Here is a 51,648-nt window from a genome sequence, read left to right as displayed (position 1 = left end):
CCGACCAGCCGCCTTCGGATTTGAGGACGAGCGCAAGCGCCCGCGTAAAATTGCGGTCCATGATATCCCTTTCGATTTCTTGGTGGATGAGGTGAGTGGGTGATCGCCGGCAGCACAGGGGTGCGGATAGTCGCCGTTGCGCGCGCCTCGGTGCCTACTTGCAGTGCGTCAAAACCGGAGGTCGCCTTGCGCGCCGGCCGGCGCATGGTTAGAAAAAATACAATTTTGGGACGAACAGGTCTGGGATGAGAGACTTTGTTGGCGCCGCGCGGCGCCTGGCCTTCAACAGGCTGTCGGCCGCCATCGATCGCCGCTGGAACGTCGACCCGCTGGGCTCGGCGCCGCGTGCCCCAAAAGAGGAATATCTGAGGCTGTTCGAAGCCACCCGGCGCGTCTCATTCCCTGAGATCGACAGGCTCGAGGCCGAAACCGGCTTTGCCGTCGATCGCGACTGGCTCGACGAACTGGCCCTCCACACCCAGATCACCATCAAGACCAGCGCGCTCGCCTACCCGCACGGGCGGGTGCTTTACAGTCTTCTTCGCCGCCAGTTGGCCGACAGCCCAAGGCCGTTCACCACCGTCGTCGAGACCGGCACCGCGCGTGGTTTCTCCGCGATCTGCATGGCCAAGGCACTCGCCGATGCCGGCGCCTGCGGGCATGTCGTCACGCTCGACGTCCTGCCGCACCATCATCGCTTCTACTGGAATTGCATCGACGACCATGACGGCAGGAAGTCGCGCGCCGAACTGCTTCGGCCGTGGCAGCCGCTGGCCGACCGGATCATTTTCCTGCAAGGCGATTCACTCCTTCAATTGCCCAGGGTCGGCGTGAACCGGATCCACTTCGCCTTCATCGACGCGCAGCACACCAGGAAGAACGTGCTGGCCGAGCATCGCTGCGTTTCGGGCGTTCAGCGCGAGGGCGACATGGTCGTATTCGACGACGTCACGCCAGGGTCCTTCGATGGCGTGGTCGAAGCGGTCGCCGAGATCGAGCGGCAGGGCCGGTACGAGGTGCGCCGTCTGAACGCGTCCAAGCAAAGAACCTATGCCTGGGGCATCAGGCGGTGACGAGACGACAGCCCGGATAAACCATCGGAGGCGAGACCTTGCTCAGAAATATCGCCCGCAGGCTTTATCTCGGCATGCGCCGGAACATCGATATCAGCCCCATGGCGGCCGATGACTACCTGAAGGTGCAGTACTTCCCGATGGCGACGAAGCATTGCTGATCCTGCGCAAGAAACCGACCTAGCGCGCCACCCAGCGATTGAGCCTGACCGCGCGGCCATGGGTTTCAATCGCCGGCTCGGCTTGGTTTAGGTTGGAAAGCTACCGCTCTGTCCACCAGCGATAATTGTCGATGTGTGTCAAACTTAAGATCGCCTTGCGCGCCTGACCGCACATGGTTAGAAAATTGCAACTCAAGACGAACACTTTGAGAGAAGACTATGCTGGCGCGTCGGGCATGAAATGTGGGTGAACCAATCGTATGCCTCCCAGACTCGTCAGACTATGGGGAAGCTACAAAGACTGACAAAGCCCACGATCGGCGTAGCGGTTGCCCTGTGCATATGGATGGTGAACTGGGTGATGGTCAGAGGAACGCCATTTCCCGATCTGCAGAACTACATCCAGAATTTCGACAAAAGGGCATACTATGTTTCTCCTGATACCGCTTCACTGATCGATTGGTATGCCCAAGAATACCTTTGGCGGAAGGGTATCTACGCTCTCAAAGAGAGCTTCGAACTAGCCAGCATCTTTTCTATCCTGACCTTAATCTCCTTGGTAGTCATCAGCGTCTACGTGGCAGTCAAAGCCTCGTCCCCAGCCTACATCCTTTTGCTAATCCACCCTCAGTTAATCGATCTCGTATTCTCTCAAGTACGATCGGCTGTCGCCATGGCCGCAATCTATCTGGCCCTCCTATTGCCATGGCGCCTGGTCAAATATGCATTGGTGGGAATTGCACCCTTTATTCATTCTGCGGTTCTGGTCTTTGCCGGCGCGTTCGCAGTGGGCCAAATTATCACGGGCTCCGATATTTGCGGGCGCCGACATGTGCTAATTTCGACATGCTATATAGCGGCCATAGTTGTCGCCGTGACCATCCTCAAAAGCTACCTTCTGGGCTCGATCGGCGACAGGCGAGCGACGATAGAAATTACTACGAGCGGATTCCTGCTGACGATGATGGTAACGGCGTATGCTGTCCCTTTCCTCTTCTTTGATCACCTGTTCAGCAGGAAGTTTGCCGCGTTTGTTGTAGTTCTCGCTTCATCACTCTGCTTCGGGATGTACCTCTACAATCAGAATGGCATCCGGTTCGTCGCTCTTGCGATTCCAGCGCTTGCGGTTGCAATCTCCAGCATTCCCGATCTTCACTGGCGCCGCCTTACACTAATTGCGGCTCTCGCGTCACAGGTTGTTTTCTTCGGCTATTGGGCCAAAGGTATTCTCTAATGAAAACCTTGCGATGGATGGCCCACCAGTATCTTGCCGAAGGAGATCGTTGGCGGATTGCATGTGTCGAGGTGTTCGGCTTAGTCTGGAGGAACGCGTTTTTCCAAGCCTTCTTCTGGTTGATGGTCGCCGGCAACCTCCTGGCTATGTTCTTTGGTGATTCGTTGATCCGTTGATTAGCCTCCGAACTGCCATTTGCGGACCACAACAGTCATCACGCCGCTGCCAGGGTCCTTCGTTACCCCTGTATCGTTTGCAATGATTATGTCGACAATGTCAGCGGTGACGACCCCGGCGTACTTAATCGTGCAGCCCAGCAGGTCGGCGCTAAATCCAATGCCCGTTACCAAGTCACCACGAACGGCACCTGGTACGGCAACCTGCACAGTCAGACTTGTCCCCGTCGGGATGCCTGGCGTCGGATTGAGGAATACCTGTCCAATGGTGCGGAGCTCGCTTTCAGATATGCCGTTGAAGGGCGTGGTGATCGTGCCCAGGCTAAGGTTCATCGCATTGCCCGCGAGCCAGTTCTTGCCGCCATCGGTGACGTTGGCAAAGCGGATGCCGTTGGTGAACGTCACTCCGTTTGTGGCATCGAAGACGTTGTTAGCAATACGACACCCGATAAGCTTGGCATTCTCCACAAGAATGCCGTTGTCGACGGTGAGGCCGGAGCTCGGTGGGAGGAAGCCGCCAAAGACGTTCCCCTCCACAATCAAGCCGCTGAACAGGCGATTGCCTGAAGGTGCCCCGATGCGAATGAAGGACGAGATACCCATGCCTGGAGAGAACGTAAACTGGTTGCCGCGCACCGATCCGCTCACCGGGTCGTTGGCCTGATCGTTGGTGATCTGAATGCCCTGGTTTTTCTGACTAGCCACATAGGTAGACTGAGACATCGCGAACGTATTGTTGTCGCAAGAGAAGCCAGTCGTCCTATGGATGATGATGCCGTTGTGCGGCACATCGTTGAGCATGTAGACTTGGAGCCAGTTTTTATCGACCTTGATGCCAGCCCCGTGGACGACATAAATCTGGCAGTTGCCACCGGCCCCCTTCGTCTTCACCCCTTCGATGATCGTCCCATTGCCAAAGAAAGAGATAATGTTGGCGCAGGGCATCGCCTCTGGAACGGTCAGATTTGTGCCGTCGCCACAGCAGTCCTGCACGTCGCCGTTCTGAATACGAAGTGATGCCGCACGGTAATCGAGAATGCCGAAACGGTCGATCTGGGAGAAGAGCGGGCTGTCGATGAGGCAATTTTGGGTGTAGCCCATGTACATGCCGCCGCCACACCGAAGTATCTCGATGTCACGGAACGTGCAGCCGAGGCCGCCCTTGTTGTTGACACCACAAGCCGCGATGGTGCCCAAGCTGTCGAGCGGCCCCCCCTCTGGCCCAGTGCCACGGAAGCCGTCGATGCAGATGCGCTCCATGACGACGCCCTGCGGCAGTGCAGAGCCGCTTTGAAAACCATCCGTATCCCATAGCGCGAAGGCATGGCCGTTGCCGGCGGCCCCGGTCAATTGATTGCCAAGCGCTTTAAAATCGCGAAATCCGAGCCGCAATGTGTGGCCGACCAGACGGAACAGCGGCGCGCCATTGATCATTGCGCTTGTGATGGTCGAAACGTCGCGGCCGAAGCCTTCAACATCGAATAGTCCGAGAGCGATGTCGATCGTTTGGTTGATCGTGATATTCGTTGGTGGCAGGCGGATTGTGCCGCGATCCTTGCCGTCGACGATCTGGACCGCCGCAATCAGCGCCGCGGTGTCGGCCGCTGCGTTGCCGAACCCACTGCCCAGTTGACGTAAGTCAACGACGCTTTCATTCAACACCCAAAAGCCGCCATTGACCGCATCGGTCGTGCCGTCCGGCATGAAACGGTCGGCGGAGCGGAAATAGGCCAGCGCCGGGTAGCCGCCGGCGGTGATCGCCGCGCGCGACATGCGGGCATAGTTGGCGCCGCCCACCAGGGTTGCCGGGGTCGTGAAGACCGGGGCGTAGAATTGGGTCCTGATGCTCTTGACGCCGGCAGCGATCGTCGAGCCCGATGCTGTCGCCACGGATGCGTAGATCGGCACGTTGACGCCCGAAACCTGCGCGGCGTCGGCGGCATATTGCTGGGCCAGGTCGCGCGCGAGTTCCGCGATGTGGATGACTGCCGCCAGCGCTCCGCCGATATCCCCGAGCGGATCATCCGACAGATAGTAGGAGATCACGATGTCGCTCGTGCCGATCACCGGGTTGAGGGTCTGGAAAGCGTAGACCAAGCCACCCGAAACAACCCCCTCCTGCACGTGAACGGTCGTTCCCTTCTGCATCGTGCGCGCGGTGCGGGCGTCCGCCGCGCGGTACCAGTAGCCCTCGCTCGCCGTATAGATGCCGTTCAGCCGGGCGTCCGACTGGTTCTTGACCAATACCCGGTCGCCGACGGCGGTCAAAACCCCGTCGATCGTCTTCAGGCCGAGGATCCAGGCAACGCCGTCGACGATGACCGTCTCCAGGTTTGCCGTCGTCGCCAGGCGCACGGGTTCGCGCTCGCCCGTCAGCAGGCGAACGGCGGCAGTTGCGGGTCGGGCCATGAGGCTTGCTCCATAAAAAAAGCCTCGCGAAAGCAAGGCTTGGAATTCGGGTTGGTTGGCGGCGTGGCGACGGGTTCGGATGGGATAAGCGCTGGCCCGTGCGGCCACGGCGCCACGGTCATTCAGGTTCTTCCTTGAGAAGTTTGGTCACGATCGCTCGGCTAGGCGAGAGACAATTCAGCGGTCGGTTTTCTGTCCTTGGGCACGCACTTCCTGAACAAGCAGCAATGCCGGCTTGCTCCCGGACTGGCTGCCGTGTTAACACCCGCGCACTGCGGTGGCTTGCGCTATGGGAGCGTCAATGTCGCAGCGCTTCCACAAGGTGTGATTTCCGATGAAAAAATCCGCGATTGTCGTCGCTGCAAACGACAACCGCACGGCAGAAGAAAGGCCGTTCGCTTCCCGGTACAAATCCGTTGGAGCGGTGACGGCGCCGGCGGATTCACAGGCAGGAGGCGAAGAGCCGACCGAGGCCCGCGCCCTGACGGCTTTGCAGATGTTCTGTCGCGTAGCGGGCGTCTAGATCGCCTTTGAGGCTTCATCCAGACGGCAGGACAGGTTCTAAAGTCCCGACCCGCTGTATCTGGTGGCCTCCTTCCACAAGGCGAGCGCAAGGGCGGGTGTCCGCCCCTTCACCGCATATTCGCGGTCCCGGTAGCTTCCCGCCGCGATCCACACCGTTTTCGAGCGTTGATAGATCGTAATGCCCCGCTCGTTCGCCCGCGCGAACAGTTCTGTGTCATTTCGATACATCGGTTCCAACCCCTGTGGCCCCCTCAAGGGGTAAGGTGCAACGAACATGCCAAAGTTTACGCCTAGCTAATATTATACATCGCAGAGCTGCCAGCTGCGCCATCGAAGTGCACTGGCAGCCCTAATGCCAAGGTGTTCCCTGGGTGTTTCCGCTGTATTGCACCTGAACTGCCCCCAGGTAACAGAATAGAATAATCCGGAAACATTTTGCTTAAATTTTAATCGCCAGTGCCTACCATTTCGCCCAATATATGGTCCGACAGGTGACAGGCCAGCACGACAGGATCGGCGCCGATTACCGGATCGGCTGTTTCGAAGGCGTAGACGAGATGGGACGAAACGGCGCCTTCTCGGACAAAAACGGTGGTGCCCTTCTGCAAGTCGCGAGTTCCGCATGTGTCGGCTGGACGACGCCAATGGCCGTCGCTTGCCGTATAGATGCCATTCTGAGTGGCGTTCTTCTGGTCTTTGACAAGCACCCGGTCGCCCACCTGAACCTCCACGGCGTCGATGGTCTGCAAGCCGTAGAGAGCGATGTTAGCAGTTGTCGCCAAGCGCACCGGTTGGCGTTCGCCGGCCAACAAACGAACGGCGGCGGTTGCAGGTTGAGCCATGAGGCTTGCTCCATGAAAAAACCCCGCGAAAGCGGGGCTGTGGGACTTTCAAAACCGTGTGGTCGGTTCAACCCAAAAATCGGCGGTCGCAGAGGGAGAGACCCAAACCCGTCAGTTCCTCGGCACCTTGTGAATCTCCAGTCTGACCGGACCGCCTCGATCGCAGCTCGTGCAGACAAGCGCTCTCTCAACAGTGCTGAACAGCGCATCCTTGCCGTATCGCCGGATAAGCGCCGCTGGCTTCACCTCGGCGTAATGCGAGCAGCGTTTGCACCAAGCTCGCAACATGTGCCATTCGCGCAGATCGCCAAGTGAAACGTCCAACCCCGCATGAATGCTGCCGTTAATCACAGTCTGCGGCGGGATCTTCACCTCACCCGGAGTGATGATCTTCTCCATGACATGGCGGCTGTTGTAGTGAATCAGCAGCATTCCGGGCCGACGCCGAATGGCCGCCTGCCAAGCTGCCTGGCTGACCATCGCGTCCGGAGATCGGCATATGGTTTCGAGGTGGGTTTTCTCCTCTCGATCCCAGACTTCGATCCGGAAATTGTCTTCCGCCGTCTCAGTCATCGAACGCGCGCCTTGTGCCAGCCGCGAGAATAGCCGTTCGAGACTGCGGCCCGGGACAAGGCCAGTTCCCGTTCAAGGTCGTTGTTCCTGGCAAGGACGTTCAGCAATGCAACCAAGACGTCGCCGCCGGCTGCGGCTATGGCCTGCTCAACCGCCTTTTCCAGTTCTGACATAGCTTCGCCGGCCGGCGCGTTCTGGCGCTTTCCCATGGCTTCTTCCTGCTCAGATGCCATTCAGGAATAAGGAACATATTCCTTCCTCGTCAAGAGCAGTCTTGACTCGATGTTCTCTTTTCGTTCGCTCTGGGCAGAATAGTCACAGGAGATCGCCGAAAGTTCGCTCGCAGGGTAGCAGGCATCACACAAGATCGCGGCGGCCGACACCATCTGTGCCGTTGAAGCCGCGGAGCAGGCGGCTAACGAGATGTTTGTGCTACAGGGCGACGTGAGTTCCCCCGAACGTAGCCGATTGGCCGTCGGATGCGATACTCGCTGCGCCGTATGTCGTTGACCTACCGCACCAATGCACCCCAGTTGAGCTAGTGCGCGCCGTTGCCGTTTTCGGCCATCCAGTCTGGAGGCATCGTTACGGCAATGACGGACGCTAAAAGGCGCCTGTACTGCCATTCATCGTACCGATCACCTTCCGACTGGAGCGTGAACGGATAACCCCATCCAGTTTCCCAGACTTCCAAGCCGTTGCCCAAATCGGCCATGTGCTTGCACTTATAGGGCGCGAGTCTAGTGACGATCTCGCCCCGAGAAAAAAGCCGAACGGCAATCATGAAGTATGATTACGCTGCTTTTGCGTATTCAACAACGAACTGCTGAACGTGCATGTCCAGCTTCTGCGGATTTGCACAATCCATGATTTCACCCACGGTGCGCGTCGGGTGGATATTGAAGTCACTGAAGCCGAGGCGCTGCAACAGGGCTGACATGGCCGGTACGATCAGATTGATGACCTGTTCCTTATCCGGTCCCGACAGGATCAGCCCCGGCAGATCGTCGCTCTGTACGCGCAGTCCACCATCTTCCCGGTCTAGGAGCGATACAGTGATCGTCGCGAACTTATGCGTCATGAGATTCATGTCCATCGTCAGTCCCCCCAAGCAGTTTGAGCGAGTTGTGTGAACAACTCGTTATACCGGAAACCGTTCCGAATACCCTGCTTACTGTTTGTTCGGGTAGCTGTATCAGCGTTGTCAAGTGCCTTCAAGCCGTCTTTTAGGGCTACTATGCCGCGCCTCGCTGGCAGTACTCAGCCCATACACGGCTCAACGATGATTGAGCGCATCGCCAAAGATGGTGTATGCGCAGCGCAATTTGGCCAGCGACGGCGAGCCGGATGCCAGCCCCGCGCTTGGCGATAACTGCCCGCCTACGACACTGTTCGTCAGCGGCGATGTACCCGACATGGAATGACTGTCGGACTTGCCGTCCCCACTACAAGCTCTCGGCGCGCACCGTCTCCACGGCGAGCGATCCCACCGGAAGCGGGCGCAACAGATCAGCCTCGGGTTTCGTCAAGTTGATCCAGGCCACCCAATTCTCCGGCTGGACCACCACAACCTGCCGATTGTGATACGGCGCGACATCCGGTCCGGGGTCGGTCGTCAACATGGTGAAGGTCGGCGGTTTATTGCCTACAGCTTCCCGCCAAAGTCCGGCGATGGCGAGAAATGGCGCGCCGTTGAGCGTGAATCGATGTTTCGCTTTCGGATATTTCGTGCCCGTGAATTCGAAGAACGCGGACGCCGGAATGAGGCAGCGTTTGCTATTGCCGAATTGCCGGCCTTCGGAGCGGAAGTTGAACACAGGCCCGCCTTTCGGTCCGGCCGGCGGAAATCCGAACGTCATCGACGCCAATTCGATCCCATCTCCGGCAGCGCGCATTATGGGCGCTGGATCATTGATGCGAATATCATCCGCCTGCGGCAGGTCGAGCTCGGTCTGATGGGTCGGGATTTTGAGCGCCAGCAACGCCATCATCCGGCAATATTCAGCCCAGAGTACATGCTGCTCGTAGTCATTGCACATGAAAGACTCCCTGTGAGGTTCGCAGCTTCTTCTTGGCAACGGCCATTTCGCCGCTTCTCCCTGACATCCAGCAGCGAAGTGAAGCCGGCCCGATCGACTGGTGGAATGGATGCAAGCCGGCTTTAGCCGGAACGCTTATGCACTCTGGAATCATGCTACGCCATTTAGCTACATTAGCACTTCATGATTGACACGCTTTCTGCGTGAGCAGACGCTGAAGGGGGTCAGACAGCGGGGAGATCTTGGCATGGCAAAGTTCAAATTGGCAGCATCTGTCTGCGTCCTTCTGGCAGCAACAGCACCAAGCGGCGCAGCAGATTTTGACGTTTGTCAAAGCATCGCTGGAAAAGCAGGCACGCTGGTCGACAAAAACGATTCCGAGCAATGGAACCAGTCCGTGGACAGTGAGTTTGACCACGTTTGCAAAGACACCGAGAGGTATGAATCGACATTGGCAGGATCGAGCGATGCCACCCAGGCTTCGTTTGGTTATGCGGGATTCCAGCTCGGCTATGGAAACTCCGCCAGCGACGTTAATTCCAGGACCAGCAAAGCCATCGACGCGGTATGTAAAACCGGAAAAAGATATGTAAGCACCTATTTCCACTCCGTCGATACGGCTGTTTCAGCGCGATACGCGGTCCAGCTTGTCGATGATTGTTTGCGGATATTGGCGCAGTCCGATCTTGAGGCATTCACGGGCGTGACAGAAGTGAGTACAGCCTCAAACACAGCTTTTTTCGTTCAAATGGATTTCAAACCCAGCTCCTCTGCGCCAAACAGGAAATATAAATTAATCAGCATTCAGTCGGACCCCAAAGCTGACGTGAAATGTACCGAACAGCCTAACAAAGATGTTGTGGGAAGTCTTATAGTGGAGGCTCAATCAAAACTTAGTTTCACGTGCACCAGGACCGCAAACGTCGACACCAACGGAGCATTTAATTTTGCTTCAGAAGGCGACAGCACAATCACCCGGTCATTGCGCTTTTCTGTGCCATCGTTGTCCGGGCACGAGATGATTAGAGAGCAGATCAAGAAGGAGATCGAGTCAGAGATTGACGGCAAGATATCAGCCCTACGTCCATTCCTTTTGCCCCACGGGGCGATTGTGGCGATGAACGATCCAGGAGGATGTACAAAACTGGGAGAAGGGTGGGCTGACGCGCACCTGGACGGCAAGTTTATTCAGGGTGCAAATTCCGAAACATTCAGGAAAACCGGAGGCGCGCCAACATACGTTTTGGCAGGGGAAAATATTCCCGAGATAAATCTGATATGGCGGCATTTGAACTCTGGTGAAGTGAGCGGCTTTCGAGCCGTCGAGGGGCTCGTATTCGGTGCTGCCCAGGATCTGGATAAAAGCACCCCAAACGTGCCGCAGGGCGCAGGTCAGTCGCAGCCCAAGGCCATAGACACCATTCCTCCATATGTTTCTCTCTATTTCTGTGAGCGCAGTTGAGCAGACGCTGGCGAGGCTGGCGACGCGGGCCCGCGCAAACGGTGGATTCTTGCGCCAGCGGCCACGGTCGATCTGGGCAAGGTGCGACTGGCTCAGAGCCATGTCGCACCGAAAGCAAGAACGGCGCTCATTGCCGATGCGGGTAGGGCGATCGGAAATGCCGCCCGCCTCCGGCGGTTCCCGACTCCCAAGACTTAAGTTTTTGGCGGCCCGCACCGTCCTTTTAGAATGGCAATCTCCGTTTCGTGATCCCCTCCGGACAGCGAAGAGACGGGCACGCCAATAAGAAATACGCCAAGGGCGTCTCCGGTCGCAGCCTTGCTCTGCTGATTTGTTAGAACAGCCAAGCGCTCTCGGTCAGCCTGCGTACAAGGGCCAGCATTCGGAACCCCTGCAATCTTATCAGGCGGTGTAGCGCACCCCACCAAACCAACCAACATTGACGCAATCAAAGCAAATTTTTTCATAAATTCTCCCCTAGCCCGCCGGCAATATTGCCCAACGCCAACCAGCGCGCAAGTATTCCAAGCGCGAAGCCGCATGGTTATTTTGCTCAATCTGCTGACACTGCCTGCATGGCGAGGTGGGCCGATATCGTTCACAGCGCGAAATCAGTCGCGGTGCAGCGGCTCGGTCTTTTCGAGGCCGAGTGGCCGCCGCGCGGCGGTAGAGTCGGCGATCGCCGGTTCATAACCGCCGGGCTTCTCGGCGGCGCGCTTCGGATCTCGGGCGATCATCGCCTGAACCAGCGCCTTGGCCGTGTTGCTGCGCCAGGCCACTTCCGCCGCTTGCCGGGCAGTTGGATTACCCATATTGGCGACCAGGTCGAGCCCGCTCTGCTGGATCGCCTCGAAGCTTGCGGCATCGCTTGGGTCGCTCTCCGCGATGGCCTTGAGCGAGGCGTCCTGCACCTTCGCCCACTCCGCCAGCTCATACTCATCGCGCTGCTCCTGCTGCCGCTGCGCCATGCGCGGCGAGCCGGCCGCGCGCATCGGCTCCTTCTGCCTGGCGAAAGCGGCCCGCCGGCTCTCGGGTATCTCAGGCAGAGTCTCGTCGAACAGCGTGTCGAACAGGCCGGGCTTGACCACCTGCCCGCTGCGCGGGTCGACCTCGCCATACATCGCATCGTGCAGGCCGCTGCCGTCGGCCGGCGCATTCGCCGCCACCTCGTCTTCCGCCTGCGCGATGCGCTCGGCGAACCGGCGGCGCGCCAACTCCGCGTCGAACGCTTCCTGCCGCTCCTTCATCTGCCGGTAGCGCTCGGCGACGGCCGAGAGCTCGTCGCCAAGATCCTGCATCGCCCTGCCGGCCGGCGACCCCTCGGGATAGGAAACGCCATTGCCGGCCTCGAGCCGGCGCTGGGCAAGCTGGAGAGGAATCGTCGCCATCAGTAGAGGCCCCCCTTGAAGGCGCCGCCCGGCGCCGGTGGGAAGGCGCCCTTGCCGAAGGTCACGGCCTTGCTCGGGTCGTAGAGGCGGGAGAGACCGGACACGAGGCTGCTGCCCGCCCTGAAGATCGACGCCGCCGCGGCCTGCCTGCCGGAGAAGCGCGAGAGCGCCGCCTGGCTGTCGAGAGTGTTCCGGCGCAGCGCCGAGCCGTACTGGATCGCCTTCAGGTCGAGCTGGCCCTGCCTGGCATTGGCCGCCAGCACCTCGGCCGGCGAGCCCGACAGGCCGACGCCGGAGGCGCCCGCCCGGGCCCGCGCCTGCGAAAGCAGCAGATCCTGCCTGTGGCGCTCCTGGCTCTGTTCGAAGGCGGCACTTTGCGCATCGGCCTGCGCCTGCTGCCCGTAGGCCTTGGCCTGGTAACCGGCCGCCTGGTTTTGCTGCCGGCCTTCGATCAATGCGCCACCCACCGAGATGGCCGTGCCGAGAAGGGCTAATGTGCACATGGTCAGCCTCGCTGGGATGCGGCAATGGGGGTTTTCCTGGCCGGGCGCGCACCGAGCGCCGGTCGCGGGTCGAGCGCGCCGCCGGGGTTGGTGAACGACAGAAGCAGCCTGTCGGCCTGGATTGCCGGGCGGCTGAGGCGCGCCGGCGCCGCCGCGCGCGGCCCGGCCATGGCGGCGCGGCGGGCAACGGCCAGGTTCACCTTCAGGTCGGGCATGCCGGCGGCGTCGAAGAGGCCGTTGGCGGTGGCGAGCGCGCGGGCGAGCGCATCGGCCTCGAACAGTTCCTGGCGCAACAGCTCGACCAGGCGGCGCACGGCGCGCCAGCGCTCGGTCAGCACCTCCGCCTTGGCTTTCGCTTGCCCGCCCAGCGCCTCGACGGCGGCGCGCGCCTCTGCCGCGGCGGCCGCGGCACGGCATTTGTCCGCTGCCGCGATGATCTTCTCCAACAGCGCGACGACGTCGTTGCAGTCGTCCAGCGCGATGCGCGCGGCGGAGAGATCGCCGTCGCCGAAAACGGCGCGGTCCTCGGCCTGTTCGCAGCCGCGCCGGCGGGCGATCGCATCATTGAGGTCGGCATCGAGCAAGGCGATGACGGCAGCATATTCGGCAGCCGTCCGCGCCCTGCCGAGCTGTTCGGCATGGGGGGATGTGGTCACGGGATGGGTCCTTGTGGTGGGGTGTGCGGGAGGGCGTAACTGCCAATCCCCCTTGTGGGGGAGATTGGCAGGGCAGAGGGAGGCGCGGAGGATCGCGGCGTTGATTCAGCCTGGGTTCCTCGCCCCACCAAGTGGGGAGAGGTGGCTCGGCGAAGCGAGACGGAGATGGGATGGCGCCGACCTGTGCCGGACTCTCCGGCAGAAGCGCCTGCGCCTTACGAAGACCCCCTCTCCGACCGCTTCGCGGCCACCTCTCCCCCGCCTTGCGGGGGCGAGGAACGTCAGCTCGCCCTAAGGCTCGGCGTCGAACACTGGCGTGAACGCGCGTATCGTGCAGGGCGTCGGGTTGACGTGGCGGATCCGCACCCGGCCCTGCCCTTCCCAGCTGTCGTCGATGGGCACCTCGACATTGCCGGTGAACAGGCTCGCCTTGCCGTCGGGCGCGACGAGGGAGGGCATGCGCACGCTTTCCCAGCGGCCGCGGATCAGCGACTGCACCTGAAGCCCTGTCGTGTCGGTCTCGAGCAGGGACAGGATGACACCCGCCACCTTCTTGCGTCGCCCGAGGATCGAGCCGTCCCGGCCGGCGCCGTCGAGCTCCAGCGTGTCGGCCTGCGACTGGAACGCAAGCCCGGCCTGCCATCTGGCCGCGACGGCGCCGCCGGGCAGCGTCACCTGGCCGGAGGCGACCGGCAGCCCGCGATAGACCTTGCCGCCGGCCAGCACGTCGACCTTTTCGCCGTTGAGATGGGCAAGCCCGGACACGGTGTTGACGGCGGCGCCCGAATAGGTCAGGCCGCAATCGACCTGGAAGGCGTCCTCCAGCGCCCCATATTCGAACGGCGCCGTCATGATCTCGATATAGCGCCTGGTCACGCCGCCGATGGTGCGCCTGACGATCAGCCAGATGTCGTCGACGCCATCCTGGCCGGGCGTCACCACAGCGCTTTCGACAGCCGCCCAGCCGGAACCGGCGACGGTACCGCCGAAGCGGTGGCGGTGCATGCCGCGCACCTCCTGCGAGGGCTGGTGGGTGTAGCCGCCGAGCTCGCCATTATCGAGCGGAAACCAGAGCATCGGGTCGGGGTCGGTCTGGAACGCCAGCTCGACCACGCCACGCTTGGCGATATGTTCGGAGATCTGGCCGATATCGTCGGAGGTGAAGCGGCCGGTCGAAGCCTGCGTCAGCTCGGCGATCGAGCGGCGCGAGCGCGTGACATAGAGGAACGACTGGCCGGCATCGACGGGGCGGATGCGGGCACAGCCCGACGTGCGCGAGCGCCGGTTCTTGAACGAGGAGGGCGTCAATGCCTCGTCGATGCCGGAGCCGGAGAGTGCGCGGATGCCGCCGAGCGTCCCGATCAGCAGCGCGCCGTCCGATTCCGCGATCCACGTGATGTCGTTCGCCTGGCCGCCGCCGGCCTGGAGGAATTCCAGCGCGTCGTCATCCTTCTCGCCCAATGCGAAATTGTTGAAATCCCCCGTCGCCGAGGCGTAGACCGAAAACTTGCGGCTGAAGGCCAGGCGCTCCTCGTAGAGCGATCCGCTTTCGACATATTTCCCCGGCACGAGCGTGCCCAGGCGCCAGCGGGATATCGGGCTGAGGTCCGGCAGGGCAAATCCATGCAGTTGGACTTTCACCGCCGTGGCGCTGGTGCGGCTGGTGATCTTGGCCCAGCGCCAGCGGCCATCGGACGCTAGCAGGCGAATGGCCCGGCCGACGTCAGAAGCCTGGAAGCCGGCGCCGCCATTGATGCCGGCGGTCGATGACGCCGTGAGGTCGAACGGGGTCTGGCTGGCCGCCGCCCGGTTGAGGTTCAGTTCGGAAAACGCGCTGTCCGAAGCGCCGTTGATCGCCTTCCACGTAAAGCGGTGATACTCGAACGCCAGCTTGTTCAGGAATTCATAGTAGCGGGTTTCGCCGCCCGACCAGCCGGTCTCGCCGGTGCGGCTGTCGAGCGTCACCCATGTCGCGCCGTCATTCGATCCTTCAAGCACCCAGATTGTCGGCGTGCGGTCGACCGTTCCGCCGGTGCGTGCGGTCAGATAGTAGTTTTCGACGATGGCCTGCGCGCCACCGGCAAGCTGGTAGGTGACCGAGCCGTTGGTGGCACCGGCGATGCCGCTGTCCGTCTCTGTCGCCTTGTCGAAAAGCTGGAAGGCGTCCCCTGCCCCGCCCATGCCTGAGACCGTGCCGGAAGGCGCGGTGTTCGACGTCATCTTCGGCGTCAGCGCCCCATAGTCCGCGGGCGTCAGCGTGGTCGGCGTATCGTTGATGTCGTCATAGGGCCCGTCGTCGATCGCGTAGTCGTCGAGCGCCCATGCCGTATGGGCGGTGCGCGTCAGCACCTTGAGCGGATAATCCCTGTGGGAAATCCACATCTGGTCCGCGGACTGCACATAGTCGAGATCGAACAGGTCGGCTTCAAGATAGGGCGAGGCCACCTCGACCGTGCCGACACGCGCGCCATAGGCGTAGACGCGGATGTAAAGATTGCCGAACTCCAGCATGTAGGCCTGGTCGGCCGAGAAGATGAACGGGATCGCCCGCGTCGCCTTGGCGGACGTCTTGACTTCGCCGACGAAACAGGTGCCGCCGCGCTTGCGGATGCCGCCATGCGGCAGGGTGACGAAGTTTTCGCATTTCGACAGCGCCGCGCGGTAGAGATCAAGCGAGGCGCGCGCATGCAGGCGTGGCGAGATCTCGCCACGGGTGAAGACGTCCTGGACCGGATAGAGCGTCGCCATCAGCGCATGGCCCCCGCATAAAACCGGCTGTCGCCGCGCTGCCGCGCCCAACTCGATGTCGAAAGCCGTCCGCCGCGCTGGATGGCCTGCGCGGTGAAGGCGGCGTCCAGCGCGCGGTCGTAGGCCGAACGGGCAATGTCGATCATGCCGGCCTTGTGCGTCAGCGGATGCGCGATCTTGACGGCGAGTGCCGCCACCAGCACTTCGGTGAACGGCGCGTCCCAGTCGTTGGGGTCGGTGAGGTTCGCGACATAGCGGATGGTGAGCGGTCCCGCCCGGTCGCTGTAGACCAGCCCCGCCTCCTGCCGCCACGAGATCGCGATGCCGTCCGGCTCGCCATTGTGGGTCAGCGGCAGCGGGCGAAGGCAATCGACGGGGAGTTCATAGACCCAGTTCAGCGTGCAATCGCCGGAACCGGTATCGCTGCCGGCCAGGGATGCCGAAAGGATGGCGAACACCCAGGCGTATTTCGTCAACTCGGCCTCGCGGGTCAGGTCGAAATGCATGTTGAGCAAGCGCGCGGCCTTGATGTCCTCGTCAAGGCTGTCGATCGGCGCCTCGTCAAGGACGGCCAGCGCCATATTGGCGATGTCGGTCGGGGTTATGGCCATGGGTAAGGCCTCCGTGGGTTGTGATTGGGGGAAGTGCGTCTTTCTCCCCGTTCACGGGGAGAAATGCCCGGCAGGGCAATGAGGGGCAGCGCCGGCATCGACGGTTGGCGTCAATGTTCAAGCGCCGGCGCTCGCAGGAAGGAGGTGGGCCTGGCCCACCTCCCGGGAGACGAAACCCTATGCCTCGGTCGTCTTCAGAGCGATGAACGTCATGGTCTTGACGCTCGACGCGGTGCGGTCCCAGTTCGCCGCCAGCGCCAGCTCCGCGTCGGTGGCGAATTCGCCGGCGGTGGAGGCGTCGAGGAAGCGGGTGCCGGGAACGTGCGGCACGAAATGCCGGCGGCCGACCATTTCCGTCACCCCGCCGCCATGGCCCTGGCGGGGCTTGCGGTCGAACTCCAGCGGCCCGCCTTCGGTGTTGACGGGCAGCTCGTTCCACAAGATCGCCTTGTCCTTGAACATGAACGCGGTGTAGACGCCCGCCGCCTGCGGGATGTCGTCGTCGACCACGCAGCGCAGCCCCATGTAATAGGGGATGAGCGGCCCGCCCTGCTGCGAGGACGGCACATAGTCGATGAGGTCGGCGAGCTTCAGCGCTTTCATCTGCTTGGAATGAATCCAGAGGGTGCGGAACTTGTCGGCACGGTCGCCCATCAGGTAGGCCGCCTCGATGATGTCGGTGTCGACGATGGAGGCGCCGGTGGCGCGCACCAGGTCGCCGCCGTCATTGGCCAGATTGTCGACGACGACACCCTTGAGCATGCCGATGAGGGTCAGCTTGTTGGCGCGCTGCCAGTACTCGGTCTGCCGCTTGACGATCAGCTTCTGCGGATCGTCGCCCGCCAGGATGGAGGTCAGGTCGGGAACGCCCCACGCCTGGGCGCGGACATTGCGGGCGGCGACCTCGCGGCGCGAGCCGATCTTCTTCATCTCGATGGAATCGGCCGGGTCGTCATTGACCGGCTCGGACGGATCGTTGCCGAGGTCCTTCCAGCCGGGCATGTCGACGGAACGGCCGCCCATCGACAGTTTCGAGGAGATGGCCGGATCGGAAAACAGGATGCCGGCCTGGTAGATTTCGAGCGACTGGACGTGCTCCTCGAAAGCGTATTGGGCATAAACGGACGGAACGATCGCGTCCGCGATACGGGTATAGGCGTCTGCCATTTTGTCTTTCCTTTGAGAGATTGATCGGCGGCTGATGCGTCGGGATCAGAGCGGGTTGTTCGGCATCCAGAGATCCGGGTTTTCGCCCGCTTCCCTGGCCAGCCGCCGGGCGCGTTGAGGGTCGCTTTTGACAAGGGCTGAAATGGCCGAAACGTTGCGCTCGCCGGCGGCGTTGCGCCGGAAGGGGTTTTGCCCCCGCGGCGCCGCGTCGGCGTCGATCGTGTCTTCGCGGAACATCGCCTCGCCGATCGCCTGGAAGGCCCTGGCGATCTGCGGATCGGTCAGGGCGCCGTCGGGCAGAAGGATGCCCTTCTGCTTGTAGGCATCGACCAGGCCGAGCTTCTTCATCGCCCGGTTGGCCACCTCCAGCTTCTGGCGAAAGCCATCGCTGTCGGCCGGGCCCCAATCCTTGACGAGGTCGTCATGGGTGGCTTCGACCGAGCGGGCGAGCGCTGCCTGCTGGGCCGCCGCCTGCTCGGCCATGTAGCCGACGAACCTGTCATGATAGGCCTGGGCGATCTTCGGCGTGGCGCCGGCTTCGACCGCCCAGGCCTTGGACGCCTGGGCGAGTTCGTCCGAATAGGCGAAGGTTTCCGGCAGGCCGTCGGGCCGCCGGTATTCGACCTTTTCGGGCGATGTCAGCGGACGCATCGCCTCGGGCAGCCGGGCATGGAATTTGTCCCAGTCTTCCTTCGGCGCGTCCCTGGCTGGAACGCGCAGGCTTTCGCCCTGCCGCCGCTCCAGCTCCGCATAGGATGTGAAAACCCGATCGAGGCTTTCAGGCTTGGTCCAGCCCTTGGCTTCAGCAAGCTTGCGGTTGCCTTCGGAAAGACCGTCAAACCAACTTTTGCCGGCAAGCACGGCGGACCCGTTATCCGCGCCTGCCGGTGGCCGTTCCGGGTTGCCCGCCGGCTGCGACGAGGCAACCACGGACCCGGCATCTGCCAGATCTGTCATGTGATGTTCCTTTTGAGGGTTAGGTTGAAAGTGAGCTTGGTGGCGCCGCCAATCGTCCTTGTGTGAGGGTGAGGAGCGGTCTACGCGGCAGGAAGGGCGGCCAGACACGGCCGGGACCGCTCAGGCTGAATCATTTTGACAGGCATCGGCGCTAGCGCCTTGTTCGAAAGAGGTGTTTCGCCTCCCGGTTCATCAACGCCCGAGAAACCATGTCTTATATCGTGACAGCCTGTGCCGCCGTTCCGCCGCAATGCGGCCGCACGGGACGATCGATAGGGATTTCAAATCTTTAAGGGAGACGTCACATGAACCTTCACAAAACAACTGCCGCCGTTTTGATGATCGCCGCGCTGGCGGGCTGCGCGCAGACGGAAGGCCAGCAGCGGGCCGGAACCGGTGCGCTGATCGGCGGCGCCGGCGGCGCCCTCGTCGGCCAGGCCATCGGCGGCAACACCAAGAGCACGGTCATCGGCGCGGCCAGCGGCGCCTTGCTCGGCGCCGTCGTCGGCTCGGCCACCACCCCGCAGCGCCGCGGCGACCAGCTCTGCCGCTACCAGGACCGCTACGGCCGCATCTACACCGCGCCTTGCGACGACCGGTACTACAACGGCAATTATTGAATCACCGGCGGCCAGACCGCCGATCTCCCCCCTTGTGGGGGAGATGTCCGGCAGGACAGAGGGGGGCGCCGTAGAGCGCCGACCTCGGTCGCTGCCGAACTTTGAACATGGCCATATGTTTGTCGTCTAGGGCCCGGCTTGAGCGACCGCTCGTGATTTGATCGCCGTGCGATGAACACGGCAAGGCCGGCGGGACAGCGCCCCCCTCTGCCCTGCCGGGCATCCCCCCGCAAGGGGGGAGATCGGCGCTTCAGCGCCTCACCTCTCCTCCTCCCGTGCCGCCTTTTCCAGCGCCACGAGCTGCGCCTCGTCCAGCGTCAGGAACCCCATAATGTGCTGCACCACTTCGGCGCGCGCGTTGCTGAGCGCGCTGTGCAGCTCGAAGCCATTGGGGGTTCTGGTCCGCGCCATCCACTCGCCGTATGACGGGCGCCTGAAATAGCCGACCGTCGCCGCGAGATCGGCCAGCACCATTTCGCCGTCCTCGCCGGAAAACACGCGCATATACGCCTTGGCCAGCGCCTCGCGCGCTTTGGCGGGGCCGCCGCTTTGCGACGCGTGGGCGAAGCGTTTGCGGCTCATGCGCGCTGTCCGGCCGGCATCGCGCCCTGGGCGCCGGCATCAGGTGCCGGCCCATCGGCGGTGCCGCCCTGCAGCATGCCTTGCAGGCCTTCGAGCAGGCCGCTGTCGCGCGCCTGCACGGCCGCCGGCACGGCATCCTTGGCCACCTTGCCGGCGGTGGCGATCGCCGCCATGCCGGCCTGCGCCTGGCTGGCCTTGGCCCTCGCGTCGCGCAGGCCCGCCACCTCATCCTTGCGGCGGAAGATGCGCTGCGGGCTGCGGCCGGCGCTCTGCACGATCTTGAGCGCCTCGTCGCTGTCGATATTGTCCATCACATCAGGGTCGAACTGCGCCATCTGCATGGCCGTGGTCACCAGCTGGATGGTGTCGCGCGCTTCCGCCGAGCGGCGCAAGACATCCAGCGGACCGGTGAAGGTCGGCCGCACCGCCTTGCCCGCCAGGCTCGCCGGCGGCAGGAATCGGCTGTCCTCGTCATAGAGGCCCTTGTCCTCCAATATGCCGAGCTCGCGGTCGAGATTGGTGGCAAAGCCCGCCTGGATGATCGAGCCCGACGGCCCCAGCAGCGCGCCCTTCTCCTCCTGGCGGATCAGCGCCTCGGTGGCGGTCATCTGCGGGTTCTGCACCAGGGTCTGGAACAGGTTGACGAACATCATGTCGCGGATCTCCTCCGCCCGGCTCGCCGCATAGTCGAAGGCGTAGCTCGGGTTCTGCCCGGTGGTGATCGGCGCGATCAGCGGCCTTCCATTGTCGTCGATGAGGCCAGGATAATTCTCGCCCGGATCGAGCACCGGCACATAGTCGAGCCTGGCCTTCGACGCCGTCGGCGGATCGGTGATCTGTTGCAGCGCGCGCAGGCCCGAGCGGCGGACCGCGTTTTCCTCGCGCACGGTCGTCAAGGCTTCGATGGTCGGCGAGATGCCATAGGCGTCGCCCTCGTAGCGGCGCCAGTTGAAGGCCGACACCGGGAAGGTGCGAAAACCGCTCTCGCGCACGATCTCCTCCTCGTCCTCGATGACATGGTAGGAGGCGAAGGCGGCGTCGAGATAGCGGTAGCTTCCGCCCGATCGGTACATGCGGCGCTCGTCACGCGGCTGGATGCACTGGATGAGCGCGATCTTCTCCTCGCATTTGGCGGGGTCGTCGACCAGCGTCCTGATGCGCGCCGGCAGTTTTTCATAGCCGAGCAGCTGCGCCGCCTGGCGCGCGGTGCGTTCGTAGCGGCGGTGGAAGATGTCGACCTGGCCCCAGCGGTTGCGCGAGAGATAGCCTTCCACCACCGGGATCGAGGCGTAGCGGATCAGCGTCGAACCGAACCCTTCCTCGGCATAGAGATAGGCCGGACCGTAGCGCACGACATTGCGCAGGCAGGCTTGCGTCGCCGGCACGAAATTGGAATTGGCGGAGTAGCGCAGCGAAAACAGGAAGTCGCGCAGGTTTTCCGCCCATTCCTTTTCCTCGTCGGTCTCCTCGTCGTCCATCTCGGCGGTGGTCAGCCCGTGCCATTTCTCCGACTGCGGGATGATCAGGCTTTCCAGCCCGGCGGCCAGCCGGTTGGCGGCCGAGTTGATGGTGTTGGCATAGACGCGGGCGCCGCGCCGCTCCTGCCGCTCGGCCTGGCTGTCGCCGCGGCGGGCACCGCGCCCGGAGCGGATATCGGGCGCATCGGGATCGCAGAACTCCGCCACCGCCTCCCAGACGGGCTCGTAGGCGGCGCGCTCACTCTCGAGTTCGGACTGGCGGGAAAGAATATCGCGGGCGCGGGAATCGCTGGTCATGGGGGCCTCGTTAAAACTGGGGGATCTCCCCCCTTGAGGGGGAGATGGCCGCAAAGCGGCCAGAGGGGGTCGGATCGACCGGGTTCGGCCTTCTGCAACAGAAGGAGGTTAGCGCTTCATGCGAGGCGACCCCCTCTGTCGCCTCCGGCGACATCTCCCCCTCAAGGGGGGAGATCGGCAGCTTCAGCCGACGATGTCATTCTTTTGCGCGGTTCTTGGTCTAGGAACGTCTCGCGGCGGGGTTTTGCAGGAGGTCGATGTGACGACGACAAGCCTTGCCGCCCTGAAGAACCAGAGCAAACGTACCGTTAAACGGCTCATCGGCTATGATTCCCGCAACTGGCTGCGCATCCGCCAGATCGAAGCCTTCACCACTTTCCTGACGGCCGCCAACCGCAAATCGCGCGACGTGATCGAGATCTCGCCCGGCTGGAACCGCTACTGGAAGGCGATGTGCCCCAACTATCGCTCGGTCGACTTCCCCGATTTCGACATCTGCAAGGATCGCACCGACGAGCAATATTCCATCGTCATCGCCGACCAGGTGCTGGAACATGTGCAGCGGCCGCAGGCGGCGGCGCGGAACATCCACGCCATGACCCGCGAGGGCGGCTGGGCGATGGTGGCGACGCCCTTCCTGTTTCGCGTACACGCCAGGCCGCACGACTACAACAGGTGGACGCCGGCCGGCCTGAAGCAGCTGATGGTCGATGGCGGCTTCGCCGAGGACAACGTCCAGGCGTTCGGCTGGGGCAACAAGGCCTGCGCCCGCGCCCACATAGGCGGCCCGGTCCGCGCCTACGGCCTGTGGCGGGACCTCAGCAACGACGAGGAATACCCGATGATGGTCTGGGCGTTCGCGAAGAAGGGATGAGCGGTGGAAGCTGCCAATCTCCCCCCTCGTGGGGGAGATGGCCGGCAGGCCAGAGGGGGGCGCTCTCCCGCCGACCTGTCAGCTGAATGGTCGATCCCTCAAGCCATCGCAGGTTGAAAACTGAGAGGTCGGCGTTCCTTCACGCCCCCCTCTGCCCTGCCGGGCATCTCCCCCACGAGGGGGGAGATTGGCAGCGTTCACCCGCCACGCCGCTTCACCAACCTTGCATGCCGTCTCCAATACCACCAGTCCAGCACGCGCCGGCGAAAACTGCGCTTCATCGCGGTCATGGTTACACCCCCAAAAGCACGCGGCGCTGGCCGGCGAGGCTACCGGGCGCCAGATCGGTCTTTATGGTGCTGGCCGTGCCCTGGCGTTGTTCGAGCTCAGCCCGAAGTGCTGCTTCGCGCGCCTGCACGTCCTTATCCCCGGCCGTCGGCACTGCCGGCAGCGGCTTCAGTTCCGGTGGTTTTTGAAACAGACACATGGTTCCAGCCTTCTCTTGTCCAGTCGTAGAGGAAAAAATCTTCGCCGTTCCGGCCATATCCGGGCAGCAGGCAACGTTGCGTGGCGCCCAGCCGCGCAAGCCAGCGCAGCGCCAGTTCATTGCCGGCCAGCGCCCGCGCCTCGACCCGCCAGGCACCGCGGGCGGAAACTTGCGGACCGAGCACCGCGTGAAAGAACTCCGTAATCCCGGGCACGCAGCGCCTCATGCGGCGCGTGCCCCAGCTCCAGGCGATCCAAAGCCCGCTCCGCTGTTCGGCCGCGCCGAAGCCGACCTCCGGATTGCCGCCGAGCTCGGCCACATAGGCAAACCCTTGCAGCGCGGTGAGCGCCAGCAGCGCCGGCGACCAGTAGTCGAGCTGGCAATCGATCTCGGCGCGATCCTCGGGCCGCAAATTGGCGGCGATATAGGAGAGATCGCGCAGGGTCGCGGGGATGATGCGGAGGGTCATGCGGATGCCAGAGCCCGGGGGATAAGGTTCATCTGTGTGAGTGCCGCGTGAAAAATTCACGCCCTTGACCGGTCTCCTCTCCGGTGACCTACTTCGACCATAGAATGAGGGAGCAAAACATCGGTCATCCAATTGAAGGGAGACGGGCGAATGGACATTCGATCGGCGCTGACGCAGATATCTGAGGCCTTCAACGCGCACGATCTCGATCGCATCATGGCGTTCTTTTCCGACGACTGCATCCTGGAGATGCCGAGGGGAGGCAATCCTTGGGGCTCTCGTTTCGAGGGCAAGGAAAACGTACGGCAAGCACTGGCGACACGCTTTGAAGGCTTGCCCGATGTCCACTACGGCAACGCCGAGCATTTTGTGGATTCGACCGCCAATACCGGCATCTCGAAATGGATCCTCACAGGTACCACCCGCGAGGGGGAGAAAAAGGAGGTCAGGGGTTGCGACTTCTACACGTTTCGCGACGGCAAGGTGATCCGCAAGGATTCATATTGGAAAATCGTGGAGTAGGCCCCGCAGGGACATCGCAGCGCGGGCTATCGGGCCGGCGCCGGAGCGCCCGTTTCCTCCAGCGGGAATTGCGCTGCCGCGACGCTCCGAAGAGCCCTCCGCCCTCACCTGAACGCCCCCAGCGGATCGCTCTGCCCCTTCGCCCGTCTCGCAGTCCTGAACTCCGCCGGATCGACCACCGCTTCCCTGAGCATCATCACGCCATAACGCGTCGCCGCCATCAAATCGTCGCGAAGTTTGACCACCTGGCCGTCCTTGCGATGATAGAGCCGGAACTCCTCGAACCAGGGGACAAGCGTCGAAAACACCTTGAACCGGCCGGACTGCATGCGGTCGAGCATCTCCATCAGCCCGGCCTCGACCGAGACCGAACCGTCGGGGAATTGCGCGTGGCGCGACAGCATGTTCAGCCCGTGCGCGGCATATTGCTTGGCGAGCGCGGTGCCCGCCCCTTCCAGCGTTTCGCGGCGGCCGTCGCGCGGCCACGCCCAGGGCAGCCATTCGCCCCAAGGCTTCAGGGTCAGCGCCTGCATGGCGGGAGTCTGCTGCGAGGCGCGCGCGGCCTTGGCGACATAGACGACGTCGGCCTCCGTATCCCAGGCGAGCTCGACCGCGGCGGAAGGGTGGTCCCAGCCGAAATCGAGCGCCCCGATGCGCGGCCAGTAGCGCGGCAGCCGGAACGGCGCGCAGGCAATCAACTCCTCCGCCACCGGAAAGATGCGGCCGGACCCCAGCACGGGAATGCCCCGGGCGCGAGCCTCGCGCTCATGCGCGGGATAGGCGGCAACGATCGCCGCGCGCTCCTCGGGCGAATAATGCTCGGCGTCGTCTATGGTCATGAAGGTGACGTGACGGGACATGGGGGATCCTGAATCACTTTCGAGATAATCGATGTAGCGTCTTGTGAAGGCTACGTTTTTCGGACCAACGTCGCGCCGCCCCTCACCTGCCTGCCGGCATCCTCTCCCCGTATAGTGACGGGGAGAGGGGTGCTGTTGTCGACGGTTTCGCCAATCGCGAACGTTCAAAAATCGGCGCCGAGATTGCGGCCAGCTCCCTTCTCCCCGTCATTACGGGGAGAAGGTGGCGGCAGCCGGATGAGGGGCAGCGCCGACGAAGGGGAGCAAGCGCCAAGTGCGATGCCGCTCGTCCCCAATCAGTTTCTTCTCCATCACCCCTTCCCCATCCCCTCCACCTTCGCCGCCGACAAAAACAGCAGCACCACATCGGACATGCCGAGCAGCGGCGTGAAGGTGACGATGGTGATGCCGCCGGTGGCGTTGGTGCGGGTGAGGCCCTCGGAATAAATGTCGAGCGGCGGTTCCTCGTCGAACCAGACGCCGTGCAGCGTTTCGCCCTGCCATTTCTCGCGGCCCTTCTCGAAACTCTTGAACGACAGCACGCTCTCGCCGGCCTGCACGTCGCCGCCGCCGCCATGGCGCACCACGATGCTGTCGAGCGCGCCCGGCGCGCCGCGGCCCATCATGGTGTCGACGATGGCATCGGCCGGGATCATGCCGGTGCCCCATTGCGCCTGCTGCTGCGGCGGGCCGACCAGCACGCGCTGCGGATTGTCGCGCGTGCCCTCGCCGGTCACGCCGGCGGCCCACAGCCGCACGGGCGCATCGAAAACCTTGCCTTGCCACCACGCGGGATAGCGGCCGGTCAGGTGCATGGCCCATTCGGCGCCGCCGGCGCGGGTCTTGCCGAGCTGGTTGCCGGCCATGAACAGCCGCTCGCGGTTGGCGGCGCCTGCCGCGTGAAACGCCGCCTGCCTGGCATAGGGCCGGTAGGCGGCAAGCTGGTTGGTACGGCGCCTGCGGTCAAGCTCCGCCAGCAGCGCCAGATATTCCGTCCTCGCCGCCACCGGCGATGTCTTCGAGGAACGGTTTGACCGCGGCTTCGAGCGCGCGGATGCGGCTGCGGATCTCTTCATCGCTCAGGGCATCCAGATGGTTGACGGCGACATCGAAATCCTTGGGCAGCACCGAAAGCACGATCTTCAGATACTGGTCAGGCTTGTCGGCCCGCACTTCGGCGATGACGCCGGCGCCATGGGCGCGGAAATCGGCGCGCACGGCGGCGAGAAAGTCGTCGCCCAGCGTTTTCTTCGGGCGTTTGCGGCGGGTCTCCGGCGCGGTTTCCGGGCTTGCGCTCCGGCTGGCGGCCGGCTTGCGCCCCTTGCCGCGCGCCGGCACTGCGGCGGTTTCGTCAGCCATGGCCCGTCACCGTCTCGGCGTCGCCGGCGCGGGCCTTGGCCTTCGACGGCGCGGACTTGACCGACCGGACCCGCTTCTTCTTCGAGCGGGCGGATTTCTTCCTGGCATTCGTGCCGCCCTTCGGCCGCCCGGCAAGCTTTGCGGCGCCCGGCAGGCCCTTCAGGCCCGCCATCACGAGGCCGACGGCGCCGCTATGAATCGCTGGCTGCGGGAAAGCGAAGCCGCCGGCCGCGTCTCGAACCATGCCGATCAGCACGCCGATTGCGACCTGCTCGATCCGGCCGAGCCGCGTCTGCGGCGCCGCACCCTCGAATTCGCCAATGGCGCTGACGACCTCAAGGCCGTCATCCCCGGTGATGATGGTGGCATAGCGTGGCATGGGATTTCTCGCGGATAATCGTCAGGTTCGAAACGTCGCATTCCTTCGCGTCCCCCTCTGTCCTGCCGGACATCTCCCCCACGAGGGGGAAGATCGCAGCTTCGGCGCCTCGCTTTTTTCTACAACGTTGGCGATTGGCGAAAGCCGGGACAACAGCCGATCTCCCCACCCGTGGGGGAGATGGCCGGCAGGCCAGAGGGGGGCGCCGTAGAGCGCCATCGTTCGAAGAGGAAAGCAAAACCAGAAACACAAAACCCGCCTCGGCGGCGGGTCATCGGCGCAACTCAGCACCATAGATAAAAACATAGCATAGTTGCCTTCACCCCGTCAACAGGTTTTAGGAAAAAATTCCTTATCGGCTTTAGGCATCCCCGCGCAGCGAATGCACGCCTTCACGGCATGGGCGAACAGGATCAGCCCAACTAATGAACCGGGGCTTCGTCACAATCTCGCTGTGAAGGTCGCTAAGCGCGTTGAATGAAGATCCGCTCGAATATCGCGCCAATACCCAGCACGACCGGCGCTCTTGTTTCGGCGCGCCAGAATCAAAAACCCGCCTCGGGGGCGGGTCATCGGCGCAACTCAGCACCATAGATAAAAACATAGCATAGTTGCCTTCACCCCGTCAACAGTCTTTAAGAAAAAAAATCCTATCTTGCCCGTCCCAGCGTGATCCTCCCCCGGCCTATCCGCTTTGTCAGTTGGGTGCTGGAGCATTGACCGCGAATTGCGCGGCGAACGCCCTGCCATAGGCGGGCCGGGCTTCGCCGCGGGCCACATAGGCAGCCAGGTTTTGATATTCGTCCAGAATGCCCGACATTCTGAGCCGCAGCAGCACAGATACCATCAACAGATCGCCCGCGCTGAACGCGCCGTCGAGCCAGTCGGCGCCGCCCAGATGGGCCGAGAGCCTGTCCAGCCGGGCGCGAACGCGGTCCTTCACCAATGGCAGGCGCTCCTCGCTCCAGGGCTTGTCGGCCTCGAATATTTTTGCCGTCGTCAGTTCGAGGATCGGCAGCTCGACGGTGTTGAGCGCGGCAAACATCCAGGTGATGGCGCGGGCGCGGGCATCGCGATCCTCCGGCAGCAGCCCCGGATACCGCTCGGCAAGGTGGAAGACGATCGAGCCGGTCTCGAACAGGCAGAGCGAACCGTCCTCGTAGGTGGGGATCTGGCCGAAGGGCTGAATGGCCAGATGGTCGGGCGCCTTCATCTCGGCATGGGAAACAAGACGAACCTCATAGGGCTGGCCCACTTCCTCGAGCGCCCAGCGAACGCGCGTGTCGCGCGCCAGTCCCTTGCCGCCGTCGGGCGACCGTTTGAATGCCGTAATGGTGATTGTCATTGCATCCGCTTCCTTGCCTGTTTCCGGGCTTCCTGGCGATGACGAACAAGCCTGCGCGGCAGCCCGACATCGGTCTTGAACTATTTTCCTTGCCGGGCGCGGATCGCGAATGGATGTCCGCGCGTTCTGAACGCCTATGCACGCCGCCTCAAAGTGACCTCGGTTTTGGGCGACATGCGTAGGCCGATACCTGCAAGTGCGTCGCACGGGCCCTGTTCAGCGTGACGCGCCTCACCGATGGGAGCAACCGCCATGAACGTCGCCAACCTGCAACTCGAGGGCCTGCTGATGGCCGTCGCATCGATCAACCACGTCCTGGTCAGGAAGGGCGTGCTGACATCAGAGGAGATCGACATCGCCCTGCGCAAGGCCGAAGCCGGCGAAACCAGCGAGGAGCGGTCCGAGGGCATGTCGGCGTCGAGCCGCGACGCCGTCAATTTCCCGATCCGGCTGCTGGAGCTCGCCAACCAGTGCCAGCCCGAAGCTGACATGCCGTCCTTTTCGAAACTGGCGCGCATGGTCGGCCAGATGAAGGAACCCTACAACGACCAGATGTAGCTACGCCCTGCCCGGCCATCCCGGATTGAACGAAAGCACGCGGCCCGGCCCGTGCACGGCGGCGAACAGCAGCCCGGCCAGGAAGGAAAAATGGTCGACGAAGAAGCCGAATTCCGCCTGGTTGCCGGCCCAGTGGCTCGGTCCGTGGAAGGCGAAGCCGAGGAACAGCACGTAGACCGCCGCGACCAGCGCGGCCGGCGTGAAGAAGGCGCCGGTGAGGAAAGCGATCACCAGCAGCACCTCCAGTATCGCCGCGCACCAGGCCAGGAACAGCGGAAACGGAAAGCCGGCGGCGGCGATATAGCCGGCGGTGGCGCCCATGCCCATGAACTTGAACGTCACCGCCATCAGGAAGACGGCCGCGAAGATCAGGCGGGCGATGAGCAAGGCGGCGGTCTGCCACGGCGATTGGACGGTTGGCGACGGCATGGTTGTTCTCCCGTTTCGTTTGCTTGTCTTACCCAATTCCGGATGGAAACCGAACTTTCCTGGAATTGCTCCTAGGACGCGCCACGCGCCGCGCATCCGACATGTCTGCCGAAGTTTTTTCCGGATGTCGCGATCGGCGCCGCTCGATCGGGCCCGCTGTCGCAAAACCGGATTCCGGTTTGCCGGCTCCTGGATAGAGGGGGCCGCATCGTCCCTGATGTATCTCGCCGCCATGCGCCTGGAGCCGGCCTGAGGCGGCGGAGCCGATATTCCGGTCGGTGTTCGCCAAAGCCTGCAAAAGCCGCTATGGAACCAGCGGCGTCAAATGCTGTTATGTATGACCGCAGGGTCGCGCCGCGACGGCGGCGCGCCGGGGGTGGAAAGTGAGGCTCGGCATGGCGGACGACAAATCGAAGATCAAGCAGGATCGCAAGCTGGTTTCGAGCGAGGAAACCTATGAGGTTGCCGCTTTCGCCCGCAAATACGGCATCCCGCAGAGCGAGGCCCAGACCATCATCAAGCGCTACGGGCCCTCGAGGAAGAAGGTCGACAACCACATGGCCGCGCGCGGATAGCTCGGCGCGACCGGCTTTGGAAGCGTTGCCCGGGGCAGGACCCGGGCGCATTGCGGCACCGAATGGTTGGAGGCCACGGCCATGCCCGACACCGCGCGCAGAACCGGCAGTTGCCTTTGCGGCGGCGTGCAGTTCACCGTCAGCGGTCCGCCCCTGCGGGTGGGTCTCTGCCATTGCAAGGATTGCCGCAAGACCAGCGGCTCCGCCTTTGCCGCCTTCGCCATCTGGCCGCGCCAAGCGTTCGAGACATCGGGCATTCTCGGCACCTATGCCGGCCGCGGCTTCTGCCCGACCTGCGGCAGCCGTGTCGCCTCGCTCAGCGACGACGAAGCCGAGGTGATGATCGGCAGCCTGGACGTGGCGCCGACCGATCTCATGCCGGAGTACGAATTGTGGATCGGCCGGCGCGAATCCTGGCTGCATGCCTTGCCCGATACGCGGCAGTTCGAACACGACCGGCCCGCCGCGCAGGCTCCCGGCCCGCCGCCGCCGAGGCCGCTGTCGGACGCAGCTCCCGGCGGCTGAAAATTAGTCGAAAAGTTTAGCGGCTGCGACGGAACCCCGGAACGGCGGCCGGCGTTATCGGGCGCCTCAGTTTCAATGGAGATCGCCGTGAACGACAAGTTCTTTCCCCGTCCGGTCAGGCTGAAGGTCGGACCGGCCCGCGAGCGCGTGGTGCGCAGCGCCTGGGAAGGCCTGGAATGCCTGCGCGACTGGCCCGGCAAGCACGGCCGGCGCTACCGCGCCGCATGGCGCAGCTGCCGCGATGCCCTCGATGGCTGGACCCCGGCCGAGAAGGCGATGCGGGCCATGATCGATGCCGGGCGCGAGGCGGAATTTCTGCCCGGCAACGGCAAATCCTGAAAGCCTGCCGCCTCAAGGGGCGGTTCGGAACCCGATAGCTGCATCGCGGCAAGCCGCCGGCTACTGTTTCGGCGGCTGCGGCGGCACTTCACCCGGTTTGATCACCGGCGTCTTGCCTTCGTTGGGCGCCGGCGCGGCCATGCCCTGGTCGCCTGTCGGCGGCGGCTTCAGCACGCCGCCGCAATCGTTCAGCGTCTCGGTCAGCGTGTTGTCGGTCGGCTGCTGGTTGCCGTCGGGCTTGGCCCGGCATTTTTCGCTGGGCGCCTGCTTGTCGGGGTTCTGCTGCTCGGCCTGTGCCAGCGCCGCGGCGGGCGCGGCGAGCATCAGGCTGACGGACATGATGGCGAGAAGTCTCATCTCGGCCTCCTTTCCGGGTTGGGCCGCCCTCACCGGCCGCCCAATAGTCGATGGCGTGCCTTCGATAGGCTTGCCTCAATAACCGCCGACGATCGGCAGGATTTCGCCGGTGATGTAGCTGGAGCATTGCGGCGAGGCCAGGAACACATAGGCGGGCGCGATTTCCTCCGGCTGGGCGGGCCGCTTCATCGGCGTCTTGGCGCCGAACTGCGACACGTCCTGCGCCTCCTTCTCCGACGGATTGAGCGGCGTCCACACCGGTCCCGGCGCCACCGCGTTGACGCGGATGCCCTTGCCGACGAGGTTGCCCGACAGCGCCCGGGTGAAGGCATGGATGCCGCCCTTGGTCATGGAGTAGTCGACCAGGTCCTTCGATCCCTCGATGCCGGTGACCGAACCGGTGTTGATGATGGCCGAACCCGGCTTCATATGCGCCACCGCCTCCTGCGCCATATGGAAGTAGCCGTAGAGGTTGGTCTTCAGCGTGGTGTCGAAATGCTCCTCGGTCAGGTCGGCGAAATCGGTGGAATGGATCTGGAAGGCGGCATTGTTGACCAGCACGTCGAGCCGCCCCAGTTCCTTGACGACCCTTGCCACGGCCTTGGCGCAGAAGGCGCGATTGCCGACATCGCCGCGCAAGGCGAGGCAGCGGCGGCCCTCCGCTTCGACCGCTTGCTTGGTCGCCTCCGCGTCACGGTCCTCGCTGAGATAGACGATGGCGATATCGGCACCCTCGCGCGCGAACAGCACGGCCACCGCACGGCCGATCCCGGAATCGCCGCCGGTGATCAACGCCGCCTTGCCTTCCAGCTTTCCCGAACCGCGCCAGAACGGCGCGTCATAGAGCGGCGCCGGCTCGATGGCCCATTCCTCGCCGGGTTTGGGATGATGCTGGGCGGGAAAAGGCGGCGCGGGATATTTTCGCGCGCCGGCCTGCATGGCGCCGTCGCCCTTGGGCTTGGCCTTGGCGCGGTCCTTGGCGTCGACCTTGCGCTGGATGCTGCGCTGCTTGCTGGTTGCTTTCGAACTGTCGCTCTGGGTGCTGGTCGGCATGGTCATCTCCTCTGTGTGTGGACCGAAGACATCCCGAACCTCCTCGCGCAACGCGCGGAACTGTTCGCGATGTCTTCGGTCCAAACGCTCTGCTCGCAGGGACAACGCATGTCGGCGGAAAAAGTTGGCGGCTTTCGCAGGCACGCATTGCAACCCTCGCATCCTGCCGCCGTTTCGCCTGCCGGAGGCAATCATGTTCGAAGGTTTTCAGACCCTCAAGGTCGACTGCGGGGATGCCCGCATCTTCGCCCGGCGCGCCGGCGACGGGCCCGCCGTCCTTCTGCTGCACGGCTTTCCGCAGACGCATCTGATGTGGCGCGACGTGGCGCCACGCCTGGCGGACCGGTTCACCGTCATATGCGCCGACCTGCGCGGCTATGGCGCCAGCTCATGCCCGGCGTCGAGCGCCGATCACGCCCCTTACGCCAAGCGCGCCATGGCCCGCGACATGGTGGCGCTGATGGCCGAGCTCGGCTTTTCCAGCTTCATGGTCGCCGGCCATGATCGCGGCGGACGTGTCGCCTACCGCCTCGCGCTCGACCATCCCGACCGCGTCGAAAGGCTTGCCGTGCTCGACATCGTGCCCACCGCCGACGCCTGGGACCGGGCCGACGCCAGGCTGGCGCTCGGCTATTGGCCGTGGTCGTTGCTGGCCCAACCCGAGCCATTGCCGGAAAAGCTCCTGGCGGGCGCGGCCGACGCGATCGTCGATGACGCCCTGGGCGGCTGGGGCTCGTCGCCAGAGACATTTTCCGCCGGCGTGCGCCAGGCCTATGTCGAGGCCCTGCGCGATCCCGCCCATGCCCATGCGATCTGCGAGGAGTACCGGGCGGCCGCGAGGCTCGACCGCGAGCACGACCATGCCGATCGCGCCGCCGGCCGGCGCATAGCCTGCGCGGTGCTGGCGCTGTGGAGCGGGCAAGGCGCGCTCGCTGAATGGTATGCCGGCGAAGGCGGACCACTGGCCTTGTGGCGCGGCTGGGTCGGCGATCTGCGCGGCCATGCGGTCCAGGGCGGGCATTTCTTTCCCGAAGAAGCACCCGCGCAAACGGCCGCCGAATTGAGCGCTTTCTTCGCCGGCCCCGAAACCACCGCCCGAGAGGGCAATGTCAGGAAAAGTGCCTAGCGGTTTCCCACGTACCACTTTCCCTGGGGAATCGCGTCGAAACGTCTGGAGCGGTTCAGCGGGAACCTTCCCAGCCGGCCGCGACCAAGGGAATTGGAACCACATCCTTGGCTGCGCAGTTGCAGGGGCATCGAATGAACCCGGGAGCAGAACCATGCCACGCGGAGAAAAATCCAAATACACCGACAAGCAGGAGCGCAAGGCAGACCACATCGCCGAGGGCTACGAGCATCGCGGCGTGTCCGAGAAGGAAGCCGAGCGCCGCGCCTGGGCCACCGTCAACAAGGATGATGGCGGCGGCAAGAAGGAGGGCGGCTCCGGCCGCGGCAAGCACACCGGCCATCCCGCCGCGCATAAGGGCGGCGAAAAGGGCGGCAAGGCTTCCGCCTCGCGTTCGGCCGCCAGCCGGTCGGCATCGGCCAGGAAGGCAGCCGCGACCCGCAAGCGCAACGAAGCGCACGCCCATTGATGCGCGGGCGACCGGGTCACGAAGTTCCTATGCACCTTGCCTGCCCTCGCCCGGGCTGCTCTTGATCAGATCGTCGCCCGGCGGATCATCGAAGTTGGGCTCGGCCGGATTGTCGGACGGCGGCCTTTGCGGACAGTCCTCGTAGCCGTGGTCGCGGCCGCCGCAGAACGAACAGCACATGGCCTCGCGATCCCTGTTCCCGGGCGGCCATCGCGGGGTTTGGTAAGGCTTCCTGCCGAGCATGCCCAGCAATGCGCGAGGCGCGATTTGGTTGCGCGCCAGCGCCGTCCCTCGCAAGAGAAGACGCCGGCTGTTGCGCAACCGCCAGACAAAGTGCGAATCTCCCCGGCATGCCGCAACCAAGCTTGATCGCCCGGCGTTGCGGATCATGCCTTGGAGAGACCGCCATGTCCGTTCGAATCCTGTTGCCGACCGTGGCCGCCATGCTTGCCGCCACTGGCCTGGCCGAAGCCCGGCCCGACAGCCGCGCCATGAGCTGCGCGCAGATCCGCGCCGTGATCCAGAGCCACCGCGCCGTCGTGCTGACCACCGGCCCCAACACCTATGACCGCTATGTCAGGCAGTTCGGCAATGAATGCGATTGGCCCGAAGTGCCGATGTCGGCCTATATCCCGGCCCGCGACGGGCACTGTCCGGTCTACCGCTGCGAGGAGCCGGTCAACAATTTCCCGAATTGACCGGTCGGCCAGGCGCCGGCATCGACGTTCGGGGATTGCCGCATCCCTGCCTGAAACCATTCCGAGGGGCCGGCGTTGACGGTGGGGTGGCCGCCACAGGAGATGCCCATGACCGTCAACTGCCGCGTATCCATCGACAACCGACCTCAATCCATCGAGGCCGTGTTCCAGGCCGTGCCCCGGATCGGCGAGAGCGTTTCGCTGTCCGTCGACGGAAACGCGCAGGACCTGCGCGTTTCGCGTGTCGTGCATGTGCCCGACGGCTCGCTCGAAGGGGCTGCGATCATCGTCGAGGTGACGGGCAACATCCTGTAGTCGCCTGAATCCGCAAATGCGGCGCGCCTTGGCCACGGCGGATCGGCAGCGGCAGCTTTCAGATGCCTAAGCCGATCGTCTGGCCGGCGTCTTCCATAGGGTGCTGCGGCACAATGATCGACGCCAGCGGCGCGTTCAGCGTCCATCTGAAATAGCCGGGCGAGCGCTCGATCACGGCGGACCCGCCGAGCGACTGCGGCGCCACCCTTTGCAGGACAACGGTGCCGAACCCCTTGCGCGTGGTGTCGTCGCGCTCGTCGCCGCCGCTATAGGGGGGCGACCGCTCCTCCCAGACAAGTTGGAATTCGCGTTCGGCCAGAGCGTCGTCGCTCATGCTCCAGGTCACCTCGACCCGGCCGGAATCGCTGGCGAGCGCTCCGTACTTGGACGAATTGGTGCCAAGCTCGTGGAAAGCCATGCCGAGATTCTGCACCGCATTCGACTGCAAGGTCAGCAGCGGTCCCGAAAGCAGTATCTGCTCCTCGCGGCCGAACGGTTTGAGATGTTCCTGGACCAGGTCGAACAGGCTGGCTCCCGCCCAGTTCGAGGTGACCAGCAGATCGTGCGAGCGTGACAGCGCCATGATGCGGGCGCGGATCATCTCCTCGAACTCGCGCGGGTCCTGCGAGCGCTTGCTGGTTTCCCTGACCATCGACAGGATCACCGCAAACTGGTTCTTGACGCGATGGTTGACCTCGCGCATCAGCATCTTGATCCGGCGCTCGTTCTCCCTGCTGGCGCTGATGTCGCGGGCGATCTTCGAGGCGCCGACGATCTCGCCGCTGACGTTCCTGATCGGCGACACCGTCAGCGAAACGGCAATGAAGGTGCCGTCCTTGCGCTTTCGCGTCGTCTCGTAGCTCGCGAGGCGTTCGCCGCGGCGGACCTTGGCGATGATCTCGGTTTCCTCGTTCTTGAGGTGGTCGGGGATGAGCATCAGGATCGACTGCCCCAACGCTTCCTCCGCGCTGTAGCCGAACATGCGTTCGGCCGCCTGGTTCCAGCTTTTGATGATGCTGTTCAGGTCCTTGCTGATGATGGCGTCGAAGGAGGAATCGACGATCGCCGCCAGCTGCGCATCGGCCGTTGCGTCCTGTTTTTCACCGCTTGCTATGTCAGCCATTGCCCCGCCAGGTGTCAGCCTATAGCCACTAGATAACGCGTGCGCCGGACAAGGCAATCACCTTGAAGCGGCCTGCTGCTTCAACTTCATCGAAATCGCCTCGCCGGCTGGAGTGATCGAGGGGAAGGTCGTTCCGCAGATCAGGGCGGCCGGCATCGGAGACGCCAGCGACCATACAAAATGGTTTTCGAGCACCAGGACAGAGCGGACATTCAAGTCGATGGGCACCGGAAGCGCGGAACCCGTCCTTGCGGGCCGGCATGACCTGAATGTCACCGCGCCTCAGTCAGAATGGCCGTCGCCCACATTGCCGTTGCCGCCCGGGGTGGACAGCAGTCCGAAGTCCTGGGACTTGACGCCCTGCTCCGCCGCCAGGAATCCGTCCGAGGCGAGGCCACGCCGCAAGAGCTCCCTGACCGCGGCCGAGCGGCTCGGCATGCGCTTGTCGAAGCGCCAGTTCTCCAATGCCGCCAGTTCATCGGCGGTCAGCATGACCTGCAAGCGTTCAGGACGTTCCAGTTCAGTCACGGCACTTCCTCGCAAAACCCAATACGCGAATGAGTATCTGTCTCATTCCACTAATAATTAGGATAGCAATCCTAACACGTCAAGGTCGGCAAATACGCGACCTCCCCATCCTGCTCATGATGACTATAAAGCGTCGGGTGCGCCTTTGCGTAACCATGCTAACTAACTGATATATATCGACTATTTTCATATTTTCGCTTGCCAGACGCCGATGCGAGGCGCATGCTACAAAGGCAAAACCAGTCCAGGAGGTTTCGATGCGGTATGACTACTCGACGCGGTTGCGCGATGACGTTCAATCCGCGGTCACCACGGCTTTCAGGACGTACGGCATCGTCAACATCACCGCGGTGGCCGAACGGATCAGGCTCAGGAACCTCGACGAAAACGTTGCTCTCGAGGACGTCGAGCACCTGGTCCTGGCGGCCGCCCAACTGCTTGGCGCCGCCATCGAATTCGAGGGCCTGACCATGATCGACCGCTTGCCGGACGCTCATGTCAACGGCCGCCCCGGCGGACCGGCCCCTGCCCTGAAGCGCCTCGTCTGAACAGATTTGAGGCGACGCGCTAAGTCATTTCGGGCGACCTGCATCAGGGCTCCGGTGGCCGGGCGAGCCCGCTGGACGCGGCCTACCTGTGGAAATTGAGCGCGCGCGCTATATGGTGTTGAATTCCCCTCCGGAGAACACGCCATGACGCTCGACACACGCAAGCTCGGCAGCCAGGGGCTGCGGGTTTCTGCCATCGGCCTCGGCTGCATGGGCATGAGCCAGTCCTACGGCCCGGCCGACGAAGCCGAATCCATCGCCACGCTGCACCGCGCCATCGAACTCGGCTGCACCTTCCTCGACACCGCCGAGGTGTATGGCCCTTACGCCAATGAGGCGCTGCTCGGCCGCGCCTTGAAGGGCAAGCGCGACCAGGTGACCATCGCCACCAAATTCGGCTTTCGCATCGAAAATGGCCGGCAGGTCGGCACCGAACGCGACAGCAGGCCGCAAACCATCAGGGCGGCGGTTGAAGGGTCGTTGAAGCGGCTCGCCACCGACCATATCGACCTTCTCTACCAGCACCGTGTCGACCCAGCCGTGCCGGCCGAGGATGTCGCCGGCACGGTCGGCGAACTGGTCAAACAGGGCAAGGTCCGCTTCTTCGGCCTGTCGGAGGCGGGAGCCGCGAACATCCAGCGGGCGCACGCCGTGTTTCCGGTCTCGGCGCTGCAGAGCGAGTACTCGCTGTGGGAGCGCAATCTCGAGCCGGAAATCATTCCCCTGCTGCGGCAAACCGGCATCGGCCTGGTGCCGTTCTCACCGCTCGGCCGCGGCTTCCTGACCGGCGGCGCCAAGCGCGCCGAGGACTATCCGGAAGGCGATTACCGCCGCGGCGACCCGCGCTACCAGGGTGCGAACTATGACGCCAATGTCGAGGCCGCCGCGAAGGTCCGCGACATCGCCGCCGCCAAAGGCGTCAAGCCAGGGCAGATCGCGCTGGCCTGGCTCCTGGAGAAGGGCAATGTCTTCGGTGTCGACATCGTGCCGATCCCCGGCACCAAGCGGACCAAATATCTGGAAGAAAATGTCGCCGCGGCGTCGCTGAAACTGGAGGCCGCCGAGATGGCGGCGCTCGACGACGCGCTGGCCCCGGGGAAGGTCTCCGGCCCGCGCTACGGCGACCGCACCATGGTGATGATCGACCGATAGGTTCGCACGTCGCCGGTGAATCGGGCCTATTCCACCGGTGCCGGCTTTTGCCGAGGATCAGGCCGCAACCGCTGGTGCAGTTCCCTGCCGGCATGCAGGGTCCGGTCCGCCAGCGCGGCGAGTGTTCCGCGCAACGTCCTTGTTCCCAGCACCGAATCCAGCGTCACCGACTGGGTCGCGAAGCGCCGCTTGAAATCCTCGCCGCCGCACAGGAAGTCGACCATCGTCAGTCCCCTGTCGATCGACCACTGGATGTAGTCCATCATCAGCACCATGCCGGGAGACGCTCGTTCGACATCCGGATCGTAGGTCGTGACGAAGGCCATCATCGTGTTGCGCTGGACGAAATTGATCGAGACCGCCACCACCATCCCGGCGCATTCCAGCACGAAGACATGCAGGAGCCCTTCCCTGGCCAGCACCGCGACCAGCGCGGCCAGGGCCGGCGACCCCTCATCGAACAGGTTGGATTCGTGTCCGCGCGCGGCGAGCCATTTGCGCTTGAACTCGGCGAGCCTGTCGAGGACGGGCTGCATCGGCTCGTCCGGCGACATGAGGCGGAATCGCACTTCGCCGCCCTCCTCGAGGAATTTGCGGCCACGGCGATAATTCTGGCGCATCTTCTTCGTTTGTTCCCCGAACCAGTCCGCGCCCGTCCGCCATGGCCCCGCGACCCGGAAGCTGGTTTCGCTGCGGCGGTTCGGGCGGAGCGCCATCTTGGGCGCCGAAGCGGGAGCAAGCAGCGTGCGCATCGCGGCGTCCGGCAGCAGGCGGTTCAGATAGACGAGATCGAAGCCGCCCGCGGCCGAAATTTCCTGCCATAGCGCCGCGACCGCCGCCGGATCGCAGTCCGGCGCGACCAGCACGTCGCCATAGTCGCTGTGGTCCTTGGCAGCCCATTCCAGGACGTTGACGCCCTTGCGCCGCACCGTCGCCAGCGGGATGACGGCGTCGATCCGGTCACCGTTCCAGACGAGGCCGATCCTGAGACCACGCAGCTCCCGGTCCGGGGCCGTCTGCCACCACGCCGTGACCCAGGCGTGGCTTTGAAAGATCAGCCCCTCCGCCCGGCGCCACAGCTCCGCCCAGGCCGGCCCGACCGACGCGAGGCGCTCCTCGGAGGTGACGATCTCCAAAGCACCGGCCTTCGGGCCCGCGATCGCGGCGTGAGCGTTCATGGCTGCGGGCTCCGTGTCGGCTCGGACGAAGCGCGGCGGCGGAACCGCCGGGCGATGTGCCCCCACATCTTCTTGAGCGGCAGCACGTAAAGCCCCGACAGGGATTGATAGTCGCGCGCGCCGCGTTCCATCAATCCGAACCTGAAATCCTCATCGGGCTTGGGCACGCACAATGTTCCGAACAGCCGGTCCCAGAACGAGAACAGCAAGCCGAAATTCTTGTCGTAGTGCCTTGGATCGACGCTGTGGTGCAGTTGGTGCCAATGCGGGCACAGCACGATGTTGTTGAGCGGCCCGAACGATATCTTGAAATGAGTGTGCCTGACGAAATCCATCATCAGGATATTGCGCATGACGTAGACGTTGACGCCGAAGATCGTCACTTCGACGAGGTTAAGCGACAAAAGGGTCCAGATGCCGAAGCAGATCCCGGGTATGACGCCGTCCCAGGCGCGGTTCATGAGCTCGTCGAGCGGATGAACCCTATCCTTGGTGATCCCGACCATCACCTCCGCCGAGTGATGCACCTTGTGCAGCTCCCACAGGAACGGGAAGCGGTGCTGGGCCACATGGTACAGGTAATAGGATATGTCGTAGGCGATCAGCATCGTCACCGTGAAGATGACGATCGTCACCGCTCCCGGCGGTCCCGGCAGCAGCGGCGGCTCGATCTGGAGGAGTGCCGCCAGCGTCCGATTCGTCGCGTAGCCGACGGCGACGACGAAGGTCACGCCCGCGGGCAGCATCAGGAAGGGCATAATCGCCTTGCGGGTGATCCAGAAAAGCAGGTCCGCCCGCGCCGAGGGATGCGTGACGATCTCGTTGGGAAAGACGAAATCGAAGAATTCCCTGAAGCTCTTGCGCTCCGCCGTCCGCCAATAGGCGATCAGGGCGCTGCCCAGCGCGGTCAGCAGCAAGAGGCCGGCCGCAAGCAGGCTGGAGCCGGACAACTTGTCCAGGATCCTTTCGATGATGCCGGCAATCGACATGGGCCCACTCATTTATGCAACCGAAGCTTGACTTGTAGAAAGCGATTGACCTGACAGGCAGGGCAAGCCGCCACGCCGTCAGGGCTCTCGATCATTTCGCCGTCACCCTAGTCGAGAATCCATAGCGAAAGCTTAAGCTGATTAAAAACAATGAATCCGCTAAAAAGCCCGCTATATATTGCCGAATTCTGAATAAAACTCCTAAAATTGACAGCAAAGGACCGGCAGCGCTTGGCGTGGAGATCGCAACTTCGGGGAATCGCCGGGTGATCGTGCCGGTCCCGAGCTCGCGGGCTCGCGGCCAGGCTGCCAAACCCCTCCCAAGCTTATTTCCCGGCGCCCGGCTGCTTGTTGAAGATCGTGAGCAGGTCCATCGGCAGCGGAAACACCACCGTCGACGAGCGCTCGCCGGCGATGTCGTGCAGCGCCTCGAAATAGCGTAGTTGCATGGCCTGCGGCTCCTGCGCCAGCATCTTGCCGGCCTCGACCAGCTTTGCCGCCGCCTGCTGCTCGCCATCGGCGTTGATCACCTTCGCGCGCCGCAGCCTTTCAGCCTCGGCCTGCTTGGCGATGGCGCGGACCATGTTCTCGTTGAGGTCGACATGCTTGATCTCGACATTGGACACCTTGATGCCCCATGCGTCGGTCCGCTGGTCCAGGATCTCCTGGATGTCGCTGTTCAACTTGTCGCGCTCGGCCAGCATCTCGTCGAGCTCGTGCTTGCCGAGAACCGAGCGCAATGTGGTCTGCGCAAGCTGGTTTGTCGCGGCCATGAAGTCCTCGACCTGGATGACGGCCCGCTCGGCGTCGACGATGCGGAAATACAGCACCGCGTTCACCTTCACCGAGACATTGTCGCGCGAGATCACGTCCTGCGGCGGCACGTCCTGGACCACCACGCGCAGGTCGACCCGCACCATCTGCTGGACGAAGGGGACGAGGAGGATGAGGCCGGGGCCCTTCACCCCGGTGAAGCGGCCGAGCGTGAAGACCACGCCGCGCTCATATTCCCGCAGGATGCGAATGGCGGCGGACAGGAAGATCAGCACGATGAGGGCGAGCACCAGATAGGCGACGTAACCGATGATCATTGCCTTGCTCCATTGTTCCTGCGCCGAACCGTCAGCACGAGATCCCTGACGTCGGCCACCTCGACGCTGTCGCCGGGGGCGAGCGGTTCATCGGCTTTCGCCCGCCAGCGCTCGCCCTGCGCGAGCACATGGCCCTCGCTTCCAGACCAATCGAGGATCCTGGCCGGCAGCCCGTGCATGGCCTGCGCGCCGACACGCGGCAGGCTCCTGCGCGCCCTCCACAGATAGCTGCCGGCCAGCAGCGCCAGGCCAAGCGTCAGCGCCGCGGCGGTGCCGATGAGCGCCCACGACATCTCGAAGCCCGGGCCCTCGACCTTGAGCAGCATGGCGGCGCCGAGCAGGAAGGCGGCCACGCCTCCGAGCCCGAGCACCACGGTCGGGTTGAAGGCCTCGATGACGAGGAAGGCGATGCCAAGCAGCATCAGGGCGAGGCCGGTATAGCTGATCGGCAGCAGATTGAGGGCATAGAGCCCGAGCAGCAGGCAGATGGTCCCGATCACGCCGGGCGCCACGGCGCCTGGGCTGGTGAACTCGAAGACGAGGCCGTAGACGCCGGCCAGCATCAGGACGACGGCGATGTTGGGATCGGTGATGACGGCGAGAAGCCGGATCAGCCAGCCGGGATCGAGCGTCTCGACCGCCACGCCCTTGGTCGCCAGCACCTGTTGCTTGCCGGCCACCTCGACCGTGCGGCCGTCGGCAAGCTGGAGCAGCTCGGCCGTGTCGCGGGCGACGAGGTCGACTACATGTGCCTGAAGTGCCGCATTGGCGGAAAGGCTGGCCGCTTCGCGCACCGCCTTTTCGCCCCAGTTGGCATTGCGGCCGCGCAGTTCGGCGAGCGAACGGATCAAGGCGACCGCGTCGTTCGTCACCTTGGTCATCATCGCGTCGCCCGCCGGAGGCCCGGTGGCATTCTTCTGGTCGCCCTTGTCCTTCTCGTCGCCACCGGGAAGGGACGGCAGCCCGCCAAGCTCGACCGGCGTGGCGGCGCCCAGATTGGTGCCGGGCGCCATCGCCGCGACATGGGTGGCATAAAGGATATAGGTCCCGGCACTTGCCGCGTGCGCGCCGGCGGGCGCGACATAGCCGATGACGGGAACCGGCGAGGCAAGGATATCGGCGATCATTTCGCGCATCGAGGTGACCAGCCCGCCCGGTGTGTCGATCTCGAGGACAACGGCTTCGGCGTGCCGCTCGGCGGCTTTGGCCAGCGCTTCGTTGAGCTGCCTGGCGCTCGCCGGGCCGATGGCGCCGTCGATCACGACGCGCAACGCGACCTTCTCCGTAGCCTCCGCGGTCACGGAAGAGTGACTGGCGGCCGCGGCGGCCATGAAAGCCACTGCAAAAACCGCCATCCGCGCGAGGGTCACGCTCAAAACTCCCTGGATTACGCGGGATATGCTGTGCAGGATATGGCGTTCGGTCCGTCGAAATCCATGGCCTGGCCTCAGATTGCAAGCCGGCGACCCTGCCCTTCGCAGCCGGCGGCAAACGCAATGGGCAGACGTTCAAAGCCGGAAGGGGCCCCGCTCGCGCGCCGGCCCCGTCCTTGGTCAGCGGTCACGCATGTGCGTGCGGGTGACGGACGTCCCAGACGGCCCAACCCGATACGGCAACCACCAGCACGCCGAGAATGACGTGGGTGGCCATCGCATTCGTGTTCGCCATGAATTTGAGCAGCCAGGGCGACACGATCAGCCAGAGCCCGAGAACGACACCTACCCATTCCTCCCACTCGGCGAAGGCGGCAAGCGCCGCCACGGCCACCGCGCCCAGCACGACGCCGACAATCCAGGCGTTCCATGCGGGAGCGGTTTCAGCAGCGAAGCCGATTATCCAGGGTGAGATGAACAGGCAGACGGCAAGGACCAGATTGAGCCAGTCCTGGCCTTTCTTTCCTTCCATGAGTGTATTTGCCATGACAACCTCCATAGATGAAGCTTGGCCAAAGCGTTGTGTTCGCGTGCAAACGCACGCTTAATGGTTGATGTAACTATGCCTCACATGGCCTTCAAGGCCTGCCCCACGGACGGGTCGCCTCCGCGTGGATCGAGCTCCCTCCACCCGATCGGGATCAACGAGACCGGCCACATCAAAGCAAAACCACCCGCCTCTTGTCGGCGCATTCTAGAACGTGATCTTCACCGAGGCGGCACTGCGGTTGGCCGCCCCGTGATGCACCGCTTCGATGTTGTTGCCGTCCGGGTCGAGAAGGAAAGCGGCGTAGTAGCCGGGGTGGTACCGGCGTTCACCCGGCCCGCCATTGTCCCTGCCGCCGCCGTCCAGCCCGGCCTTATAGAACGCATCGACCATGGCGCGGTCTTTCGCCTGGAATGCCAGGTGATGGCGACCGGTCAACTCTCCCCGAGCCGCGCGGCTGTCGGCGGTTGAAATGAAAAGCTCGTCGGCCCAGAAATAATCGGCGGCGCTGCCGCCGATCGGAATATCGAGCACTCGAAATACTGCTTCGTAAAAGCGGCGGCTGGCGGCGATGTCCCTGACCACCAGTTGGATATGATCGATGAGCCGGCCGCGATGCAGTTCTTCCATGCAAGCTCTCCTCTCGCCAAGGGCTCGAATCTAACTAGCTTCGCGTGATCCGCCGTCAATGCCGCGCCGAACGTCAGGACTTTCGCGCGGCGTGCCGCGCCAGTGCGTGCTCGATCAGCACGTCGATGACCTGGCTGTAGCCGATGCCGATCGCCGCCAGCGCCTTGGCATACATCGAGATGTCGGTGAAGCCGGGCAGCGTGTTGACCTCGTTGACCAGCAGCGAGCCGTCAGCCCGCAGGAAGAAGTCGACGCGGGCCATCGCCTCGCAGCCGAGTGCCTGGAAAGCCCGCGCGGCCATCTCCCTTGCCTTGTCGGCGACGGCGGCCGGGACATCGGCGGGCACGTTCACCACGGCGCCGTCGGCGTCGAGATATTTGGCTTCATAGGTGTAGAAGCCGTGCTTGCCGGCCGGGATGATTTCGCCGGGCAGCGATACGGTCAGCGTTCCGTCGGCCCGCTCCAGCACCGAGCATTCGATCTCGCGGCCGTCGACGAACTCTTCGATCAGGACCTTGCCGTCGTAGCGGAAAGCCGTCTCGACGGCCCGTTCGAAGCCGTCCCGGTCGTTCACCTTGCTGACGCCGAACGACGAGCCCTGGCGCGCCGGCTTGGCGAAGAAAGGCAGGCCGAGCGCGCCGGCGATCTCCTGGAACGGCCCGACATCGTTTCGATGCACGGTGACGGAACGGGCAACCGGCAGCCCGGCCTCGCGCAGCAGCCGCTTGGCGACATCCTTGTCCATGGCGGCGGCCGAGGCGAGAATGCCGCAGCCGACATAGGCGACGTCGGCGACCTCGGCATAGCCCTGCACCGAGCCGTCCTCGCCGAAAGGACCGTGCAGCACGGGAAAGACGACGTCGACCGGCGGCAGGTCGGGCTGTGCTCCGCCGCCCCGTGCGGCCACCAGCCTGCCTCTGCCACCGGGCAACAGTGCGACCTCCACGCCGTCCTCAGACATCGGCGCCCCTGCTCCGTCGTCGCCGGCTTCGGATGAAGATTGCAGCAGCCATCGACCATCCCTGGAAATGGCGATCGGGACCACCTCGTAGCGCGTCCGGTCGATGGCCTTCAGCACATTGGCGGCCGAAAGGCGCGACACGTCATGCTCGGCCGAACGTCCGCCATAGAGGACGGCGACCCTAATCTTGTTCTTCATTGAAAAGCCTTGTCCTTCATCGAAATCCCACAAGATCAAATGCTGATGGCAATGCCGCGATTGGCAAAGAAGCGATCGAAATCGGCGGCCGCCAACACTGCGTTCGCCTGTGTGGCGCCGGTATGGCCGGACGGATTGTGAAAGCGAAGACCCTCATCCGATGCCGACATGACCAGCACCAGATGGCCGCCCTTGGAGGGGGGCTCGCACTCGGGCCAGCGGATCGAACTGCTGACCGAGGCGATGAAGAAGCGCGACTGCCCGAGGATCGCCGGAATGTCGGCTGTCGCGATATTGGTGATCACCTCTGCCTCCAGGCCGAATTCCGCCTTCACGAAGCTGACGAACGGGGCGTAGATCAGGCCCTTGATCGATCGTTCGGTGACGACATAACCGCCATATCCGGTGCAGCGCCTGGCCAGTTCGATGGTCGGCACGATCTGGCCGCGCGCCGCCAGGATCATCTTGAGGCACGCCATGCCGCAGACATTGGCGGCCCAGAGCGCGTATTCGTCGAGTGTGCGCGCACCCGAATTCTCCCACAGCGGATCGCGCCGCAGCGCCACGTCGGCGCCATCGGCAAGCACGGCCAAGGTCATGTCGGGCGTCTCCCACTGGCTGAAAAACGGCACGGTTCCAGGCGGTGGGCTCATCAATTCCTCAAACAGATTATTTCAATTTCGTATACAGGGATACGAGAGCGGGGAACAGTGCTTCAAACCTCATTCGCCTGATCAGGCGATGGCCCGCGCTCGGGTTTTGCCCGCCGCGCGAAGCTTGCCAATGCCCGCCGATCGGCGCACTCTCAGCCCTACGAAGCCGGTCGCCGGGTGTCGGTTTCTCTCCTCGCCCGTCGTGTTAGGATTGCGCAATGACCCGCGACCAGATGCTCGCCCACCTGCGTGCTGCCGACGCCGTCGCTCGCGAGGCGGCCGTGCACGGCCATCATCCGTTCGGCTGTGTGCTGGTCGGGCCGGACGATCGCGTGCTTATGCGCCAGGGAAATCTCGACACGGTGCGCCATGCCGAGACGGAGCTTGCCCGGCGCGCCGCGGCTGCCTACGAGCCGGATTTCCTCTGGTCCTGCACGCTGGTCTCGACCGGCGAACCCTGTGCGATGTGCGCCGGAACACTCTACTGGGCCAATATCGGCCGCCTGGTCTACGGCTTCGAGGAGACGAAGCTCCTGGCGCTCACCGGCGATCACGCCGAGAATCCGACGATGAGCCTGCCCTCGCGCACAGTGCTCGCCTCGGGCCAGAAGAAGATCGAGGTCTTTGGCCCCTTCCCCGAGATCGAGGACGAGCTGATCGCGCCGCATCGCGATTTCTGGACGCGCTGACGCGCCGGCCGAGGCCGCGCGCAAAGCCGCCAGATGGCCACCGGAACGGAATTCAAACGATCTCTTGGAACGTGTTTGCCAACAGCGTCGTCAATGCGCTGGTGGCCCGGGCGACTGCCTGAACCGGTCATGCTTACCGCCCATAGGTGTACGTCACGCTAGTCTCGCCGAGCGCCTGGCTCTTCGCGGCCACTGCCACCATTTCCGGAGAGGGATTCTCCGGCGCGCGCAGCTTCGGCGCGCCGAGCGCATAGAGCGTGAAGACATAGTGATGCGTGCCGCTGCCGGGCGGCGGGCATGGCCCGAAATAACCTGCACGGCCGATGCCGCCCTTGCCGAGCACCGTACCCTTGGGCAAGCCTTTGCCGCGCTTCGAGCCCGCCCCTTCGGCCAGGCCCTTCGCGCTTGCCGGGATGTTCCAGGCCAGCCAGTGCCAGAAACCCTTGCCGCCGCCGGCGTCGGGGTCGAACATGGTGAGCGCGTAGCTCTTGGTGCCTGCCGGCGGGTCCTTCCATCTCAAGGCGATCGATACGCTTTGCCCGCTGCAGCCGCCGGCCTTGTCGCCGAGATATTTTTCGGCCCATTTGCCGTTGGAAACCGACGGGCTTGAAATCTCGAAAGCCGCCGCCTGATTGGCGAGGCCGAACAGCACCAGCACGGCGAAACCGAGGCGCAAGCTCATGGCTTCCTCCACTTCCAGCCAAGATGCCGACAAGTTTAGCCGAAAAGCGGCCCGAAATTAGGCAATTTGGCGCGAAACTGCTGGTGGGGGCTGCTGGAACCGTCGATCCTCCCGACATGGGCTGCCGACGGCGCTATTCCGCCGCGCTGCATTCTTCGGTCGGCTCAGCCGCAGGCGGACCGATCGCCGAGATCCAGAGCCGGTCGATGTCGGCTAGCTGCGCGCGGTCGATTTCGTCGAGATGGTTCCAGTACATGCCATCCTCGTAGAAATAGCCGAGCTCGCGCTCGATTTGCTCGGCCACTTCGACCCTATGGTGATGGATGCCCGCACGCGCATCCATCTTCATGCCGGCGAGGCGCTCGGGGGACAGTAACCGCAATTCCTCGAAGGACAGCCTTGGGAAGACCAGGCGGCTTTGCGGCAGGTCCGACAGGTTGATGCAGAGCGTGCCGCGTCGCAGCGCATGAATGAGCAGGCGGGCGGATTTGGCCTCGAGGCTCTGCAGCGTGACATCGTCGCGCAGCGGGTCGGCGCGGCCGATGCCGTAGAAATGGGTGTCGCCGGCCGTGTCGTAGATCATGTCGCAGCCGAGGAAGGCGAGCACGTCCGGCCTCTGGCTGTGGACGGCCCAATAGGCCGCCGTCAGCGACATGGTGGCGCCGGCATAGACGAAGCCGCCGAAAGTATTCTGGGCCGGCACGTAATGCGCGGCGCTGAAGATCTCGGCCTGCCGCAGCGGTTCCAGAGGCGGCATCCGGTCGGACGGGAAATCGCCGGCATGCACCAGCACGTCCCAGTCGGGGCGCACGCGCCAGGCATTGTTGATGGCGACGATGCTGGCGAAGGTCTCCTTCGGCCAGGCGGCGCAGCGCACGACATCGGGCGCGCTGCCGAGAAGCAGCGTCACTCTGGGCGTTGCGGAGACCATGACATCCTCATTCGACCGGCAAAGGCACGCCCGCATTTACCGCACGCCTTGCCAGGCGCACAAGGGCTGCCGACAAGCCGGCCTGACGCCCCGGGGCCAGGAATCCGGTCGGTTGCTAGTTCCTCAGCAGCTTGGCCAATCTGGGAATGCCCTCGGTCACAGCGCGGCGGTCGGCCAAGGTGAAGGACAGCCGCAGCGTGTTGCGCCCGGTGCCATCGGCGAAGAAGGCGCTGCCGGGCACGAAGGCGACACGCGCTTCCTTCACCGAGCACGCCAGGAGAGGTTCGTGGTTCAAAGCTGGGCTTCGATGGCGGCCTTGTCGATGATGGACCACACGAGCCGGATCTTCGCGCCGCGAAATTCATAGAAGACGTTCTCGGCGAAGGACACTTTCCGGCCGTCTACGGCAAGCCCGAGGAAATTTCCCCTGGGCGTGCAGTCGAACATCAGGCGGCTCGCGACATGAGGCGGATCGCAGACCAGCAGCCGGATATCGAAACGAAGATCCGGAATGTCGTCGAAATCCTTCTCCAGCATCGCACGGTAGCCGGAGAGACCGATCCGCCTGCCATTGTGGGACACGTCATCGTCGACGAACTGCCCGAGGTTCGGCCAGTCCTGCCGGTTGAGGCAGGCAATGTAGTCGCGGTAGATACCGGAAAGGTCGGTCATGGCGCATGAACCCGCGTTCGTGGACACAAGGCTATTTTGCACCAGCAACAAGTCAGGGCAACCCGGGTTTGTTCGCCGCTGGGGCGATGCGCCGTCGTTTGGCCGGCGCCTTAAGCCTTGAGCAGCGCCGCCAGCCGCGGGATGCCCTCGCTCACCGCGCGCTGGTCGGCGAGCGTGAAGGACAGCCGCAGCGTGTTGCGCCCGGTGCCGTCCGCATAAAAGGCATTGCCGGGCACGAAGGCGACACGTGCTTCCTTCACCGAGCGCGCCAGGAGCGCGGTGGCGTCGGCGCCTTCCGGCAGCGTTACCCAGACGAACATGCCGCCTTCCGGGCGGCTCCAGGTCACACCCTTCGGCATGTTGGCTTCAAGCGCCGCAAACAGGCCGTCGCGGCGCTCGCGATAGGCGCCGATCAGCTTTTCGACCTGATCATCGAAAATGGTTTCGGCGACGCGGTGCATCACCATCTGGTTGATCGACGGGCTGTGCAGGTCGGAAGCCTGCTTCATCAGCACCAGCTTCTCCACCACGTGACGCGGCGCGCAGACCCAGCCGACGCGCATGCCCGGCGACAGGATCTTCGAGAACGAGCCGCAATAGAGCGTGCGCGCCTTGTCGATGCCGCCGGATCGGGCGCAGTCCAGCGCCAGGATCGGCGGCACGCTTTCGCCATCATAGCGCAGCGCCCGGTAGGCGGCGTCCTCGACGATTGCGATGTCGAGCTCGCCGGCAAGGTCGAGCACCGCCGCGCGCTGCTGCCTGTCCAGCGTGTTGCCGGTCGGGTTGGCGAAATCCGGCACCAGATAGGCGAACTTGACCCGGCCGCCATTCGCCGCCGCCGCCGCGCGATAGGCATCCGGCGTCATGTTACCGCCTTCCGGCCGCAGCCGGTCGTAGCGCGGTTCATAGGCGTTGAAGGCTTGCAGCGCGCCGAGATAGGTCGGCCACGTCACCAGTGCGGTGTCGCCGGGCGACAGCAGCAGCTTGCCGATATAATCGAGCGCCTGCTGCGAGCCCGAAGTGATGAAGATGTTGGCTTCCTCGCAGGCGACGCCGAGCTTGCCCATCTGCCCGGCGATCCATCGCCGCAGCGGCAGATAGCCCTCGCTCACCTGGTACTGAAGCGCGGCCCCCGCCTCGCCGCCGCCGAGCACGTCGGCATAGGCGTCGCGGATCGCCTCGGCCGGAAACAGCGCCGGATCGGGAATGCCGCCTGCGAAGGAGATGATGTCCGGCTGGTCGAGCAGCTTCAGCAGCTCGCGGATTTCCGAGGCCTTCATGCGCGACGAGCGCGACGCCAACAGGTTCATAAGGGTCAAGCACGCCTCCCCGGACGCATCGAATATAGGTCAACTTAGCTGACCTATATCTGGTCTCGCCGCAAATTGAATAGGGCCTGCTAGCCTTCCCGCATGCGCCAGCCGCCCGCCTTAGCGGAAAGCGACGGCCCCGCCTGCGCTACAAGGTCTTCTTGTAGCCGAGATGGGTGCCGGTGAAGCCGAGGCTTTCATAGAAGCGGTGCGCGTCCGCTCTGGTCTTGTCGGTGGTGAGCTGGACGAGGCCGCAACCGCGCGCCCGGCATTGATCAACAGCCCATTCGATCATCAGCCTGCCTATGCCTTCGGAACGGCGGTGCCCGGCGACCCGCACCGCCTCGATCTGACCGCGCCAGGCGCCCTTCCGCGACAGCCCGGCAAGGAAGCTGATCTGCAAGGTGCCGACCACGTCGGCGCCATCGACCGCCACCGCCAGCAACTGGTTGGGGTCGGCATCGATGGCGTTGAAGGCATCGACATAGCCCTGCGCCAGCGGCAGCGAGGCATCCTCTCTGGCCGCGCCAAGCGGATCGTCCGCCAGCATGGCCACGAGGGCAGGCAGGTCGGAGGCCAGGGCCTTGCGGAAGGTGATCATGAGCACGACTTACGGCGACGCGCCGGCGCCGGCAAGGCCGTTGGTTTGGAAGCCCCACCCTATCTTCGTCATCCTAGGGCGAAGCAGGAGCGAAGCTCCGTCGCGGAGACCCTGGGATCCATGCCGTGTCATGGGAGCGCCGCTACCGTGCGGAATTTCGATCACCGAGCCCCGCGACATGCCCCGAGTCAAACCCGAGGACGAAGTGGCCAATGGCTACCATCCTGTTCCACGAAACAGCTCGAACCATTCAGGATTGGCCTTTTCGATCAGTTCGACCTTCCATTGCCGCCGCCAGCGCTTGAGCGATTTCTCGCGCTGGATGGCGTCCGTGATATCAAAATACTCCTCGTACCAGACCAGTCGCTGCACGCCATATTGGCTGGTGAAGCGCGAACCCTGGCCCGACTTGTGTTCTGGCATACGACGACCGAGATCGTTTGTGACGCCGATGTAAATGGTGCCGCCCTTCTGGCTGGCGGTCATGTAGACATAGCCGGTCATGTGTCGGGGCTATCGGTCCATGCGTTGGGAGAACATCCTGATTCGCTGCATTCTTCGGCAGGTGTCACGGCATGGATCCTAGGGTCTGCGCCGCGTCGCTTCGCTCCTTGCTCCGCCCTAGGATGACGAACCGAGGGAACTTCTTCAACCCCATACCCATCCTGGTCTTGCCGCACGGCGCCAGCGCCTCCCTCCAACACATTTGCAGCACCCGCCGGCAGCATATAGGAAAAGCCACAAGATGGCATTGGCGTCGGCGCCGGTCCTGGTTTCGCGGAGAGCGGTGTTGAGAGCGTGTGTTCGTCTGTGCCTGTCGCTGGTCGCGGTGCTCGCCTTGCCGCTTGCCGCCCGTGCACAATGGAAGCCCGTCGAGACGGTCGAGCCCTACGCCATTTCAGGCCGGACCGGACAGGAGCTCTACCGGTCGATCGGCGAGAACGGACCGCTGATCCGCGGCGCCAAAACGCGCACCATCGCCTACACCAATTTCAAGCTGACCTGGACCAGGGACTACCAGAACAAGGGCGGCGATTGCGTCCTGGCATCGGCCAGGCCGAAGCTGATCATCACCTATGCCTTGCCGAAGCCGTCAGGCTCCCTGCCGTCGGCCGTGCAGAAGAGCTGGGACAGCTTCATCGCCGGCGTCGCCGCCCATGAGAAAGTGCATGGCGCCGATATCATCGCCATGGTGCGCAAGATCGAGGCGGCGACCGTCGGCCTCAGCGTTGCCGACGATCCCAAATGCGCCAAGATCCGGACCGAGATGACCAGGCGCCTCTCCGAATTGTCGCAGGCGCAGCGGCGGGCAAGCCGCGATTTCGACCGCGTCGAATTCGGCAATGGCGGCAATTTGCAAAAACTGGTTTTTGGCCTCGTGACCGGTCCCTGAGAGGAAGGCGCCACCCTCACCGCGTCTGCGCGCTCGCCGCGAGCTCCGCCCGCTTCTCGTCCGACACCACGGCCAGATCCAGCACCTTCTGCAGTTCGGCGGCGTGGCGGAAGGACGGTTCGGCCTGCACGCCGGTCCGCACCGCGTCGGCGAAACGCT

Annotated in this window: 62 protein-coding genes and 2 pseudogenes (2 of these 64 only partly in view); 19 read left to right on the top strand and 45 right to left on the bottom strand. The window is 63.8% G+C overall.

Annotation, left to right across the window (positions count from 1 at the left end; translation table 11 throughout):
- Positions 1-61 carry the start of a glycosyl hydrolase 108 family protein gene (locus FJ959_RS15705; RefSeq protein ID WP_140630747.1) on the bottom strand. Its footprint begins 677 nt before the window's first position, so only the first 61 of its 738 coding nucleotides appear in the window; the start codon lies at positions 59-61; its stop codon lies off the left edge, out of view.
- A gap of 184 nt (positions 62-245) precedes the next feature.
- Here FJ959_RS15705 and FJ959_RS15700 point away from each other — a divergent pair, with 184 nt between their 5' ends.
- The 3 genes from FJ959_RS15700 to FJ959_RS15695 all read left to right on the top strand — a co-directional run bounded on the left by FJ959_RS15700 (position 246) and on the right by FJ959_RS15695 (position 2,468).
- A complete protein-coding gene (locus tag FJ959_RS15700) occupies positions 246-1,073 on the top strand; it encodes a class I SAM-dependent methyltransferase (RefSeq protein WP_140630744.1) in 828 nt (275 codons plus the stop codon).
- Between the two features lie 38 nt (positions 1,074-1,111).
- On the top strand, positions 1,112-1,234 hold the full coding sequence (locus tag FJ959_RS32515; protein WP_263494129.1) for a hypothetical protein: 123 nt from the start codon (positions 1,112-1,114) through the stop codon (positions 1,232-1,234).
- A gap of 349 nt (positions 1,235-1,583) precedes the next feature.
- Positions 1,584-2,468, top strand: coding sequence for a hypothetical protein (locus tag FJ959_RS15695; RefSeq protein ID WP_140630741.1), 885 nt, complete (start codon positions 1,584-1,586; stop codon positions 2,466-2,468).
- Between the two features lie 176 nt (positions 2,469-2,644).
- Here FJ959_RS15695 and FJ959_RS15690 read toward each other — a convergent pair whose 3' ends face one another.
- The 6 genes from FJ959_RS15690 to FJ959_RS15665 all read right to left on the bottom strand — a co-directional run bounded on the left by FJ959_RS15690 (position 2,645) and on the right by FJ959_RS15665 (position 9,032).
- Positions 2,645-5,053 (bottom strand): hypothetical protein, encoded by a 2,409-nt coding sequence (locus FJ959_RS15690; protein ID WP_140630738.1) that lies wholly within the window; start codon positions 5,051-5,053, stop codon positions 2,645-2,647.
- A gap of 971 nt (positions 5,054-6,024) precedes the next feature.
- Positions 6,025-6,420 carry a hypothetical protein gene (locus tag FJ959_RS15685; RefSeq protein ID WP_140630735.1) on the bottom strand — a complete coding sequence of 132 codons (396 nt, stop codon included), beginning with the start codon at positions 6,418-6,420 and terminating at the stop codon, positions 6,025-6,027.
- Positions 6,421-6,531: 111 nt separating this feature from the next.
- Positions 6,532-6,993 (bottom strand): hypothetical protein, encoded by a 462-nt coding sequence (locus tag FJ959_RS15680; RefSeq protein ID WP_140630733.1) that lies wholly within the window; start codon positions 6,991-6,993, stop codon positions 6,532-6,534.
- Positions 6,990-7,202 (bottom strand): hypothetical protein, encoded by a 213-nt coding sequence (locus FJ959_RS15675; RefSeq protein ID WP_140630730.1) that lies wholly within the window; start codon positions 7,200-7,202, stop codon positions 6,990-6,992. Before FJ959_RS15675 ends, FJ959_RS15680 begins: the two co-directional genes overlap by 4 nt.
- 584 nt (positions 7,203-7,786) lie before the next feature.
- On the bottom strand, positions 7,787-8,089 hold the full coding sequence (locus tag FJ959_RS15670; protein ID WP_140630728.1) for a hypothetical protein: 303 nt from the start codon (positions 8,087-8,089) through the stop codon (positions 7,787-7,789).
- A gap of 349 nt (positions 8,090-8,438) precedes the next feature.
- Positions 8,439-9,032, bottom strand: coding sequence for an SOS response-associated peptidase (locus FJ959_RS15665; RefSeq protein ID WP_140630725.1), 594 nt, complete (start codon positions 9,030-9,032; stop codon positions 8,439-8,441).
- A gap of 247 nt (positions 9,033-9,279) precedes the next feature.
- Between FJ959_RS15665 and FJ959_RS15660 the strand changes: the two genes are divergently transcribed.
- Positions 9,280-10,494 carry a hypothetical protein gene (locus FJ959_RS15660; protein ID WP_140630722.1) on the top strand — a complete coding sequence of 405 codons (1,215 nt, stop codon included), beginning with the start codon at positions 9,280-9,282 and terminating at the stop codon, positions 10,492-10,494.
- 194 nt (positions 10,495-10,688) lie between these two features.
- Here FJ959_RS15660 and FJ959_RS15655 read toward each other — a convergent pair whose 3' ends face one another.
- The 8 genes from FJ959_RS15655 to FJ959_RS15620 form a co-directional block, all read right to left on the bottom strand.
- Positions 10,689-10,961: a hypothetical protein gene (locus tag FJ959_RS15655; RefSeq protein ID WP_140630719.1), complete on the bottom strand. Its 273-nt coding sequence runs from the start codon at positions 10,959-10,961 to the stop codon at positions 10,689-10,691.
- 144 nt (positions 10,962-11,105) lie between these two features.
- Positions 11,106-11,882, bottom strand: a complete 777-nt coding sequence (locus tag FJ959_RS15650; RefSeq protein ID WP_181171917.1) for a hypothetical protein — start codon at positions 11,880-11,882, stop codon at positions 11,106-11,108.
- Positions 11,882-12,385, bottom strand: coding sequence for a hypothetical protein (locus FJ959_RS15645; RefSeq protein WP_140630717.1), 504 nt, complete (start codon positions 12,383-12,385; stop codon positions 11,882-11,884). Before FJ959_RS15645 ends, FJ959_RS15650 begins: the two co-directional genes overlap by 1 nt.
- 2 nt (positions 12,386-12,387) lie before the next feature.
- Positions 12,388-13,041 carry a hypothetical protein gene (locus FJ959_RS15640; protein ID WP_140623034.1) on the bottom strand — a complete coding sequence of 218 codons (654 nt, stop codon included), beginning with the start codon at positions 13,039-13,041 and terminating at the stop codon, positions 12,388-12,390.
- 291 nt (positions 13,042-13,332) lie between these two features.
- Entirely contained in the window at positions 13,333-15,789 is a 2,457-nt protein-coding gene (locus FJ959_RS15635) for a hypothetical protein (protein WP_140623032.1), read from the bottom strand.
- Complete coding sequence (locus FJ959_RS15630; RefSeq protein WP_140561078.1) at positions 15,789-16,400, bottom strand: hypothetical protein; 612 nt, start codon at positions 16,398-16,400, stop codon at positions 15,789-15,791. Before FJ959_RS15630 ends, FJ959_RS15635 begins: the two co-directional genes overlap by 1 nt.
- A 177-nt stretch (positions 16,401-16,577) precedes the next feature.
- Positions 16,578-17,567, bottom strand: coding sequence for a Coat protein (locus tag FJ959_RS15625; protein WP_140630714.1), 990 nt, complete (start codon positions 17,565-17,567; stop codon positions 16,578-16,580).
- Between the two features lie 45 nt (positions 17,568-17,612).
- Positions 17,613-18,524: a hypothetical protein gene (locus FJ959_RS15620; protein ID WP_140623030.1), complete on the bottom strand. Its 912-nt coding sequence runs from the start codon at positions 18,522-18,524 to the stop codon at positions 17,613-17,615.
- Positions 18,525-18,829: 305 nt separating this feature from the next.
- Here FJ959_RS15620 and FJ959_RS15615 point away from each other — a divergent pair, with 305 nt between their 5' ends.
- Positions 18,830-19,144: a YMGG-like glycine zipper-containing protein gene (locus FJ959_RS15615; RefSeq protein ID WP_140521524.1), complete on the top strand. Its 315-nt coding sequence runs from the start codon at positions 18,830-18,832 to the stop codon at positions 19,142-19,144.
- A 258-nt stretch (positions 19,145-19,402) separates the two neighbouring features.
- On the opposite strand, the gene FJ959_RS15610 is transcribed toward FJ959_RS15615, so the two are convergent.
- The gene (locus FJ959_RS15610) at positions 19,403-19,726 is read right to left on the bottom strand and encodes a hypothetical protein (protein ID WP_140623028.1); all 324 of its coding nucleotides are present in this window, start codon (positions 19,724-19,726) and stop codon (positions 19,403-19,405) included.
- Positions 19,723-21,501 carry a portal protein gene (locus FJ959_RS15605; protein WP_140630711.1) on the bottom strand — a complete coding sequence of 593 codons (1,779 nt, stop codon included), beginning with the start codon at positions 21,499-21,501 and terminating at the stop codon, positions 19,723-19,725. The genes FJ959_RS15610 and FJ959_RS15605 overlap by 4 nt, the downstream gene beginning before the upstream one ends.
- 259 nt (positions 21,502-21,760) lie before the next feature.
- On the opposite strand from FJ959_RS15605, the gene FJ959_RS15600 reads away from it, so the two are divergent.
- Positions 21,761-22,375 carry a methyltransferase domain-containing protein gene (locus FJ959_RS15600; RefSeq protein ID WP_224519113.1) on the top strand — a complete coding sequence of 205 codons (615 nt, stop codon included), beginning with the start codon at positions 21,761-21,763 and terminating at the stop codon, positions 22,373-22,375.
- 422 nt (positions 22,376-22,797) lie between these two features.
- On the opposite strand, the gene FJ959_RS15595 is transcribed toward FJ959_RS15600, so the two are convergent.
- Positions 22,798-23,331, bottom strand: a complete 534-nt coding sequence (locus tag FJ959_RS15595; RefSeq protein WP_140521522.1) for a hypothetical protein — start codon at positions 23,329-23,331, stop codon at positions 22,798-22,800.
- Positions 23,332-23,481: 150 nt separating this feature from the next.
- Between FJ959_RS15595 and FJ959_RS15590 the strand changes: the two genes are divergently transcribed.
- On the top strand, positions 23,482-23,853 hold the full coding sequence (locus tag FJ959_RS15590) for a nuclear transport factor 2 family protein (protein WP_140521521.1): 372 nt from the start codon (positions 23,482-23,484) through the stop codon (positions 23,851-23,853).
- Between the two features lie 104 nt (positions 23,854-23,957).
- Here FJ959_RS15590 and FJ959_RS15585 read toward each other — a convergent pair whose 3' ends face one another.
- The 5 genes and pseudogenes from FJ959_RS15585 to FJ959_RS15560 all read right to left on the bottom strand — a co-directional run bounded on the left by FJ959_RS15585 (position 23,958) and on the right by FJ959_RS15560 (position 27,796).
- The gene (locus FJ959_RS15585) at positions 23,958-24,713 is read right to left on the bottom strand and encodes a terminase family protein (protein WP_140630708.1); all 756 of its coding nucleotides are present in this window, start codon (positions 24,711-24,713) and stop codon (positions 23,958-23,960) included.
- Between the two features lie 347 nt (positions 24,714-25,060).
- A pseudogene (locus tag FJ959_RS15580) lies at positions 25,061-25,720 on the bottom strand (terminase family protein); the annotation flags it as partial.
- Entirely contained in the window at positions 25,677-26,072 is a 396-nt protein-coding gene (locus FJ959_RS15575) for a hypothetical protein (RefSeq protein WP_140499976.1), read from the bottom strand. The pseudogene FJ959_RS15580 and the gene FJ959_RS15575, both read right to left, overlap by 44 nt.
- On the bottom strand, positions 26,065-26,451 hold the full coding sequence (locus FJ959_RS32310) for a hypothetical protein (RefSeq protein WP_224647124.1): 387 nt from the start codon (positions 26,449-26,451) through the stop codon (positions 26,065-26,067). The genes FJ959_RS15575 and FJ959_RS32310 overlap by 8 nt, the downstream gene beginning before the upstream one ends.
- 697 nt (positions 26,452-27,148) lie before the next feature.
- Positions 27,149-27,796: a glutathione S-transferase family protein gene (locus FJ959_RS15560; RefSeq protein WP_140499977.1), complete on the bottom strand. Its 648-nt coding sequence runs from the start codon at positions 27,794-27,796 to the stop codon at positions 27,149-27,151.
- A gap of 252 nt (positions 27,797-28,048) precedes the next feature.
- On the opposite strand from FJ959_RS15560, the gene FJ959_RS15555 reads away from it, so the two are divergent.
- The gene (locus tag FJ959_RS15555) at positions 28,049-28,354 is read left to right on the top strand and encodes a hypothetical protein (protein WP_140499979.1); all 306 of its coding nucleotides are present in this window, start codon (positions 28,049-28,051) and stop codon (positions 28,352-28,354) included.
- Here the strand turns inward: FJ959_RS15555 and FJ959_RS15550 are convergent, their stop codons facing one another.
- Positions 28,355-28,783 carry a DoxX family protein gene (locus FJ959_RS15550; RefSeq protein WP_140499981.1) on the bottom strand — a complete coding sequence of 143 codons (429 nt, stop codon included), beginning with the start codon at positions 28,781-28,783 and terminating at the stop codon, positions 28,355-28,357. It lies immediately after the preceding gene.
- Between the two features lie 395 nt (positions 28,784-29,178).
- Here FJ959_RS15550 and FJ959_RS15545 point away from each other — a divergent pair, with 395 nt between their 5' ends.
- The 3 genes from FJ959_RS15545 to FJ959_RS15535 all read left to right on the top strand — a co-directional run bounded on the left by FJ959_RS15545 (position 29,179) and on the right by FJ959_RS15535 (position 30,222).
- Entirely contained in the window at positions 29,179-29,358 is a 180-nt protein-coding gene (locus FJ959_RS15545) for a DUF3606 domain-containing protein (protein WP_140630704.1), read from the top strand.
- Positions 29,359-29,439: 81 nt separating this feature from the next.
- Complete coding sequence (locus tag FJ959_RS15540) at positions 29,440-29,883, top strand: GFA family protein (protein WP_140582355.1); 444 nt, start codon at positions 29,440-29,442, stop codon at positions 29,881-29,883.
- A gap of 87 nt (positions 29,884-29,970) precedes the next feature.
- The gene (locus FJ959_RS15535; protein ID WP_140499984.1) at positions 29,971-30,222 is read left to right on the top strand and encodes a DUF982 domain-containing protein; all 252 of its coding nucleotides are present in this window, start codon (positions 29,971-29,973) and stop codon (positions 30,220-30,222) included.
- Between the two features lie 60 nt (positions 30,223-30,282).
- Here the strand turns inward: FJ959_RS15535 and FJ959_RS15530 are convergent, their stop codons facing one another.
- Entirely contained in the window at positions 30,283-30,579 is a 297-nt protein-coding gene (locus tag FJ959_RS15530) for a hypothetical protein (RefSeq protein ID WP_140499986.1), read from the bottom strand.
- A 75-nt stretch (positions 30,580-30,654) separates the two neighbouring features.
- Positions 30,655-31,632, bottom strand: a complete 978-nt coding sequence (locus FJ959_RS15525; RefSeq protein ID WP_140499988.1) for an SDR family oxidoreductase — start codon at positions 31,630-31,632, stop codon at positions 30,655-30,657.
- A 193-nt stretch (positions 31,633-31,825) separates the two neighbouring features.
- Between FJ959_RS15525 and FJ959_RS15520 the strand changes: the two genes are divergently transcribed.
- Entirely contained in the window at positions 31,826-32,758 is a 933-nt protein-coding gene (locus FJ959_RS15520) for an alpha/beta hydrolase (protein ID WP_140630701.1), read from the top strand.
- Positions 32,759-32,912: 154 nt separating this feature from the next.
- Positions 32,913-33,227 carry a plasmid stabilization protein gene (locus tag FJ959_RS15515; RefSeq protein ID WP_140515975.1) on the top strand — a complete coding sequence of 105 codons (315 nt, stop codon included), beginning with the start codon at positions 32,913-32,915 and terminating at the stop codon, positions 33,225-33,227.
- Positions 33,228-33,254: 27 nt separating this feature from the next.
- Here the strand turns inward: FJ959_RS15515 and FJ959_RS31795 are convergent, their stop codons facing one another.
- On the bottom strand, positions 33,255-33,407 hold the full coding sequence (locus FJ959_RS31795; RefSeq protein ID WP_181171916.1) for a hypothetical protein: 153 nt from the start codon (positions 33,405-33,407) through the stop codon (positions 33,255-33,257).
- A gap of 227 nt (positions 33,408-33,634) precedes the next feature.
- Here FJ959_RS31795 and FJ959_RS15510 point away from each other — a divergent pair, with 227 nt between their 5' ends.
- Both FJ959_RS15510 and FJ959_RS15505 read left to right on the top strand, forming a co-directional pair.
- Positions 33,635-33,925, top strand: coding sequence for a hypothetical protein (locus FJ959_RS15510; protein ID WP_140515977.1), 291 nt, complete (start codon positions 33,635-33,637; stop codon positions 33,923-33,925).
- Positions 33,926-34,033: 108 nt separating this feature from the next.
- Entirely contained in the window at positions 34,034-34,240 is a 207-nt protein-coding gene (locus FJ959_RS15505; RefSeq protein WP_140515979.1) for a hypothetical protein, read from the top strand.
- Positions 34,241-34,298: 58 nt separating this feature from the next.
- Here the strand turns inward: FJ959_RS15505 and FJ959_RS15500 are convergent, their stop codons facing one another.
- Together FJ959_RS15500 and FJ959_RS15495 are read right to left on the bottom strand one after the other, a co-directional pair.
- Positions 34,299-35,363, bottom strand: coding sequence for a PAS domain S-box protein (locus tag FJ959_RS15500; protein WP_140630699.1), 1,065 nt, complete (start codon positions 35,361-35,363; stop codon positions 34,299-34,301).
- Between the two features lie 282 nt (positions 35,364-35,645).
- Positions 35,646-35,891 carry a hypothetical protein gene (locus FJ959_RS15495; RefSeq protein ID WP_140499998.1) on the bottom strand — a complete coding sequence of 82 codons (246 nt, stop codon included), beginning with the start codon at positions 35,889-35,891 and terminating at the stop codon, positions 35,646-35,648.
- 257 nt (positions 35,892-36,148) lie between these two features.
- Between FJ959_RS15495 and FJ959_RS15490 the strand changes: the two genes are divergently transcribed.
- Both FJ959_RS15490 and FJ959_RS15485 read left to right on the top strand, forming a co-directional pair.
- A complete protein-coding gene (locus tag FJ959_RS15490; protein WP_224519116.1) occupies positions 36,149-36,439 on the top strand; it encodes a hypothetical protein in 291 nt (96 codons plus the stop codon).
- 144 nt (positions 36,440-36,583) lie between these two features.
- Entirely contained in the window at positions 36,584-37,591 is a 1,008-nt protein-coding gene (locus FJ959_RS15485) for an aldo/keto reductase (protein WP_140568013.1), read from the top strand.
- 26 nt (positions 37,592-37,617) lie between these two features.
- Here the strand turns inward: FJ959_RS15485 and FJ959_RS15480 are convergent, their stop codons facing one another.
- The 8 genes from FJ959_RS15480 to FJ959_RS15445 all read right to left on the bottom strand — a co-directional run bounded on the left by FJ959_RS15480 (position 37,618) and on the right by FJ959_RS15445 (position 45,211).
- Positions 37,618-38,769 carry a GNAT family N-acetyltransferase gene (locus tag FJ959_RS15480; RefSeq protein WP_140568015.1) on the bottom strand — a complete coding sequence of 384 codons (1,152 nt, stop codon included), beginning with the start codon at positions 38,767-38,769 and terminating at the stop codon, positions 37,618-37,620.
- Positions 38,766-39,758 carry a sterol desaturase family protein gene (locus FJ959_RS15475; RefSeq protein WP_140500004.1) on the bottom strand — a complete coding sequence of 331 codons (993 nt, stop codon included), beginning with the start codon at positions 39,756-39,758 and terminating at the stop codon, positions 38,766-38,768. Before FJ959_RS15475 ends, FJ959_RS15480 begins: the two co-directional genes overlap by 4 nt.
- Positions 39,759-40,084: 326 nt before the next feature.
- Positions 40,085-40,849, bottom strand: a complete 765-nt coding sequence (locus FJ959_RS15470; RefSeq protein WP_140623014.1) for a slipin family protein — start codon at positions 40,847-40,849, stop codon at positions 40,085-40,087.
- A complete protein-coding gene (locus tag FJ959_RS15465) occupies positions 40,846-42,219 on the bottom strand; it encodes a nodulation protein NfeD (RefSeq protein ID WP_140630696.1) in 1,374 nt (457 codons plus the stop codon). Before FJ959_RS15465 ends, FJ959_RS15470 begins: the two co-directional genes overlap by 4 nt.
- Positions 42,220-42,409: 190 nt before the next feature.
- A complete protein-coding gene (locus tag FJ959_RS15460; RefSeq protein WP_140500009.1) occupies positions 42,410-42,769 on the bottom strand; it encodes an SPW repeat protein in 360 nt (119 codons plus the stop codon).
- 207 nt (positions 42,770-42,976) lie between these two features.
- Positions 42,977-43,399: a VOC family protein gene (locus FJ959_RS15455; protein WP_140500011.1), complete on the bottom strand. Its 423-nt coding sequence runs from the start codon at positions 43,397-43,399 to the stop codon at positions 42,977-42,979.
- 73 nt (positions 43,400-43,472) lie between these two features.
- Positions 43,473-44,558, bottom strand: a complete 1,086-nt coding sequence (locus FJ959_RS15450; RefSeq protein WP_140630693.1) for a D-alanine--D-alanine ligase family protein — start codon at positions 44,556-44,558, stop codon at positions 43,473-43,475.
- Positions 44,559-44,593: 35 nt separating this feature from the next.
- Positions 44,594-45,211 carry a C39 family peptidase gene (locus FJ959_RS15445; RefSeq protein ID WP_140630690.1) on the bottom strand — a complete coding sequence of 206 codons (618 nt, stop codon included), beginning with the start codon at positions 45,209-45,211 and terminating at the stop codon, positions 44,594-44,596.
- A 218-nt stretch (positions 45,212-45,429) separates the two neighbouring features.
- Here FJ959_RS15445 and FJ959_RS15440 point away from each other — a divergent pair, with 218 nt between their 5' ends.
- A complete protein-coding gene (locus FJ959_RS15440) occupies positions 45,430-45,900 on the top strand; it encodes a nucleoside deaminase (protein WP_140515996.1) in 471 nt (156 codons plus the stop codon).
- Positions 45,901-46,033: 133 nt separating this feature from the next.
- On the opposite strand, the gene FJ959_RS15435 is transcribed toward FJ959_RS15440, so the two are convergent.
- The 7 genes and pseudogenes from FJ959_RS15435 to FJ959_RS15405 form a co-directional block, all read right to left on the bottom strand.
- Positions 46,034-46,582, bottom strand: coding sequence for a YbhB/YbcL family Raf kinase inhibitor-like protein (locus FJ959_RS15435; protein WP_140500017.1), 549 nt, complete (start codon positions 46,580-46,582; stop codon positions 46,034-46,036).
- 133 nt (positions 46,583-46,715) lie between these two features.
- Positions 46,716-47,513 (bottom strand): hypothetical protein, encoded by a 798-nt coding sequence (locus FJ959_RS15430; protein WP_140561089.1) that lies wholly within the window; start codon positions 47,511-47,513, stop codon positions 46,716-46,718.
- Positions 47,514-47,628: 115 nt separating this feature from the next.
- Positions 47,629-47,793: pseudogene (locus FJ959_RS15425) on the bottom strand (PLP-dependent aminotransferase family protein); the annotation flags it as partial.
- Positions 47,794-47,804: 11 nt separating this feature from the next.
- Positions 47,805-48,185, bottom strand: coding sequence for an ester cyclase (locus FJ959_RS15420; RefSeq protein WP_140500021.1), 381 nt, complete (start codon positions 48,183-48,185; stop codon positions 47,805-47,807).
- A gap of 110 nt (positions 48,186-48,295) precedes the next feature.
- On the bottom strand, positions 48,296-49,495 hold the full coding sequence (locus FJ959_RS15415; protein WP_181171921.1) for a PLP-dependent aminotransferase family protein: 1,200 nt from the start codon (positions 49,493-49,495) through the stop codon (positions 48,296-48,298).
- Positions 49,496-49,643: 148 nt separating this feature from the next.
- Positions 49,644-50,096: a GNAT family N-acetyltransferase gene (locus tag FJ959_RS15410; RefSeq protein WP_140500024.1), complete on the bottom strand. Its 453-nt coding sequence runs from the start codon at positions 50,094-50,096 to the stop codon at positions 49,644-49,646.
- A 216-nt stretch (positions 50,097-50,312) separates the two neighbouring features.
- Positions 50,313-50,600 carry a GIY-YIG nuclease family protein gene (locus tag FJ959_RS15405; protein WP_140623002.1) on the bottom strand — a complete coding sequence of 96 codons (288 nt, stop codon included), beginning with the start codon at positions 50,598-50,600 and terminating at the stop codon, positions 50,313-50,315.
- 241 nt (positions 50,601-50,841) lie between these two features.
- Between FJ959_RS15405 and FJ959_RS15400 the strand changes: the two genes are divergently transcribed.
- On the top strand, positions 50,842-51,489 hold the full coding sequence (locus FJ959_RS15400) for a DUF922 domain-containing protein (RefSeq protein WP_140630685.1): 648 nt from the start codon (positions 50,842-50,844) through the stop codon (positions 51,487-51,489).
- 16 nt (positions 51,490-51,505) lie between these two features.
- Here the strand turns inward: FJ959_RS15400 and FJ959_RS15395 are convergent, their stop codons facing one another.
- A protein-coding gene (locus FJ959_RS15395; protein WP_140521504.1) for a Gfo/Idh/MocA family oxidoreductase crosses the window boundary here: on the bottom strand, positions 51,506-51,648 show its end. The gene runs 916 nt beyond the window's last position; the window shows 143 of its 1,059 coding nt (coding positions 917-1,059); its start codon lies beyond the right edge, outside the window; the stop codon is at positions 51,506-51,508.

Source organism: Mesorhizobium sp. B2-2-4 (genome assembly GCF_006442375.1).
Taxonomy (GTDB): domain Bacteria; phylum Pseudomonadota; class Alphaproteobacteria; order Rhizobiales; family Rhizobiaceae; genus Mesorhizobium.
Note: the sequence above shows the minus strand (reverse complement) of the source record. Positions and strands in the feature narration are given on the sequence as shown.

Excerpts from the sequence above, each read along its gene's own strand:
- FJ959_RS15540 (WP_140582355.1), top strand. The coding sequence starts at position 29,440 with ATGCCCGACACCGCGCGCAGAACCGGCAGTTGCCTTTGCGGCGGCGTG.
- FJ959_RS32310 (WP_224647124.1), bottom strand. The coding sequence starts at position 26,451 with ATGCCACGCTATGCCACCATCATCACCGGGGATGACGGCCTTGAGGTC.
- FJ959_RS15455 (WP_140500011.1), bottom strand. The coding sequence starts at position 43,399 with ATGGAAGAACTGCATCGCGGCCGGCTCATCGATCATATCCAACTGGTG.
- FJ959_RS15500 (WP_140630699.1), bottom strand. The coding sequence starts at position 35,363 with ATGGCTGACATAGCAAGCGGTGAAAAACAGGACGCAACGGCCGATGCG.
- FJ959_RS15480 (WP_140568015.1), bottom strand. The coding sequence starts at position 38,769 with ATGAACGCTCACGCCGCGATCGCGGGCCCGAAGGCCGGTGCTTTGGAG.
- FJ959_RS15605 (WP_140630711.1), bottom strand. The coding sequence starts at position 21,501 with ATGACCAGCGATTCCCGCGCCCGCGATATTCTTTCCCGCCAGTCCGAA.
- FJ959_RS15680 (WP_140630733.1), bottom strand. The coding sequence starts at position 6,993 with ATGACTGAGACGGCGGAAGACAATTTCCGGATCGAAGTCTGGGATCGA.
- FJ959_RS15620 (WP_140623030.1), bottom strand. The coding sequence starts at position 18,524 with ATGACAGATCTGGCAGATGCCGGGTCCGTGGTTGCCTCGTCGCAGCCG.
- FJ959_RS15420 (WP_140500021.1), bottom strand. The coding sequence starts at position 48,185 with ATGACCGACCTTTCCGGTATCTACCGCGACTACATTGCCTGCCTCAAC.
- FJ959_RS15700 (WP_140630744.1), top strand. The coding sequence starts at position 246 with ATGAGAGACTTTGTTGGCGCCGCGCGGCGCCTGGCCTTCAACAGGCTG.
- FJ959_RS15630 (WP_140561078.1), bottom strand. The coding sequence starts at position 16,400 with ATGGCCATAACCCCGACCGACATCGCCAATATGGCGCTGGCCGTCCTT.
- FJ959_RS15445 (WP_140630690.1), bottom strand. The coding sequence starts at position 45,211 with ATGAGCCCACCGCCTGGAACCGTGCCGTTTTTCAGCCAGTGGGAGACG.
- FJ959_RS15525 (WP_140499988.1), bottom strand. The coding sequence starts at position 31,632 with ATGCCGACCAGCACCCAGAGCGACAGTTCGAAAGCAACCAGCAAGCAG.
- FJ959_RS15515 (WP_140515975.1), top strand. The coding sequence starts at position 32,913 with ATGCCACGCGGAGAAAAATCCAAATACACCGACAAGCAGGAGCGCAAG.
- FJ959_RS15415 (WP_181171921.1), bottom strand. The coding sequence starts at position 49,495 with ATGAACCTGTTGGCGTCGCGCTCGTCGCGCATGAAGGCCTCGGAAATC.
- FJ959_RS15635 (WP_140623032.1), bottom strand. The coding sequence starts at position 15,789 with ATGGCGACGCTCTATCCGGTCCAGGACGTCTTCACCCGTGGCGAGATC.
- FJ959_RS15595 (WP_140521522.1), bottom strand. The coding sequence starts at position 23,331 with ATGACCCTCCGCATCATCCCCGCGACCCTGCGCGATCTCTCCTATATC.
- FJ959_RS15685 (WP_140630735.1), bottom strand. The coding sequence starts at position 6,420 with ATGGCTCAACCTGCAACCGCCGCCGTTCGTTTGTTGGCCGGCGAACGC.
- FJ959_RS15675 (WP_140630730.1), bottom strand. The coding sequence starts at position 7,202 with ATGGGAAAGCGCCAGAACGCGCCGGCCGGCGAAGCTATGTCAGAACTG.
- FJ959_RS15430 (WP_140561089.1), bottom strand. The coding sequence starts at position 47,513 with ATGGTCTCCGCAACGCCCAGAGTGACGCTGCTTCTCGGCAGCGCGCCC.
- FJ959_RS31795 (WP_181171916.1), bottom strand. The coding sequence starts at position 33,407 with ATGTGCTGTTCGTTCTGCGGCGGCCGCGACCACGGCTACGAGGACTGT.
- FJ959_RS15555 (WP_140499979.1), top strand. The coding sequence starts at position 28,049 with ATGAACGTCGCCAACCTGCAACTCGAGGGCCTGCTGATGGCCGTCGCA.
- FJ959_RS15645 (WP_140630717.1), bottom strand. The coding sequence starts at position 12,385 with ATGTGCACATTAGCCCTTCTCGGCACGGCCATCTCGGTGGGTGGCGCA.
- FJ959_RS15505 (WP_140515979.1), top strand. The coding sequence starts at position 34,034 with ATGACCGTCAACTGCCGCGTATCCATCGACAACCGACCTCAATCCATC.
- FJ959_RS15585 (WP_140630708.1), bottom strand. The coding sequence starts at position 24,713 with ATGTCCCGTCACGTCACCTTCATGACCATAGACGACGCCGAGCATTAT.
- FJ959_RS15655 (WP_140630719.1), bottom strand. The coding sequence starts at position 10,961 with ATGAAAAAATTTGCTTTGATTGCGTCAATGTTGGTTGGTTTGGTGGGG.
- FJ959_RS15510 (WP_140515977.1), top strand. The coding sequence starts at position 33,635 with ATGTCCGTTCGAATCCTGTTGCCGACCGTGGCCGCCATGCTTGCCGCC.
- FJ959_RS15460 (WP_140500009.1), bottom strand. The coding sequence starts at position 42,769 with ATGGCAAATACACTCATGGAAGGAAAGAAAGGCCAGGACTGGCTCAAT.
- FJ959_RS15450 (WP_140630693.1), bottom strand. The coding sequence starts at position 44,558 with ATGAAGAACAAGATTAGGGTCGCCGTCCTCTATGGCGGACGTTCGGCC.
- FJ959_RS15625 (WP_140630714.1), bottom strand. The coding sequence starts at position 17,567 with ATGGCAGACGCCTATACCCGTATCGCGGACGCGATCGTTCCGTCCGTT.
- FJ959_RS15470 (WP_140623014.1), bottom strand. The coding sequence starts at position 40,849 with ATGATCATCGGTTACGTCGCCTATCTGGTGCTCGCCCTCATCGTGCTG.
- FJ959_RS15665 (WP_140630725.1), bottom strand. The coding sequence starts at position 9,032 with ATGTGCAATGACTACGAGCAGCATGTACTCTGGGCTGAATATTGCCGG.
- FJ959_RS15690 (WP_140630738.1), bottom strand. The coding sequence starts at position 5,053 with ATGGCCCGACCCGCAACTGCCGCCGTTCGCCTGCTGACGGGCGAGCGC.
- FJ959_RS15490 (WP_224519116.1), top strand. The coding sequence starts at position 36,149 with ATGCGGTATGACTACTCGACGCGGTTGCGCGATGACGTTCAATCCGCG.
- FJ959_RS15410 (WP_140500024.1), bottom strand. The coding sequence starts at position 50,096 with ATGATCACCTTCCGCAAGGCCCTGGCCTCCGACCTGCCTGCCCTCGTG.
- FJ959_RS15615 (WP_140521524.1), top strand. The coding sequence starts at position 18,830 with ATGAACCTTCACAAAACAACTGCCGCCGTTTTGATGATCGCCGCGCTG.
- FJ959_RS15610 (WP_140623028.1), bottom strand. The coding sequence starts at position 19,726 with ATGAGCCGCAAACGCTTCGCCCACGCGTCGCAAAGCGGCGGCCCCGCC.
- FJ959_RS15545 (WP_140630704.1), top strand. The coding sequence starts at position 29,179 with ATGGCGGACGACAAATCGAAGATCAAGCAGGATCGCAAGCTGGTTTCG.
- FJ959_RS15550 (WP_140499981.1), bottom strand. The coding sequence starts at position 28,783 with ATGCCGTCGCCAACCGTCCAATCGCCGTGGCAGACCGCCGCCTTGCTC.
- FJ959_RS15560 (WP_140499977.1), bottom strand. The coding sequence starts at position 27,796 with ATGACAATCACCATTACGGCATTCAAACGGTCGCCCGACGGCGGCAAG.
- FJ959_RS15660 (WP_140630722.1), top strand. The coding sequence starts at position 9,280 with ATGGCAAAGTTCAAATTGGCAGCATCTGTCTGCGTCCTTCTGGCAGCA.
- FJ959_RS15485 (WP_140568013.1), top strand. The coding sequence starts at position 36,584 with ATGACGCTCGACACACGCAAGCTCGGCAGCCAGGGGCTGCGGGTTTCT.
- FJ959_RS15405 (WP_140623002.1), bottom strand. The coding sequence starts at position 50,600 with ATGACCGGCTATGTCTACATGACCGCCAGCCAGAAGGGCGGCACCATT.
- FJ959_RS15400 (WP_140630685.1), top strand. The coding sequence starts at position 50,842 with ATGGCATTGGCGTCGGCGCCGGTCCTGGTTTCGCGGAGAGCGGTGTTG.
- FJ959_RS15650 (WP_181171917.1), bottom strand. The coding sequence starts at position 11,882 with ATGGCGACGATTCCTCTCCAGCTTGCCCAGCGCCGGCTCGAGGCCGGC.
- FJ959_RS15590 (WP_140521521.1), top strand. The coding sequence starts at position 23,482 with ATGGACATTCGATCGGCGCTGACGCAGATATCTGAGGCCTTCAACGCG.
- FJ959_RS15440 (WP_140515996.1), top strand. The coding sequence starts at position 45,430 with ATGACCCGCGACCAGATGCTCGCCCACCTGCGTGCTGCCGACGCCGTC.
- FJ959_RS15435 (WP_140500017.1), bottom strand. The coding sequence starts at position 46,582 with ATGAGCTTGCGCCTCGGTTTCGCCGTGCTGGTGCTGTTCGGCCTCGCC.
- FJ959_RS15530 (WP_140499986.1), bottom strand. The coding sequence starts at position 30,579 with ATGAGACTTCTCGCCATCATGTCCGTCAGCCTGATGCTCGCCGCGCCC.
- FJ959_RS15520 (WP_140630701.1), top strand. The coding sequence starts at position 31,826 with ATGTTCGAAGGTTTTCAGACCCTCAAGGTCGACTGCGGGGATGCCCGC.
- FJ959_RS15575 (WP_140499976.1), bottom strand. The coding sequence starts at position 26,072 with ATGGCTGACGAAACCGCCGCAGTGCCGGCGCGCGGCAAGGGGCGCAAG.
- FJ959_RS15475 (WP_140500004.1), bottom strand. The coding sequence starts at position 39,758 with ATGTCGATTGCCGGCATCATCGAAAGGATCCTGGACAAGTTGTCCGGC.
- FJ959_RS15670 (WP_140630728.1), bottom strand. The coding sequence starts at position 8,089 with ATGGACATGAATCTCATGACGCATAAGTTCGCGACGATCACTGTATCG.